Below are 57,671 nucleotides of genomic sequence, written 5' to 3'. Positions count from 1 at the left end.
GATTCCTACCGAGGTACTGATTTCCGATCGCAAGGAATTCGAACTGGCCGAAGAAGGCTTCATCGCCCTGACCCTGCGCAAGGACAGCGATAACGCGGCGTTCTTCTCAGCCAACTCGGTACAGAAACCCAGGACCTTCCCCAAAACCCCCGAAGGTTTGCAGGCACAGACCAACTACAAGCTTGGCACCCAGTTGCCCTACCTGTTCATCGTCAACCGACTGGCCCACTACATCAAGGTGCTACAGCGTGAGCAAATCGGCAGCTGGAAGGAGCGACGTGACCTTGAGTGCGAGCTCAACACCTGGATCAAGCAATACGTTGCCGACCAGGACAATCCGTCTGCCGACGTACGCAGCCGTCGTCCCTTGCGGGCGGCCAAGATAGAAGTTTCGGACGTTGCCGGCGATCCGGGCTGGTACCAGGTCTCGCTCGCCGTGCGCCCGCACTTCAAATACATGGGGGCGAACATCGAGATCTCTTTGGTCGGGCGGCTCGACACACAATGAGTGGGCTTTTCGAACGCTTGGTGGCGGACACGACCGTCAGCCAGAAGCCCTCTCGGCAAGAGCACGCATCGCACAAGTTCGCGGCCATCAAGCGCCACCTCGAAACGCTGCTCAATGCACGTAAAGGGTGCTCGCAAAGCAGCCCTGAACTGGGCCTGGCTGATTTCAACGGGCATGACGCAAGCAACGGCGACCTGCTCGAACAGGTGAGCATTGATATTCGCCGCACTCTCCAGCGCTTTGAACCCCGCATTCAGGTGCGTGCGCTGAAAGCGGTACCCGATTGCCACGCGCTGCACGAACTGCACTTCAGGCTGGACTGCCAGGTGCAGGTGAACCACCACGCGGAACAGCTGCAACTGGAACTGCTGGTGAACGGGCACAACCGCCATACCCGAGTGAGGTGATACATGTCTCTGAAGGACCGTTTCAGCGAAGAACTGCGTTACCTGCACGAGCTGGGTAACGACTTCGCCAAGGACAATCCGCGGCTTGCCCGCTTTCTTGGCGACCGTGCCAGCGACCCCGACGTCGAACGCCTGATAGAAGCCTTTGCGTTCCTGACGGCGAGGTTGCGGCTCAAGCTGGAAGACGACCTGCCAGAGCTGACCCACCCCATGCTGCAGTTGCTATGGCCCAACTACCTTCGACCGTTGCCCAGCATGACGATCATCCAGTTCGCGCCGCGCAAGCAATCACTCAGCCAGTCACAGCAGATCGCCAAGGGTTCAAGGCTGTTCTCAAAACCGGTGGATGGTGTCGCCTGCGAGTTTCGCACCTGCACGGCGGTAACCATTCACCCGTTCGAAATCGCAGCGGTTGGCGCCACCCAAACCCTCGACCGCTCAGTAGTTCGCATCGGCCTTCAAACCATGGTCGAACGACCGCTGAATGCCTTGGGCTGTTCCAGCCTCGACATTCACCTGAGTGGTGACCAGCGCAGCGCTCGGACGCTGTACCTGTGGCTCTCGCAATACCTCAAACATATCAGCGTAACCATCAATGGCGAGGTTCGCCGGCTGCCGGCCAGCAGCATTGCTTTCCCAGGGTTCAGCCCTGAGGAAGCCCTGTTGCCTTACCCGCAGAACGTCTTTGATGGCTACCGGATCCTGCAGGAATACTTCGTTTTCCCACAGCGGTTTCACTTCTTCACCCTCACGGGCCTGCACAAACTGTGGCCCGCAGCGCGAAGCCAGCAGGTGGGGATCGAGTTCCATTTCACCCGCCAGTTGCCGGACTCACTGCGTGTTGGCAAAGCAGATTTCAAGCTGTTCTGCACGCCGGCAATCAACCTGTTCAAACACAGCGCCGAGCCGATCGACCTTTCCTGTGAAGTTGCCCAGGTGGAGCTGAAGCCTAAAGGTGCAGAACGGTACGCTTATGAAATATTCAGTGTCGATGAGGTCATCAGCAGCCGCACCACGCCAGACGGCAGCACCGGTGAGCAGCTGAGAACCTTCCGTCCCTTCGAATCGTTCGCCCACGAAATTGAACACCTGCAAGGCCGGACGGCGTTGTATTACCGCTACACGCTCCAAGCGTCGTTGTGCGGTGATGGCGTCACACCCCGCATTGCCTTCGTGCGCGCCGATGCCAACGCCTATATCGGAGAACTGGAAACCGCCTCCATCGACCTCACCTGCAGCAACCGCGACCTGCCGCTGGCGTTGAGCATCGATGACATCAATGTGCTCACCGAAGCCACACCTCCCCTGGCGACCTACACCAACATCTGCGCCCCAACTCGCCCGTGCCGCCCGGTACTGGATGGCCAGTTGCAGTGGGCGCTGATTTCCAACATGTCGCTCAACTACTTGTCGCTGCTGTCGGTCGACGCCCTGAAAGCGGTCATTCGTGCCTATGACTTCGTCGCCTTGCACGACATTCAGCAAGCACGCACCACAGCCAAGCAGCTTGATGGCATTCGCGAAATCCACACAGCCCCCTTGGACTGGCTGATCAAGGGGCAGCCCGTTCGCGGGCTGCACACCCAACTGAAGCTGGACCAGTCGGCGTTCCTCTGTGAAGGCGACCTGTACCTGTTCAGCTGCGTCCTCGCTCACTTCTTTGCCTTGTACGCCAGCATCAACTCCTTCCACCAGCTGGAAGTGATCAACACCACCAACAACGAGCACTACACATGGCCAATACAAACCGGCAAACAACCGCTGATCTAGCCGACACGTTGCTCGCCGGAGCCCACCAGTACAACTTCTTTCAGTTGCTGGAACGTTTACATGGGCTGCACGGTGATGACCTTGAACCACGCTGGCCAAGCGAAGCAGCCCGGTTGCGCGTGCGCCTTGCCAGCGACCCACGGCTGACCTTTCCTGTTTCGGACGTGTACAAGGCCGAACGCATGGGTGGTGAAGAAGGCCGCTATCGCGTATGCACCACGTTCATGGGGTTACATGGCACTGACTCGCCCTTGCCCACTTACTATCTTGAACAAGCAGCCTACGAACATGCTCAGGGCATCGGTGTACGTCCGGCTTTCTTCGACTTCTTCAACCACTACCTGCTCAGTTTGTTGCACCGCATATGGCGCAAATACCGCTACTACATCCGCTTCCAGCCGGGAGCCAGCGATGGCTTCTCACAGTACATCTTTGCCCTGCTCGGCCTGAACGACAAACAACTGCGAGGGGACACGGCACTGCCTTGGAGCCGACTGCTCAGCTTCGCCGGTGTCATTGCCAGCCGCAGCCGCGCACCGGGTACCGTCGCCGGCATCATAGCCCACTGCTTCGACCTTGGGCGGGTCCAGATCCGTGAGTTTGAAACGCGTACCGTCCCCACTGCTGAAAAGCAGCTCGTAAGCCTTGGCCATTGCAACGGCGAACTGGGCAGCACGTTCATGCTCGGCAGCCGCACACGTACCCGCAGCAGCAAGTTCACCCTCGTCATCAGCGAACTGGACCAAGCGCAATTGCGCGACTTGCTCCCCAGTGGCATCAACTTTGGTCGCTTGCGCGCGCTGATCGACTTTCTCCTACGCGACGGCCTGGCCTACGACCTGGAACTGCGCCTCAAGCAAGACGAGCTCTCGCCTTTCTGCCTGCACCGGAGCCAAGGCGCCTACCTGGGCTGGACCAGCTTCATGGGCGACCGTGACGGCCAGATAACCCCAGTGGCAAGTTTTCGGGGGCGCTCATGAGTACGTTGACCTTGAATATCAGCAACCTCGACTGCTTGGAGCCCGACGTCGTTGCCCGGCACCAGTTCGATAGCGCGGGCGGCACCATTGGCAGCGCGGCGGTCACCTGGCAGATCAATGACCGTGAGCGGACCATTGCCCCGATCCACTGCGAAATTCGGTGGATAGAGGGCGGCTTCTGCGTGATCGATCACTGCAACCGCACCTATCTCAACAGCAGCATCCTCAGCCTGGGATTCCGGTCGGCAAGGCGGCTTGTCGAGGGTGACCAGCTACACGTCGGTGCCTGTCGGTTACAGGTGCGGCTAGCACGAGCCGATACACGTTCATTGCCCGACCTGTTCGCCCCCGGGCCAAGGCTGATCGACCAGTTGATAGCCGATGTCGCGGCCGAGACTTGCCCGGCCAAACCGCCGGCCACGAAGTTCGCCGTAGATATCTGCTCGATCTTCGGGACGCCCACGGACAAAGACCCGCTGGTGGCACTGGATGCGAAATCGGCTGCTGTATGGACACCAGAGAACTCGCTGCCAGGCCTGATTCCAGGAGATCGCTCATGACGCGGCTACGCGCCACAGTCGCACTTCTGGTCCTGGTGATCGGCCTTTCGGGTTGCACATCCCTGAGCAGAATGAGCCAAGTGGTGATGGATCATTCAGTACCCATCGGCCCACCGGAGGACCACCCGACCGAGGTGGCCTTCAGCATCAATGCCAGCCCTACGCTCAACGTCAACCCGAACAGCCTGAACGTTGCGCCCGAGCATGAAGCTGCCCTGGAACCCAGCCCTTACGCTGTCAGCTTGAGCGCAACCGACCCCGTTGCACTGACCGAAAAGGTCGGGACGTTATTCGAGTACCTTCAACAGCAGTTTCCTGCCCTTTCGCCTGTTGTCATGGACCTGGACGAAGGCAGCGATCCACCTCGTTCGCCCTTGGAAGAAAGCACGCCTGGCAGTTACGACGATCCAATGGTGATGCTGACATTGCCGCACACGACGACCGTGGCCACACCGTCACTGGCTACGCCGATGGCCATCAAGATCCTGCAATTGCGCGACGACTCGCTGCTACGTAACAGCGTGTACCAGTTGCTGGACCAAGACCCCGCCAAAGCCCTGCGCAGCACCTACGTTCGCGATGATGATTACCTGTTGCGCCCAGGCCAGTTCAAGTTCATCCCCTTTGCACCCATTGAGCCAGAGACGCGCTTCATCGCGGTGATCGGCGATTACCGAAGCCACGAAAACGCGACCTGGCGACAAGTGCTGCGCGTTCCATCACGCGGTCGGAAAGTCGTTCTTTCGGTGCTGCTCAACGACGCCCAGTTGTTGCTCAAGGAGGAAGGCTGATGCCTTTCCAATCCTGCGCCTTTCCCTGCTCACGCTGACACGGAGTGCTCATGAGTACGCGTAACCCTGTGCTATGGCCTGAAGGCCTGTACGTAAAACCGCAGCATTTCCAGCATTCGATTCGGGCCAGTGAAGCGGCCCTGCATCAGCGCCTGGCAAGCCTCAATAATGCCTTTTACGGTTTCAGCGAACTCCAGTTGAATGAGGAGTACCTGAGCCTGGGCAAAATCGCCATCACGCGGGCACGGGGTGTCATGCCCGACGGCACCCCGTTCGATATCCCCGCAGACCTCACGCCACCGCCACCGCTGGAAATCGACGATGACGGTTCAAATAACAGTGAGGTCTATCTCTGCCTGCCCTTGCGTACCGACGGCGGCCGAGAGGTCAGCTGGCCTGAGGATGCCGCCAATTTCCGCTACCTTGCCCGAGCGCAGGAAATCAAGGATACCCACAGCGCAGACGGCGACCTGGTAACAATCGACCTGGCTGCCCCCAACCTGCAACTCAAACGCCAAGCAGACGATAGCAGTGCCTATACCCGCCTGGCCCTGACGCGCATTCTGGCACGTCGCCCGGATGGCAGCCTGCAACTGGATGAAGCGTTCTATCCCACCTGCGTGTCGGTGCGAGCCGTGCCGGCACTGCAGCGCTTTCTCGATGAAATCACCCATACCCTGCGGGAACGGGCGCGCAACCTCGCTGCCCGCATTGGCGGTGCCGGCCAGTCCGGCATCGCCGACATTCGCGATTTCAACCTGCTACAAGCCATGAACCGCTGGTGGCCCTGTTTCCAGCACCTGGCCAGACAACCCCAGACACACCCCGAACAGCTCTACCTGTGCATGAGCCAGGCTTGCGGCGAGTTCGTGACGTTCACTGACGAGGGCCGTCTGCCGCACGAGTACCCGGCATATCACCACACGGCGCTGCGCACTTCGTTCAAGCCCCTGGAGGATACATTGCGCCGGGCACTCAGCACGGTGCTGCAACCCCGCGCCGTGTCGTTGCCATTGATAACACGCGACTACGGCGTGATGACGACCGCGCTAGAGGACCGCCGACTGATCGAGGTCGCTGACTTCATCGTCGCCGTCCGTGCCAACCTGCCCCCTCAAGTGCTGCGCCAGATGTTCGTGCAGAAAGTCAAAATCACTTCCCTCGAATCGCTGGAAGAACTGGTGCCGCTGCAACTCCCAGGCATCCCGTTGAACCCACTACCGGTGGCACCACGCGAACTGCCCTTCCATGCAGGCTTCAGCTACTTCGAGCTGGATCGACGCGATCCGGCATGGGCATGCATGAGTACGGCGAACGGCTTCGGTATCCACATCGCAGGGGACTTCCCGAATCTTGAGCTGCAATTCTGGGCAATCAGGAGTGAATGAGATGAACAGCGTAGTCCTTGATGCCGTGAAGGGTGAAGGTGCTCGGCTTCATTCGGAGCTCAAGACACCCTTGCCCAGTTCCCCTTCCGCTTCTACAGCATCTGAAGCTTCCAATCACAAGCCCCAGCCCGGGCCAGTTGATCAAGGCTACCCGGCTGATCCGGACTTCAGGCTACGGGGCGGCTACGACAATTTGATGCTGGATGCAGCTGCCCCGCTGTTCGGGCTGGTCATGCGTTTGCGCACGCTGGATGCATTGCCAAACATCAAAGAGGTGCACCGGAAAGTACGCAACCAGATTGAGAACATTCAGGAAGAAATGCGCCAACATGGCTACGACTCCGCCCATGCGATGGCGTACTCATATGCCCTGTGCCTGTACATCGATGAAGCGGTGATGGACAGGCCTTGGGGCAAGAACAGTTGCTGGAGCCAGGAGCCGCTGCTGAGTATCTTCCACGACGAAACCTGGGGCGGGGAAAAGCTCTTCACGGTGTTGTCCCGCCTGACACAGGAGCCTGCACGCTACCAGGACGTACTGGAATTCATGTACTTCGCGCTGTGCCTGGGCCTGAAGGGTAAATACGCCATTGCGCCGAAAGGCGAAGAAACACTGAAAGCACTTACCCACCAACTTCACGGGATCATCCGGGAACTGCGCGGGCCTGCCCCGGAGTACGTCTGCGACCCCTACGCCAACGTCGCCCCGCGAAACTTCCGGATGACCCGGATATGGCCATGGTGGAGCCCGTTAGTGATATCTGGCGTGGCCATGGCCATGGCTTACGGTCTCTACAGCTATCGCCTGCACCTGATCACCACCCAGGTCCTGGGGTCGCTGAGCAGCATGTTGCAGCCGTAAGAAAATAGCACACCGAGTAGTCACGAATTAGCGAGGTGTTCATCTCGCTACAAGCCCATCGTACCCGATGGCCATGCCTCGATAAAAAGGCATGCACAACCACTGAAACCAGGAGCTTATCATGGCGTCGCCCGCTTATTTGAAAATCACAGGAACAGCAGGAGGCAACATCAGCGAGGGAGCAAGCACGGTGGAATCGATAGGCAATATTTACCAATCCGATTTCGAAAATGAAATCATGCTGCAAAAGATTGAGCACGAAATCAATACGCCTATCGACCCTCAAAATGGCCAACCTTCGGGAAAACGTGTGCACGGGCCATACAAAGTCACGTTCACCACCAACAAGTCCAAACCCATCCTGCTGGAATCCATCTGCAAGGCAGAGCTTTTACCGGAAGTTACAATCAAACAGTTCCGCGCCACCAATGAAAACCCTAACCAACACTATTACACCACGACACTGACCGATGCGACCATTATCAAACTGAGGACCCATCAACCCCACGCACAAGAAGACACGCTAACCCCCCGACACCAGGAGGTGGAGCTCTGGTTCTCCTACCGAAAGATCACTGAAACCCATGTAAAGAGCAGTACGGAAGGGTCCGACGACTGGCAGAAGGCTTGAAACGCCAATTCCCCAAGGCATCGCGTGTTCCGGGCAGCTTGCTGTCCGGGCACTTGAAGAACCTCAGACGGCGGACAAGGAATTATCATGCCTAGCCAATCCGGTCTGTACTACAGCTTTCGACCGCTCGTTACCCCATTGGAATTTGAGGTGGCCTCGTTCCAATTGAAAGAGGGCATCAGCAGCAACTTTCAACTGGAACTCGAGCTGGTCAGCCACGAATACGATGTGGACTTCGGGGCACTACTCGACCAGCCTGCGTTATTTACCATCTCCCGTGGGCAGCAGGCGCTGCGTCATGTTCACGGCTTGATCAGCACCTTCAGGCAAGGCGACAGCGGCCCTCATCGCACACGCTACAGCGCCGTCATCGAGCCACGACTGGCACGGGCCAACCTGCGTTCGAACTGGCGTATCTTCCAGCACAAGACCGTCCCGGAGATTGTCGAGTTGTTATTGGTGCGTCAGGGCATCAGCCAATACCAGATTGGCAAAGGGCTCGACCATCACGTGCGTGAGTTCTGCGTCCAGGCGGGAGAAACCGATTTTGATTTCTTTGCCCGGCTGCTGGCAGAAGAAGGTTTTGTCTACCGCTTTGAACACTCAGAGAAGCAACACACCCTCATCATTAGCGACCGGTTACTGACATTCGGAAACATCCCGCCTCAGCCATCGTTCGCCCACTACACGGATGAGGACCCTGCCAGGGCCTGCAGCGTGTTATATCGGGCCTGTAGCAGTGGCGACCAGGCAACCCCTTGCTTGCGACGCCTTCACTACAGCGAAAAGGTGCGTACTGCATGCCAGGTGCAACGCGACTACACCTTCATCAACCCGGCGTACCGCCAGGAACACAGGGCAACAGGTCATTACCTGGAACATCAGGCTGGCGACTACGAACGCTTCGATTACCCCGGCCGCTACAAGCGCGATGCCGTCGGCAAGGCGTTCACCGAAAACCGCATCACAGCCCTGCGCCACGATGTCCGCGTTGCCCAAGTAGAAGGGGACGATGTACGCCTGCAGCCCGGCCTCGGTTTTACCCTTACAGGCCACCCGCGCGCAGCTTTCAACGTACATTGGCGCGTCACTGCAGTCACCCATGAAGGCAGCCAGCACACCTGCCTGCAAGAAGATGCGGCCGGCGTCGAGCAAGGCACCCGCTACGGCCAAGTCGCAGAGCTTGTTCCCGGTAGAACGGAATGGCGCCCTGCACCGCTGGGTAGACCTCGCGTCGACGGGCCCCACATGGCAACAGTCGTCGGCCCGCGGGGTGAAGAGATCTATTGCGATGAATGGGGCCGGGTCAAGGTCAGCTTCCCTTGGGATCGCGAAAGCCAGGGCAACGAATTCAGCTCCTGCTGGGTGCGAGTATCGCAAGGCTGGGCCGGCGGCAGTTGGGGTGCGATGGCCATTCCCCGTATCGGCCAGGACGTGATCATCCACTACGTCAACGGCGACCCTGATCAGCCGATGATCACCGGGCGCACCTACTGCGGGGACCAGCTACCGCCTTACGACCTGCCGCAGCACAAGACGCGCATGACGATCAAAAGCCAGACCCACAAAGGTGATGGCTTCAATGAGCTGCGTTTTGAAGATGAACTGGGTCAGGAAGAGGTCTTCATCCACGCGCAGAAAGACCAGAACATCGTGGTCAGGCACGATGAGACTACCCAGATCGGCAATGACCGCAAGGAACAGGTCAACAACGACGTGTCGACTCTGATTGGCCATGACCGTACCGAGACGGTGGCCAATGATGAGCGTGTCAGCATAGGGCATGACGCTGCCCTGGAGATTGGTCGAAACCAGTCGATCAAGATCGCCAAGGACCGTATTGAAACCATCGGCAATCACCGCCACGACCAGATCACAGCCAACCACCACACCTCTATTGGCGGCAACCTCGAGCAGCAGGTCGAAGGCGACGCAGAACTCGAGGCCCGCGGCGCGATCCGCAGGCGTTCACGCCGCTACGCGTTGCGCACAGCAGAGGCGGTAATCATCCAGGGCCCTGGCGGTTCTATCCAGATCGATGAGACAGGCATCACCCTCGATGGCCCGACAATCCGCATCAACGGCCAGTTGCTCCAAACGCCTGCCGGGGCAAGCAGCCTCTTTTCCCTCAGTGGCGCGCCGGTCAATGGCAGGCCCCTGGATCGTCAGTGCGGGCGCCGCGCGGATGGGTCCTGCCCCCTGCCCGACTGCCGCTGCTTCAGAGGGGCAAGTCTATGACAATAGTCCCCTCGCACACCTTGCCTGGCCCGGATTTCGGCCAAAACGCGCGCTTTCTGCTGCTGCTGACCCGCACACTCGAGTACTGGGCCTATAGGCCAGTATCGCAAATACTCGAAAAGGGCGAACTGGTCCCGGCCTATGCCCCTTCGGTGGTTGAACTTATCCATGCAGTCAGCCGTAACACCCCGCATGCGTGGCTGTGGCGGCGCAGTGCCCTGGACGAACGACACGACTTCGGGCCGTTGTTGGTAGACGTGTCAGGCGCCCCCGAACTGCTTGCCCATGCAATCTCTACCTGGATACCCGTTGGCGCGGCCATCGCGCTGGATGCCGATATCGGCCTTGCCAGGTTGGCAGACCATTTCACCAGCCTTGTACAGGTCGCGCTTCCAGGTCAGGGGCTGGCCACGTTTCAGTTCCAACCGGACCACCTTTCAGCGTGGCTGGATGCGCTGGATGAAGACCATCGCGCTTCCTGGCTCGGGCCCGTGACTTCGCTCGCCTGGCGAGTCAACTGGGGGCCGGTCTGCGAGTGGAAGACGCTTGAGCGCAGCCCGGCCCCTGCCCGGCCCTTCTCGCACGCCCCGTTGTGCCTGAGCACGCGTGAACTTGAGCGCCTGCAAGCAGGCATGCACGAACATTTCGTGCGCACGCTGGCCCACGAGGTATCGGCCCTGCCACAGCACCACAGCCAGCCATTGGCCGATATCAGACACTGGATTGAAACCCTGCTGCCGCAACTGAAAGCCCTGAATTTTCGCGACGAGGAAGTGGCCGGCCAGTTCATCAGGCTGATTGCCAGGCACATGTGGCTAATGCGCAACGATGAGGCGGGGGAAATCTACGCCAACCTTGAAGCGTCACCTCAAGATCGCCTTCGCGAACTGCACGCGTTGATCGAAAGGCAGGAGCCCGCCCATGAATGACAACTCCGTCAGCAGCGCCACCTCCGGCCCAGCCTGCAGCGCACGCATCCCTATACTGCCGGTGCGCTACGCCATCGTACCGCGCAGTGGCGACATGCCCGCCTTCCGCTATGCCGATGCCGGTTTCAACCTGGAACAAGGCTTCGGCCCGCTGCAACACTCCGCCTACACCTTGCGCGCGCTACGCCCAGGCTATGTCTACGTGTTCATGAGAGGCGCCTTGGGCGAAAGGCTGGTCATTCACGAGTACGCGGGCGCGGGCCTTTACAAGGAACTGCTTTACAGCGGGCTGGAAGACTACCACCTGCGTGAGCGCTACCTGACCAGCCGCTCCATGGGCTGGGTGTGGGCCGATACCTGCCCCGATACAGCCAGGGAAGTGTGGGTCGGCTACAGCCCGCACCTGTGGACCAACGCCATGACCGCCCGTATCACCGGCTCGCCAACCCTGCGCAAACGGCACATGCGCCAGCTGGACATGGCCGAGCTGATCGCCGGCAACCAGGCCCCGTCAACCCAGCCCCATGTGTTGCCGGTCAGTGCCCTGCAAAGCTGGGTCGAAGACTACAAGCCCAGCGGGCAACGCATGCCCCTGACCTGGAGCAGTGACCCGATCAGCGAAACCTTGCCCATCGGCAACCTCGTCGCTATCGGCCGGCACTACCCCTACCCTCAGCCGAAGGTACCGGTAGTGGTGGCGCTCGCTGATGCCGAAGGCATGGCCTTGGACCTGAGCCTGACGGTATCTGCCTACCAGCATCAACTGCGCGACCTGATGCCCGCCGAGCCGCTGGAGCACATGGCACCTGCTCAAGCGCCAGAACACGAAGGGGTGCCGGCCTGCTACAAGCTGGATGTCGAGCAACTGAGCAGGCAAAGCCGCGATTTCCACCACCGCAACCTGGTGGCCACGCTGCTGAACAAGACCCTGGAAAGCCTGTACCCCGCCGATGCGCCCTCTGCGGACCTGGCCGAGTTCCGGCTTGGCACGCAACGCCGGGGCCCTGCCCTGTCGCCCTCCGAGTCACGGTTTCAGGCCCTCACCCACGAAGACTACTCCCCCAACGGCGCGCGCCTGGCGCAGCGCCTCGACCTCGCCAAGTACCGGCACTTTCTCAGCGAACGCGATGAACTGGAGCGCCGCCTCGGCGCCCTGCGCAACCAGGCCTTGCAGGCCAGCAACGACCATGACGCCTGGCTCGGGACGGCTGAACCCCAGCATGTCGATAACCCCTACAGCCTGGCCGCTGCGTTGGCCTGTTACGACCGCGACGAAATGGCTTCCGCCCGTGGGCTGGAGATTTCATTGGCGCTGCTGATTCAGCCAATGGGCCAGCCTGCGCCCGGTACCGAAGCACAGGATCGGCGACTCGAACGCCTGGAGCGGTGGCTGGATCAGCACGACAGCCCGCTGTACACCGCCCTGGCACCCTTCAACCCGTTCAAGGACAAGGCGGATGCGATCGGCAGCCTGTTCGGTGCCAGCGACAACGTGATCGAAGGGCTGGCCGGCCGTTTCCCGGCCATGGCCGGCATTACCGACCTCACCGCCCAGTCGGTCAATACCGTGGTGCTCAAACGCCTGCGTGGGCAAACCCGCTGGGATGCCAGCCGCGGCCTGCGGCAGCAGGTGCTGCTGGCGGCGCGTGAGGCCAATGCCGAGAAAGCGCTGGGGCTGCTGGCGGCGCGCTACCGCATCACCGGGCAGGCGATCGCGGAAAACCCGTTCAGCCAGGAGGTGGAAAAGTACCTGAAAAGCGGCATGGCGCAGGTTGAAGAAATGAAAGCGCTGCGTATCTCGGGTAGCCGGAAGGTGTCGATCGAACTGACCACCACCGTGCGCGTGAAACCCAACTTCCTTGGGTTGCTGACCTCCGGCGTTGGCGGTGGTTTGAACGCGGGAATGCTGTGGTTCAACGTGATCTCGCTCAGGACAGCGTACAACAGCCTGCAGCAGAGCGATGCACCGGAATACACCATGGGGTTTGCTTCCTCGATTTTTGGGGTGATCGGTGCGGCATCGGCGACGCTGGTCAGCGCACGCGCAACGCAGAAGGCCGTGATGTTGAGGTTGAGTTCCACAGCGCCAGGCATGGCTTTTGGCAACGGGGTTATCAGGTTTTTGAGCAGTCATCTTTATGCGCGGTTAGCAGGATATCCGGCAATAGCGTTCAGCTTGCTCGCTGATATTTTCAAGGCGAGGAGACAGAGAGCGAACGGCAATTTAGCGAGTGCCGCATACACAGTAACGGGCGGCTTAACCATGGCTGTTGGTTCTGCGGTCGTTCTTGAAGCTGGACTTGCGGTTGCGGGCGCAACGACTGTAGTGCCTTTCGCCGGATGGGCCGCAGCAGCGCTTGTACTCGCAGGGGTCGCAATCATTGCAGGTGGGCTCTACCTCCACACCAAGGCTCATGAACACGTCCACAGCCCTATTGAGCTTTGGGTGGCACGCAGTATCTTCGGCAACCGCCTTAACGATGGCGAGGATCACCCAAATATCACTTTAGATCACGAAAAAAAGCTGCCTAGATTCTCTTCACTGCACGAGGAAGTCAGAGTTTGGCACAACGAGCACTATGGGCCGAAACTACTTTCAGCTGAACAGGCCATATCACTCGGTGTAAGTAAAGTCGACACCCGATGGCACGATAATGATCACTGGGCACTGCCGAACTGGACAGCTATTACACATCATGAAGTATCCACACCTCAACCAACCGTTGAATTCGCGGTACTCCTGCCAGGATTCGTGATTGGGACAAGTCAGTGGTCAGCGAGTTTGAGCACTGTCCATAAGGGTATGGTATTGGACGTGTTTCCAGTCAGTCCAACAGGTCAAATCGTGGACGCGGGGTTGATCCTACATTTCGAGAACACACTGACCATACAGAATCATGTCTCATTACACCTAGCCTACAGTACCAATCAAGGGCTAGAGGAGCACAATGAGATTCACTCTATCTTCCGTCTTGAGCGCTGACCATGGCAACTATTTGGCTATTCACAACCTCATCAAGCTCAGAGCACAAACCTGCTATAAACGGACAATTATTGAGCTTGTCAGGGCATACTTTATGCCTACGAAACCCTTGGGTTACAGACTCAGTCTTCATGGGAAAGTTATACTGTGCAATGATCATCGCACTGATGATTGTCATCTACCCTGACTTGCTGTCCAGAGAGGCATGGGGCCCATACACTTTCAGCCCTATTTTGATCACTGGGACAGCGCTTGGCCCCTTCGTTTTTGCTCCATTTCTTATTTATCGAATTTACTTCATAAAAAGATTATCCTGCTTCTGCCTAAACCGCACATCAAAAAAAATCTACTACCAGAGATTGAGCAAGGTTTTGGTTTTCGATTGGAATAACACTTGCGGCGGCATTTTCAAACGCACAGAATCCGGCGGCTCATCATTCAGCACCAGCTACGCCCTCGCCTTCGCCCCTCGCCGGGCTGACGGGAGCCTCCACCAAAAAGATTGCCTTTGGGTAGACAGCAACGAACCCACCGAACCCGGCGTCAAGCACGTCGCCGAAGTCTGGGAATACCTGCGCCACTTCATGGACCATGGCCCGGACAAACTGCCACCGCCCGGCGAACCCAACTGGTGGCACCGGCCGCTTCACGCCATCTGCCTGACCCCGGCAGAAGCCTGGCGCCACTACGCCCCCTGGCGAACGGGCGAACCTGGGGAAATGCAGGGCAAGAAGAACTGGCAACTGCCGTTCTGGGCCGTGCTGTTCCCCTACAACCTTACGCTTGCCATTTGCTGGTACGGCGTCTGCCGGCTGTTCAACGTGCGTCCGGCTTCCCCGCCGCCTGAAGCCTTTGAAGTAGTACCTGAGCCAGCCCGCAGAAGAAAGCGCAAATGAACCAGTCGGGCTGGTGCGGGCAGCCGCATCAGTCGCGGCGCCGTGATCGAAAAAAGGGCTGGCAGCACCATCTTGATTCCCCTTGGAAACCTGATGTAATCAATAGTGTAGGCGTTTACTTACACCAACCGCTTAAAACCAAACACTCCCACCAGAGACCGATTCATCACGTTCAATCCAAAAAATCTCTCAAATTATTTCTCTACTTGCATTGCCGATCTGCGGGCGCTAACACTTATCCCGTCAAGGAATGGAGAAAAGCCCATGTCCCGCCTAGCCGAATTCCGTGCCCTCGAGTGGTTGCTTGCCACAAAAAAGTCCGAGCTCCAGTTCATAAAAGTCAACCCGCAGCTCATGCGCGAACTCGAATTCGAAAGCAAACTTAACGAGCTGCTTGCCGAATACAAGTTCAGCCTGTGGCATGTATTGAGCATTTTCGAACATGAAAACCAAAGCACGCTCAACGCTATCGATCAACAACCCCTACCTCTTCCTGCGCCACCACGCTATAGAACACGACAAAGCAAATATTATAAGAACCCGCACACTGGCGAAGTCGTAGCAGCCAAAAATACCCTGAACAACACCGTGCGTTCGTGGATTGAGCAATACGGCCGCAGCGAGGTCGAGAGTTGGGCAACCGCGTGGTCGGTTTGCGGGCATCAACCGGACCTGTAGCGCTGCCATGCTCCTGCGGGGACAACGACAGGCGGAGGGGTCAGATGCCGTCTACGCTTGATCAACATCAACGTGGATACCTGCCGCGCCCACTGACAAACGCAACCGTTCGATAACCGAACAGTAGCCCGTCTCTTGAATTGACGCTGCCGCCTTCACTGCGCACCATGCACCGGCCTTGCGTGCCCCCCTGCCTGGGAACCGGTCACGTACTCGTAGCACCGCAGCTGAATACAATTTCAAGAAACGAGCAGTTTATGAACAACTCCAAGATCACCCCCGCCGCTACCCGGATGCCTCAGGGTTCGATCGGCGACAAGCTCCGCGGCGCCTTCGGCGTCGGCAAGACCCGTTGGGGCATGCTGGCCCTGGTGTTCTTCGCCACTACCCTGAACTACATCGACCGCGCCGCCCTTGGCATCATGCAACCTGTGCTGGCCAAGGAAATGAGCTGGACGGCGATGGACTACGCCAACATCAACTTCTGGTTCCAGGTCGGTTACGCCATCGGCTTTCTGCTGCAGGGCCGCCTGATCGACAAGGTGGGAGTAAAACGCGCCTTCTTCTTTGCCGTGCTGCTATGGAGCCTGGCCACTGGGGCCCATGGCCTGGCCACCTCGGCGGCAGGCTTCATGGTCTGCCGCTTCATCCTAGGCCTGACCGAGGCCGCCAACTACCCGGCTTGCGTGAAGACTGTGCGCCTGTGGTTCCCGGCCGGTGAGCGGGCAATTGCCACCGGGCTGTTCAATGCCGGCACCAACGTCGGCGCCATGGTTACCCCGGCGCTGTTGCCGTTGATTCTGGCGGTGTGGGGTTGGCAAGCCGCGTTCATCGCCATGGGCAGCCTGGGCCTGGTGTGGGTGGTGATGTGGCTGTTGAAGTACTACAACCCTGAGGACCACCCCAGCGTGCGCCAGAGCGAGGTGCAGTACATTCAGCAGGATGACGAGCCCGAGCCGACCCGCGTACCGTTCAGCCGGATCCTGCGGCTGCGCGGCACCTGGGCGTTTGCGCTGGCCTATGCGATCACCGCGCCGGTGTTCTGGTTCTACCTGTACTGGCTGCCGCCGTTCCTCAACCAGCAATACAGCCTGGGCATCAACGTGACCCAGATGGGTATCCCACTGATCATCATCTGGCTGACGGCGGACTTTGGCAGCATCGGTGGCGGCATCCTGTCGTCGTGGCTGATCGGCCGTGGCGTGCGCGCCACGACAGCGCGGCTGGTGTCGATGCTGATCTTCGCCTGCACCATGGTCAGCGTGGTCTTTGCTGCCAACGCCAGCGGGCTGTGGGTCGCGGTCGCGGCCATCTCGCTGGCGGTGGGCGCGCACCAGGCATGGACGGCAAACATCTGGAGCCTGGTGATGGACTACACGCCCAAGCACCTGGTAAGCACGGTGTTCGGCTTCGGCAGCATGTGCGCAGCAATCGGCGGGATGTTCATGACGCAGATCGTCGGCAGTGTGCTGACCGCGACCAACAACAACTATGCCGTGTTGTTCACCATGATTCCCGCCATGTACTTCCTGGCGCTTGTGTGGATGTACTTCATGGCGCCGCGCAAGGTCGAGAGCGCCTGAGGGCGCTGACCCGTTACCTCTACGGGGCCCTTGCGGGCCCTTTTTTTTCGGCTGAAGGTTATCAATGTGCGGGTAACGTGAGGCATGGCACGGGCCATGCGCCACGCTCTTGGAGTCAGACTGCGGCCAGTACTGCCTTGGCCCTTTCCAGCGCCATGCGCGCGCGCTGTTCGCCACTGATCCCTTGCTCCAGCAATTGCCGCGTCGGGATTTCCAGGCTTAGCGGAACGGTTGCCGGCAACGCGCGCAGCAGGCCGACCAGATCGGCGTCGCCTTCACCGGGGAACCGTCGTTCGTTGCGCGCCTGGCGCAGGATTTCGTCCATCTCGGCCGGCACCGGGCCGGCAACGTCACACAGCTGGGCATAGCGCATGCGCTGCGGTGCCAACTGCGCCAGGTCGCTCAGCGATGAGCGCGAGCGGTTGAAGTGGAATGCATCGACCAGCACGCAGCCATTGGCGTGATCGGCGTTGGCCACCACGCGCATGGCCTGGCGCAGATCGCGCACGTCGGTCCACGGCATGAACTCCAGGTGTGGGTAGATGCCATGCAGCGCCGCCAGCTCGCACAGGGCAGCAAAGCGATCGGTCAGGCGAGCTTCATCCGGGTCGTTGCCAGCCACCAGCAACTCTGTCCCACCCAGTTCGGCGCCCACCGCCAGGATCGGCTCGAAATCCGCAACACAGGTTTCCGGCTTGAGGCGCAGGATCTCCAGGTCAAGCACCTTGATACCGGTATCGCGCAAGCGCGCCTGGGTCTGTCGGCGCAGGTCGGCATCGGCCACCAGCGGGAAGTGCTGCTCCTGCTCGGTGGCCGGCACCAGGCGCAGACCAACATGGCTATAGCCGGCGCGGGCTGCTGCCTCGACCATGTCCGGTGGGGACAGTTCGAGCACCGTCAGGGCGGCAAGAGAGAAAATACGGTCAGTCATTTATCGTCACCAAAAATTGAGGGCGTACTAGGCAATGTGCTCCGGCGCACAGGCACGGCCGCTTTCGGCGGCTTGGCGAATAGCGTCGATCAGCGCCAGGGTGCGACCACCGTCGGCGGCATCAATCAGCGGCGCCTGTTCACCCCGGGCAACCCGCACGAAGTGCTGCAACTGCAAAGTCAGTGCATCGCCAGCGGGGATGGCTTCCTGGTTCTGCAGCAACGGCGTATGCCAGCCCGAACCAGCGTCGGCGTAGTGCCAGCGCTTGAGCTGGGGAATGCTCAGCGCGCCCTGGGTGCCCGCCAGCAGGTAGCACGGCTGGTCGGCCTGGCGTGGGTAGACCGGGCTTTCGCCAGAGTCCAGCTCCCAGCTCCACGGTGCCGCCACGGCGTCGGAGCCGGTCAGGCTGCCCAAGGCCCCATTGGCGAACTGCAACAGCACTGCAGCGCTGTCTTCGTTGGCGAAACCGCGCACGTCGTTGCGGGTGAACGCCTGCACCTGCACCACTTCGCCACACAGGTGCCGCAGCAGGTCGAGGTCGTGGATCAGGTTGGTCAGCAAGAAGCCGGCGCCCGGCTCGCGACGCCATGGCGTTTCAAAGTAGCTGTCGGGCTTTTGCAACTGCCACAGTGCAGTGACGTTGATCAGCCGGCCCAGCTTGCCTGCACTGATTACCTGATGCGCTTTGGCGATCAGGGGGTTGTGCCGGCGATGATGACCAACCAGTACAGGCACATTGCGCTTGCGCGAAGCCTCTACCAGGGCCCGAACTTCATCCAGATGCACGCCCACCGGCTTTTCTACCAGTACCGGCACACCGGCTTCGACGCAATCCAGCGCTGTGGCCACATGCTGGTTGTTCGGATTGGCGATGATCGCCGCTTCTGGGCGCACGCGTTCCAGCATCTGCCGGTGGTCAGCAAAATACGGCACGCCGCATTCGGCTGCGAATGCCTCGGCCTGTGGGCCAGGGTCGGCCATCGCGCACAGCTGAGCCTGAGGCACATTGCCCATGTGCTGGTAGTGCTGGCGACCCATGATGCCGGCGCCGATCAAGGCAATACGAAGGGGTGCGTTCAACAGCCTGTCCTCTTGTCATTGTTGTGAAATGGATTCTGAAACCACGTTCCACAATCCACTCTCGACAATTTAGAACCAGGTTCAGCTTTTCAGAAGAAGCGGGACAAGAGACTGTGCGGTAATCGACCGGAATATCCGCTCATGCGAATAGCTCGCTGGCCGGGCTGGCGGCCGATAACTCCTCTGCAGCTGCGAGCAACAGCGGCGCCAGCTCTGCAAGGCGGCTTTGCGCCATGCGGGCGCTTGGCCCGGCGATGCTCAGTACACCAATGACCTCGGCGCTTTGCGGGCGCCGTACCACCGCAGCCAGGGCCGAGGTACCGACCGCCGACGTTTCTTCCACCCAGGCATAACCACGTTCTCGGGCTCGGTGCAGGTAGGCGATCAGCTCATCGGTGGAACGTGGCGCGTTCGGGCCGAACCGGGTGGGGTCGGCAATGCCTTGGCGCAACACCATCTGCAGCGCCTGTTCATCGTCCAGGCTGGCCAGCCAGGCATGCCCCGACGCGGTGTAGAACAGCGGGGCATCGCGGCCCATGTCCGGGTCATAGCGCAGCCCGGAGCGGGCGCCCTGCGACTTGGCGATCCAGATTTGCCGGGCGCCATCGATCACGCCAAGGCGCACCAGCTCGCCGCTGTCCTGGGCCAGGCGGTCGAGAATCGGCTGAATGATATCGGCGCCGCTGCTGGCCAGGTAACGAAACCCCAGCGCTACCAGCTTGGCCGACAACTGGTAGCGGCTGGTGTCGCGGTTTTGCCGCACATAACCCAGCCGCACCAGCTCGGCGAGCATGCGGTGTGCCGCACTTTTAGGAATGTCCAGGCGCTCGGCCAGGGTTTGCAGCGGCAGCCCCTGAGGCTCACCGGTAAGGGTTTCAACAAGACTGAAGGCGCGTTCGATCTGACTACCAGCCATGACACAGGTCCCTGCTATTTTTTGCGGATTCTAGAAGATGATTCCACATTGCCGATAGCCGCCGCATTCAGCAGACATTCCAAATGGCCGATTATCGCCCAATTCTTGACCGGCTCGCCGTCCTCACCCTTGCAGATCGCGGGAGCGGCGATGAGAATGTGGAACACCGTTCTAATAAACAACAGGATTGCGCAATGCCTTCTGCTCCCTTCGAAACCGAGTGCGACGTACTGGTCATAGGTTCTGGTGCTGCCGGGCTGGCTGCCGCGGTAACGGCTGCCTGGCATGGGCAGAAGGTCATCGTGGTGGAGAAGGAGCCGGTATTCGGCGGCGCCACGGCCTGGTCCGGTGGCTGGGCCTGGGTGCCGCGCAACCCGCTGGCTCGTCGGGCCGGCATCGAGGAGGACATCGAGCAGCCGCGTACCTATCTGCGCAATGAATTGGGGGCCAATTATGACGCTGAGCGCGTCGATGCCTTTCTTGAGGCCTGCCCGCACATGGTGGCGTTTTTCGAGCAGCACACGGCGCTGCAGTTCGCCGACGGCAATGGCATCCCGGACATGCACGGCGACACCCCGGGCGCGGCCCAGGGCGGGCATCAGGTGATTGCAGCCCCGTATGATGCCCGCGAGGTGGGTGCGCTGCTGCCGCGCCTGCGCAAGACCCTGCGCGAAACCTCGTTCATGGGTATGCCAATCATGGCCGGCACCGACCTTGCCGCGTTCCTCAATATGACCCGCTCACCCAAAGCCTTGCTGCACGTATGCAAACGTTTTGGCCGCCACCTGTATCACCTGGCCCGCCATGGCCGGGCAATGCACCTGGTGAACGGCGTGGCACTGGTGGCGCGGCTGGCCAAGTCGGCACAGGATCTGGGCGTACACCTGCAAGAGTCGGCGCCGGCCAAGCGCTTGCTGGTCGAGGATGGCCGGGTGCGTGGCGCGTTGGTGGCGACCCCACAGGGCGAGCAACGAATCCGGGCCAAGGCTGTGGTGCTGGCGGCGGGAGGCTTCCCCAACGACACTGCGCGGCGTCGGCAGTTATTCCCGCGTGACGCCACCGGCCACGACAACCTGGCCCTGCCGCCCACGGGCTGTTCAGGGGATGGCCTGCGCCTGGGCGAGTCGGCCGGTGGCGTTGTCGCTACCGACCTGCAGTCGCCTGTGGCCTGGGCACCGGTTTCGCAAGTGCCGCACCGCGATGGCAGTGTCGGCCACTTCCCGCACATCATCGAGCGTGGCAAGCCGGGCATTATCGGCGTGCTGGCCAACGGCAAGCGCTTCGTCAATGAAGCCCATGGCTACTACGACTATGTATCGGCCATGGTCGCGGCAGTGCCGCAGGATGAGGAAGTGTGTTCGTGGTTGGTGTGTGACCATCGCTTCCTGCGCCGCTATGGCCTGGGCCATGCCCGCCCTGCCCCGCTGCCGGTGTGGCCACATGTGCGCAGCGGCTACCTGAAACGCGGCGCCACGCTCGATGAATTGGCCACTGCTTGCGGCATCGACCCGGCCGGGTTGCGCGCCACCGTCAGCGATTTCAACAGCCATGCGCGTAATGGCCAGGACCCAGCGTTTGGCCGTGGTTCCACACCGTTCAACCGTAAGCAAGGCGATCCGCAGCACAAAGGGCCAAACCCCTGCGTGGCGCCAATCGAGCATGGGCCGTTCTATGCGGTGAAGGTCAAGCCGGGTTGCTTTGGGACCTTCGCCGGATTGCGCACCGACGCCAGCGCCAGGGTGCTGGATGAGTCCGGGCGGCCGATAGGCGGGCTGTATGCGGCAGGTACCGACATGGCCAGTGTGTTTGGTGGTTGGTATCCGTCTGGCGGTATCAACTTGGGGCCGGCATTGACCTTTGGCTATGTGGCCGGTCGGCATATTGCCGGGGTGCGGGAGTATGAGTGAGGCGGGCCCTTGCTCACAGTTGCTGCTCTGATCGCCCTGGAAAGACGAGTCATGTGGGGCCTCGCGCCGCGATAGGGTGCGAAGCGCCCCCGGGATCTGAGCTTCACCCTCTACAAGCGCGTGGGCAAAGGGCCATGCTCAGGCCGGGCAGCGCATCTGCTCAAGCCAGTAGGCCACATCCACCTCATCGATCTGCTCGGCGCGCAGGAAGCGCTCAGCATACTGGCGGTAGACACCGCTGTTGAGGAACAACTGCAGCAGTTGCCCGTCGAGGTGCCCGTCACGGGCCATGAACACCAGGATCTTCACTGACTCGGACAAGGTCTTCGCGGGCTTGTAAGGCCGATCAGCGGCCGTTAGCGCCTCGAATACATCGGCAATCGCCATCACCCGCTCAGCGACACCCAGGTCGCGCTCGCCGAGCCGGCGCGGGTAGCCGCTGCCATCCATTTTTTCGTGGTGGTTGCCGGCGATATCCGGTACCCGCTTGAGCTGGCGCGGGAATGGCAGCGAACTGAGCATGATGATGGTCTGCACAATGTGTTCGTTGATCTTGAAGCGCTCCTCGTCATTCAACGTGCCACGGCGGATCGCCAGGTTGTACAACTCGCCATGGTTGCTGGCATTGGCCGGCAAGCGCATGTCGAAGCCCCAGGTATTACGCGGGTCGTCCTTGGCCACGGGCGGCTTGCGCGCGCCCCAGGGCACCCGATGTTCCGGCCGGTCGGCCAGCAGCGGCTCGTCCACGGGTAGCGTGGCTGGCGGCACCCCGGCAAAGCGTTCGGCTTCATCGCGGGAAATGCCCAGACGGTTATCGAAGTGGCGTTGCCAACGGCGCTGGCCGATCAGCTGCAGGCGCTCGATATCCGCGTCCTGCATGAACTCACCGCCAATGTTGGCTTGGGCGACAAAGGCAAAATCGTCCTGCAGCCGGGCCTGGCTGCGCGCGCGTGCGGCTTGCAGTGCCTGCGGCTCGGCGCCGCTTGCAAGGCCCTGCCAGTAGGCCAGTTCGGCATCACGCCACAGCACTTCGAAGCGCATGCGCACTTCGTGAATGCGGTTGTACAGGGTTTCCAGCTTGGTCGCCTTGTCGACCACGTACTCGGGGCTGGTGACCTTGCCACAATCGTGCAGCCAGGCCGCCACGCGGAATTCGTAGCGCTCGGCTTCGCTCATGCTGAAGCTGGCAAAGGGACCTCTGTCGGCGGCCACCGCCTGGTCCAGCAGCATTTGCGCCAGCTGTGGCACCCGCTCGCAGTGGCCACCGGTATAGGGGCTCTTGGCGTCAATGGCGTCGGCCAGCAGCTTGATCATGGCATCCAGCAGGTTCTGCTGGGCTTCGGCCAGTTGCCGCGTTTCGATGGCCACTGCTGCCACCCCGGACAACTCTTCGACAAACCGGCGGAACGGCAACCCCACCTGCTCGCACGCCTGTTCATCGTTCAGTTGCAACACCAGAATGCCCAGCAATGCCTGGCCACGGTCGTTGAGCACCAGGGCCAGGCTGCGCTCATGCAAGCCGAGGGCATCAGCCACCCTGACGGCCAACTGCTGGTCGCCATCGTCCACGGCCAGTTCGTCGGGGTACTGCTCTCCCCGGCAAGAGGCGGCCAGGCGCAATACGGTGTGGTCGTCATCATAAAGGTACACCGCCCCGCCGCTACCCCCGGCCGCTTCCACCAAGTGGGTCAGTACGCCGTCGAGCATGTGCTCCAGGTTGCGCTCGCGGCTGAGCGTGAGGGTAATCGCCTGGAAGCTGACAATGGTGCCTGACATCTGGCTGAGTACCCGGCTCAACTCACGCACCTCGGTCACTCGCGAACGCACCCCCACCTCACGGCTGAAATCGAAGCTGGCAAGGCCTTGCACCTGCGCGGCCAGCAAACGCAACGGACGGCCGATGCGCCGCCCGAGCACGCCGCCGAGTACCAGCAGCACGGCCATCAGCGCGGCGGTCCAGAGCAGTTGTTCGAACAGCACCTTGCGTGCACCCGCCAGCAGCTCATGGGCCGGTATTGCAATCAGCAGCTGCAAGTCCTGCCCGGCCAGGGTTGTCAGCGGTACCCGTATGCCAAACCAAGTCTCGCCGTGCACCTGATAAGGCTGCGGCCGGGTGCCTTGCGGCAGGTCCGCAAACAGCTGCTGCAGGCTGGCGATGCCCAGCTCGCCAACCCGCGACAGCCGCACCGCCGGCCCTTCATGCACGATCACCCGTTGCAGGTTGGGGTAGGCCACCACATTGCCCCGGTCGTCGATCACGACAATCTCGGTGCCGGGGGTCATGCGCAGGTCCTGGGCCTCATTGGCCAGGTCGTTGACCGAAACATCCATGCCAATCACCGCCCCGCTGTCGACACTGCGCTGGGCCATGGTCATGCCGATTTCACCGGTGGTGAAAAACACGTACGGGCGGGTCAGTACCGTGTCGGGTTGTGCCGTGGCCTCGGTAAACCAGGGGCGCATGCGCGGATCGTAGCGGTAGTCTGGCCTGGCCTGGGTTTGCAGCAGGTTCAGTGCCCGGTCGTAGAACCGCCATTCCCCCTGCACTGCCCCGCCTTCACGGCTGACGGTCTGCACCAGGAACGCCGTGCCCGGTGGTGCAGCGAAACGCTGCAGCAGCTGCGGGTCGCGCACGTGACGCACCAGCATGAACTCGCCATTGGGGTACCCCATGTAGGCGGCGCTGAGCATGCGATTGGCGTCGAGCGCCGCGACCAGTTGCGGCAGCTGTTGCAGGCGCTGTGCAAGGGTGCGGGCGGATGGGTTGTAGGCCAACAGGCGGATGCTGCTTTGCACCGGCTCGATCAGGCGACGGGCGCGTTCGTCAATGGTCTTGCCGACTTGCTGGGCAGCATCGCCCGCGGCGGCCACGAGGGTCTGGCGAAGGCCGCTATAGCCTTGCCAGGCCAGGGCGGCGCCCAGTAACAGCATGCCCAGCATGATGGCCAGGGCCACCAGCCATTGCAGCGAAACGCCCCGTGCGGCGCTGCCAGAGGCACGACCATTCGACACGTAGCCCATCCCAGGTACTCCATGTGCGGCACATTGCCTTGGCTGATATCCGCAGCAGTGTAGAGGGCGCGTGGGCTTTTTGCCGGGGTGGACGGCTAAATTAGTGCAGGTGGGCGTCAGGTACGTGCCGACCGGTTTGCCCGGCGGTTAGCTGCGCAACTGATACCAGGTGGTCTTGAGCTGCGAGTACTTGTCGAACGAATGCAGCGAAAGGTCGCGGCCAAACCCCGACTGCTTGCCACCACCGAACGGCACCGTCACATCCAGCGCATCGACCGTGTTCACCGACACGGTGCCGGCCTTCAGTGCCCGCGCCACACGGTGCACCTGGTTGAAATCATCGCTCCACAGCGAGGCTGCCAGGCCATAAATGCTGTCATTGGCCAAGCGCACCGCCTGCTCTTCACTGTCGAAAGCACTGACCGCCAGCACCGGCCCGAACACTTCCTCCTGCGCCAGGCTGAAGTGCTGTTCGACACCGGCAAAAATGGTCGGCTCGATGTAGTTGTCCGAACCGTCGATGGTCAGGCGTCGGCCGCCACACACCCGCTGCGCGCCTTGTTGCCCTGCACGGGCGATGGCGGCCTCGATGCGGCTGGTCTGCTGGGCATCGACAATCGCCCCGGCACGGCTTGCCGGGTCCAGCGGATTGCCGGGCAACCATTGGCGGGCCTTGGCCTGCAGGCGCTCGATGAACTCATCATGGATGGAGCGCTGCACGTACAGCCGCGAGTTGGCCGAACACACCTCGCCCTGGTTGAAGAAAATGCCGAAGGCGGCCTTTTCCGCTGCCAGGTCCAGGTCCTGGCAGTTTTCGAACACCAGGTTGGGGCTCTTGCCTCCGCACTCCAGCCACACCTGCTTGAGGTTGGACTGCGCCGAATACTGCATGAAGTACTTACCCACCTGGGTGGAGCCGGTGAACACCAGGCAATCCACATCCGGGTGCAGGCCCAGGGCCTGCCCGGCCTGCTCGCCCAGGCCCGGCACCACGTTCAGCACACCTTCCGGCATGCCTGCTTCCAGCGCCAGGCGAGCCAGGCGCAGGGCCGAGAACGGTGATTGTTCCGCAGGCTTGAGCACCACGCTGTTACCGGCAGCCAGCGCGGGGGCCAGCTTCCAGGCGGCCATGTCGAGGGGGAAATTCCACGGCACCACGGCGGCCACAACGCCCAGCGCTTCGCGGGTAATGGTGGCCAACGCATTGGCTGCGGTGGGCGCGACCTGGTCGTAAAGCTTGTCCAGCGCCTCGCCGTACCAGGTGAAAACATGCGCCGAGCCCGGTACATCGATGTTGTAGGCGTCCATGACCGGCTTGCCCATGTTCAGCGAGTCGAGCAAGGCCAGCTCTTCGCGATGGGCCATGATCAGTTCGGCCAGGCGCAGCAGCACCTTCTTGCGCTCGCCCGGGGCCATGCGCGGCCACGGGCCTTGCTCGAAGGCTCGACGGGCGCTGGTGACGGCCAGGTCGACTTCGGCATGGCCGCAGGCGGCAACCTGTGCCATTACCTTGCTGGTGGCGGGGTTGATGGCTGCGAAGGTAGCACCATCCTGTGCGTTGACGGGCTTGCCGTCGATCAGTGCATTGGCCGGGAGGTAGAGGTCCGAGGCGCGTTGCTGCCAGCATTCGAGGGTGTACATGTGTACTCCAGACGACCGTCGTGGCGGTCCTTCTTGCGCAAGTAACAGGTACCGCACCGTCCGCAGGCACGCCGCACTCGCTCCGTGGGAGCGGGCATGCCCGCGAATCAGGCGATACAGTGGATGGCACCGGCTTCGCCGGTGTTCGCGGGCGTGCACGCTCCCACAGGGAAGTGCGTTGCCCGGGTCAGCGGTTCAGAGCTTGCCGACCAGGCGCGCCGTGCGGTCGACGGCAATGCGGGTCTTCTCCACCAGCTCATCCAGCTCACTGTGGTTGGCGATCAACGCCGGGGCCATGATCATCCGCCCCAGGGTCGAGCGGATGATCACCCCTTCCTCGAAACCGAAGGTGCGGCACTGCCAGGCCAGGTCGTTCTCATTGGCAAAGCGCTTGCGCGTCGGCTTGTGCTCGGCGAACTGCAATGCCGCCACCAGCCCGGCGCCCTGCACCTGGCCGATCAACGGGTGGTCGGCAAACACCTCGCGCAGGATGCGCTGCAGGTAAGGCCCAGTGTCGTCCTTCACCTGGCGAACGATGCCTTCATCCCGCAGCGCCTTCAGGTTGGCAATGGCCACCGCCGCGGCCACCGGGTGGCCGGAATAGGTCAGGCCGTGGGCGAACACCCCACCACGCTCCACCAGCGCCTCGGCAATGCGCTTGCTCAGCACCAGGCCGCCCATGGGCACATAGCCGCTGGTCAGGCCCTTGGCAATCGACAGGGTGTCGGGCTCGAAACCGAAGTATTCATGGGCAAACCACTCGCCAGTGCGGCCAAAACCACCAATCACCTCATCGGCGCACAGCAGCACGTCGTATTGGCGGCAGATGCGCTGGATTTCCGGCCAGTAGCTTTCCGGCGGGAAAATCATCCCCCCTGCCCCCTGGAACGGTTCGGCGATGAAGCCGGCCACGTTCTCGGCACCCAGTTCAAGGATCTTTTCCTCCAGCTGCAAGGCGCAGCGGCGGCCAAACTCGGCCGGGCTCAACTCGCCCCCTTCGGCATACCAGTACGGCTCGTCGATGTGTGCCACATCCGGGATCAACCCGCCCATCTCGTGCATGAATTTCATGCCGCCCAGCGCCGTGGCCGCCAGGGTCGAGCCGTGGTAGCCGTTCCAGCGGCCGATCATGATCTTCTTGCTCGGCTGGCCGGCCACCTGCCAGTAGCGGCGCACGGTGCGGATCAACACCTCGTTGGCCTCGGAGCCGGAGTTGGTATAGATCGCGTGGCTGTAGTGCCCGGGCAGCAGGCTGAACAGCAGCTCGGACAGCTCGATCACCGCCGGGTGGGTGGTGTGGAAGAACATGTTGTAGTAGGCCAGCTGGTCCATCTGCGTGGCAGCAGCGGCAGTCAGGTCGCGGCGGCCGTAACCGAGCTGGGTGCACCACAGGCCAGACATGCCGTCCAGGTAGCGCTTGCCCTCGCTGTCCCACAGGTGCAGGCGTTCACCACCGACGATCACCCGCGGCCCTTCGGCGTTCAGCGCCTTCTGGTCAAGAAAGGCATGGATATGGTGCGCGGCATCGGCTGCCTGGTAGTCACGGGTCTGGCGTTGCGGGGCGAAAGGCGCGTTCATTGTTGGTTTTCCTTTGCGGTGGGGGTGCAGGGCAGGCGCTCAGCGCAACTTGCCCATGTAGCTTTCCAGTGGGTCCTTGCCCAGCACGCCCTGGGCATTGGCCAGCGCGTCGATGAACAGGGAAAACAGCTCGGACTGGGTGCCGATGTCGAGCTTGGCGTAGACGTTCTTGCGGTGCGACTTGATGGTGTCTTCCGACACGCCCAGGCGCTCGGCCAGCGACTTGGTCGAGTGGCCACGCAAGATCAACTGGGCGATGCGGCATTCACGCTCGGTCAGCAGCGAACTGCCGAAATTGTTGAGCGCGGCGTGGATACGTTGCTCCAGGATGTTCTCGAAGCGCCCGGCGCGGCTGTCCAGCCCGGCAAAATGCTTGCTCAGAACCGCAAGCACCCAGGGCGTGATGCACCCGAACAACGCGCGGCTGTGCGGGTCGAGTTTGTCGGTGAAGGCCAGCGATACCGCTAGGCTCTGGCCGGGCGCCAGTTGCAGGATGTAGTTGAGCTCGTCCTCCAGGTGCGAGTGGCGATAGAACGATTGGTAGTACTCGCTGACCTCGAAATGGTCGGGCGCCACGTCGAACAGGCCGTAGCTACCGGACTCGACCTGCTCCACGCAGGCACCGTAAAAGGGGTCGAGCAGGTAAAAGCCCGACAGGTAGCGGCTGACATTGCCCTCGGGCTGCCAGGGCGCCTTGTCGTCCTGTTCGAACAGTGCGCAGGGCATGCCGTCGTGCGGGTACAGGTACACCGTGGTGGCCTGGATCGGCCGGATCACGCCCAGCGCCGCAAACAGGTTGGCGGCAAAGCCCGGCCGGCCGATCGCCTCGGTGACCTTGGCCAGGTGCTCGAACCACTGTTCTGAAAGCAATTGATTAGTCACTGTAGGCCTGCCGTATGAGGTAAGGCACCGCCGCCAGTGCGGTGCGTTGTTGAGCAGATACTCCCATGGCATTGCCGGCACCGAAATCACCCTTTGGGGTGAGCCGCCACGTCGCTGCTTCAGCTCACCCCAAAGGGTGATTCCGGGTGCCGCCGGGGTGTGGGAGCATCAACCTGCCCCAGCGCTGCGAGCCTTCCGCTCGACCTCCTTGCATGACGCCCCCGGTAGCGAGCCCTGCTCGCCTGCCGCGGTGCCCTGCATCCCTTTTCAGGAGTTAGCAATGCATACAACAACAAGTACAGCTCATCCCGCCGCCCCGCATGCACCCTCGCAACCCGCCGCCAGCGGCGGGCGCTTTCGCAAGTCCATGGGGATGACCGCTCTGGTGCTGTTCGGCCTGGCCTACATGGTGCCCCTGGCCGTCTTCACCACCTATGGGCTGGTCACCCAGATGACCAAGGGGCACCTGCCCACCGCCTACCTGCTGACCCTTGCCGCCATGTTGCTCACCGCCTACAGCTACGGCCGCATGGTCCAGGCCCACCCCTACTCCGGTTCGGTCTACACCTACACGCGCAAGGCCTTTGGCAGCCACATCGGCTTCATCACAGGCTGGACCCTGCTGCTCGATTACATTTTCCTGCCATTGCTCAGCTACCTCCTGATCGGCATCTACATGTCGGAGTACTTCCCGACCATTCATGCGTGGGTGTGGGTGGCAGGTTCCATAGCCTTGGTTACCTTCCTCAACCTGATCGGCATTGAATCGATCACCCGGGTCAACTGGGTCCTGGTGGTGGCGCAGCTGGTGTTCATTGTCGTGTTCGTCAGCTTGTCCGTGCTCAAGCTCAACGGCCAGGCGCAACCGGTATCGCTGCTGGCGCCGTTCCACCACGAAGGCTTCAGCGTGCCGCTGATCATGACGGGCGCGGCCGTGTTGTGCCTGTCGTTCCTGGGCTTTGATGCGGTATCGACCATGGCCGAGGAAACCAGCAACCCGACCTATCGCATTCCGGTTGCGATCCTTGCCGTATCACTGATCGGCGGCTTGCTGTTCCTGGTGGTGTCGTACTGCGCGCAGATGGTGTTCCCCGACTGGGGCAGCTTCGCCAACCCGGACTCGGCCTCGGTAGACGTGATGCGCTGGGTGGGCGGCGAGCTGCTGGTCACGGCTTTTACCGCTACCTACGTGGCCGGCTGCTTTGCCTCGGCCATGGTGTCGCAGGCCAGTGTGTCGAGGGTGCTGTTCGCCATGGGCCGTGACGGTGCGTTGCCGCGTGCATTCGGCCAGCTGGTGACGAAGAAACGCGTGCCGGCCACGGCCATCCTGGTGGTGAGCCTGCTGTCGTTGATCGCCCTGGTTATCACCCTCGACACGGTGGCCAACATGATCAGCTTCGGCGCGCTGTTCGCGTTTTCGGCGGTGAACCTGGCGGTGGTCAAGCACTACCTGGTAGACCAGCGACTGCGTGGTGGCCGTAATGTCCTGCTCTATGGCGCCATTCCCGGGTTGGGCTTCTTAAGCACGCTGTGGCTGTGGAGCAGCCTGACCAGCCTGTCGTTCACCATCGGCCTGTGCTGGATGGGCCTGGGCCTGCTGGTGCTGCTGGGGCTGACCCGGGCGTTCCGGGTCAAGCTGCCGGCGTTGCAGATGGCCGACTGAGCACGGTCTTTGCAGAAGGGGCCTTGTGTTGCGCAAGCCCCCCTCTGCGATGGCAGATCACTGTCAACCGCCTGGACCTGCCTGTTCACGGAGTGTCACTGGCGCATTGCAAGATGTATACAACTTCAAGGTTTCCTGATTACATTAGCGCTCGCCTACGACGTCGGTAACCGCCGATGCGTATTGCGACGGGCTTAAGCCATGTCATTTGCTACTACCAAGAAAACCCTCCTCGTCAAAAACGCCGAACTTCTGGTCACCATGGACGGCGAGCGCCGTGAGATCAAGAACGGTGGCCTGTACATCGAAGACAACCTGATCAAGCAGGTCGGCCCTAGCGATACCCTGCCGCAGCACGCCGACGTGGTGCTGGACATGGCCGGCAAGGTGGTCATCCCCGGCCTGGTCAACACCCACCACCACATGTACCAGAGCCTGACCCGCGTGGTGCCGGCAGCCCAGGATGGCGAGCTGTTCAACTGGCTGACCAACCTGTACCCGATCTGGGCACGCCTGACCCCGGAAATGATCGCGGTGTCGACGCAGACCGCCATGGCCGAGCTGATCTTGTCCGGCTGCACCACCTCCAGCGACCACCTGTACATCTACCCCAACGGCTGCAAGCTCGACGACAGCATCCATGCTGCCGCCGAAATCGGCATGCGCTTCCACGCCGCGCGCGGCAGCATGAGCGTGGGCCAGAGCCAGGGTGGCCTGCCGCCTGATTCGGTGGTGGAAAAGGAAGCCGACATCCTCAAGGAATCCCAGCGCCTGATCGAGGACTACCACGACGCCAGCCACGGATCGATGCGGCGCATCGTGGTGGCACCTTGCTCGCCGTTCTCTGTCAGCCGCGACCTGATGCGCGAAGCCGCCGTGCTGGCACGCCAGTACGGCGTGTCGCTGCACACCCACCTGGCCGAAAACGTCAACGACATCGCCTACAGCCGCGAGAAATTCGGCATGACCCCTGCTGAGTACGCCGAAGACCTCGGCTGGGTCGGCCACGATGTCTGGCATGCCCACTGCGTGCAACTCGACCAGCACGGCATCGAGCTGTTCGCCCGCACCGGTACCGGTGTCGCCCACTGCCCGTGTTCGAACATGCGCCTGGCCTCCGGCATCGCCCCGGTGCGCAAGATGCGCGACCACGGCGTACCGGTTGGCCTGGGGGTCGACGGTTCGGCGTCCAACGACGGCGCCAGCATGATCGGCGAAGTGCGCCAGGCCCTGCTGCTGCAACGCGTGGGTTTCGGCCCCGACGCCATGACCGCCCGCGAAGCGCTGGAAATTGCCACCCTGGGGGGCGCCAAGGTGCTCAACCGCAATGACATCGGTGCCCTGGCCCCAGGCATGGTCGCCGACTTCGTCGCCTTCGACCTGGGCCACGTGGCCTATGCCGGCGGCCTTCACGACCCGTTGGCGGCCCTGGTGTTCTGCACCCCGACCCAGGTGCACACCAGCGTGATCAATGGCCGCGTGGTGGTCAAGGACGGGCAGTTGGCAACCGTCGATCTGCCACGGGTGCTGGAACGCCACAACCAACTGGCCCACCAACTGGTCAGCGGCGCCTGATTCAGGCGGGCCGCTTGGCGGCCCGCATCCTCCTTTTTGTTGCAGGATTGACTGCCAACGCCCTCATGGGCGGCTTCAACGGTGTTCGGCCCTGAGCGCCCCATGGTCGACATGCGTGGTGCTTGCTGCTTGCCAGGGATGGCAAGCATGATGAGCACATTGCCCTTATGCCACGGATATGCCAATGACCGCTGCACCCTCACTTATTGCGGACTCAGGCCGCTGCAAACGCTTGAAAGCGGCCAGCAGCCGGGACCATGACAGCGTCGATCAACTGGTGATGGCCGCCCGGCCCTTCGAGAGCCGCGAACGCTATGGCCGCTTCCTGCAGGTGCAGCACCGGTTTCATGGCAGCCTGTTGGCGCTGTACCAGGATGAACGCCTCAACCTGCAACTGCCGGGCTTGCTGGCACTGTCGCGCTTTGCGGCGGTCGAGGCCGATTTGCGCGACCTGGGCCTGCCGCTGCCGTCGCCTGTGCAACCGGTTTGCGCCAGCCCGGCCCAGGCCCTGGGCTGGCTGTACTGCAGTGAAGGTTCGAACCTGGGCGCGGCGTTTCTGTTCAAGCACACCCAACGCCTGGGGCTGGATGGCGACCTAGGCGCGCGTCACCTGGCGCCGCACCCGGATGGCCGAGCGCTGCACTGGCGCGAGTTCGTTGCCAGGCTGGATGGCTTGCTGCTGGATGAACGGGAAGAAGCCCAAGTGGTGGCAGGGGCAATTGCTGCGTTCGACAGTTATCGGGGGCACTTGCGCGAGGTGTTCACGGACGGTTGACTGGGCGCATGGCACCTGCAGCCTCGGTGTTAGCAACCGCAGCCAGTCCACAGAAATCGTCAGCCCGAAACCTGCGCAGCATGTGTATGTGCAAGCACGCAAGTTCTACAAGTTGTTGCTGCAGCGAACTTTTTCTCGATTGCAGGTCTATGAGTGAGGCGCAGATAGGCGGCGGCAGGCGAGAAAAGCTCCGCCCCGTCCCTGCTGGCCAGATAGCTCAATTGTGATCAGAGGTTGGCTTCGCTCATGAAAAAACATGTCGCTAGGTTGATGCTGCTCGGCCTGTTCTCGTTCGCGGCTGTGGGCACGGCATCGGCAACACAAATGAAAGCACCAGACGCCGTTGCACCGGCCGTTCAGTCACCGCTGCAGCCGGCCAGCAACCCCTTGGTCGAGGGTGGCCAGTGTGGCCGACACACAGCCGGCCACGCTGCTGGCGCACGATGACGATCGCTGGCACGACCACAGGAGCGACTGGCGCCGCGAGCAATGGCGGCGTGAGCAGGCCCGTCGAGATTGGGAGCGGCGCCGCGACTGGGAACGCCGCCGGGATTGGGAGCGCCGCCACGAGCGGGCAATGCACCAGCGTCACTACGACGAGCACCGTCACTACCGCCGCTGAAGCTGACCCGCCCCTGCTGAAGCGGCCTTGCGTTGCAATCGCGACACAAGGCCGCTTCAGGGTTTGCCTCAGTCGGCCCGTTGGCTGGTGTCCCCTGCCGCCTCGGCCTCCATCTTCAAACGCTCAGCCTTGCATATATATTTCGGCTTGCGCGGCGCCAACTTGGCGCTGGCCTTCTTCTGGTGCGCCTGCAACAGCTGCTTGATTTTCTTACGACGGTTCATGGTCCACGGGCCTTTCAGTACGGTTCGCTACCGCCATCATACCCGTGCGCCTTGCGCATTGCGCAGCCGTTGCGCCAGACGCCCTTTCGGCCTCGAGGCCCCGGCACAACCAGCAGATCAGCGGTGATGGCTATCTGGCGCGTGGTCTTGACGTTATTTTCACAGCCCGCAGATTAGCGTCACGCCCCTATCGGCCGCAGGCATATCCGCAGGCCGCCAAGGTACGACGAGGCATACGTGTCACACACTCTATCCCCCACAGCGCACAAGCGCGTGGACTGGGCCGGCCTGGGCTGGCTGTTGCTGTTCTTCTGGTACTTCTCCGGGGTTACCCAGGCATTGCTGTTGTTCAGCGGTACCACCGGCTTTTCCGGCTTCCGTAACGCACTCTTCCTCAGCAGCCTGTGGCTTGCCCCCGTCTTGCTGCTGCCGCGCTTCACCCGCGTCACTGCGGCTATCCTGGGCGTGGTGCTGTGGGCTGCATCGCTGGTAGGCCTGAGCTACTTCGGCATCTATCGCCAAGAGTTCTCGCAAAGCGTCATTTTCGTGATGTTCGAGTCCAATACCGCCGAGGCCGGTGAGTACTTCAGCCAGTATTTCAGTGTCTGGCTGGGCCTGGCGCTGCTGCTGTACACGCTGCTGGCGGTGGTGCTGTGGCGGCGCGTACGCCCGGTCTACCTGCCGCTGCGCAGCCGCCTGCCAGTGGTGGTGCTGTTGCTGGCAGCCAACCTGGTGCTGCCGTTCTACAAACAGATGGTCACCCAGGACCGCAATTTCGCCGATGCCCTGGAAAAAGTGCAGCAGCGCCTGGAACCGGCCGTGCCCTGGCAATTGCTGGTCGGCTACCGGCAGTACCGCCAGCAACTGGATAACATGCAGGAGTTGCTGGCCCAGAACGCCGCGCTGCCGCCCTTGCAAAACCTGCGTGACAGCAGCGGCACGGCCCCTCGCACCCTGGTACTGGTGCTGGGTGAATCCACCACCCGCGAGCACATGCACCTGTACGGCTACAACCGCGACACCACGCCCAACCTGGACGCGCTGGCCGCCCACGACAAGGGCCTGACCGTGTTCCGCGACGTGGTATCGCCACGGCCGTACACCATCGAAGTGATGCAGCAGATTCTCACCTTCGGCGACGAGCAGAACCCCGACCGCTTCCTCACCGCCCCGTCGCTGATCAACCTGATGAAACAGGCAGGTTACAAGACTTTCTGGATCACCAACCAGCAGACGATGACCAAGCGCAACACCATGCTGACCACCTTCTCACAGCAGACGGACGCGCCGGTCTACCTGAACAACCAGCGCAACCAGAATGCCAGCCAGTATGACGACGTGGTGCTGGCACCGTTCGAAAAGGCCTTGCAAGACCCTGCGCCGAACAAGTTCATCATCGTGCACCTGCTGGGCACACACATGGACTATCGCTTCCGCTACCCGGACAACTACACCCATTTCAAGGACAGACAGGGCGTGCCAGGCGCACTGACAGATGACCAGGCAAAAACCTACAACTTCTACGACAACGCGGTACGTTACAACGACTATGTGGTTTCGAGCCTGATCAAGCGTTACTCGGCCGGCACCCCCAATGGCTTCCTGATGTACCTGTCCGACCATGGTGAAGACGTGTACACCTCTGGCAACCACGACCGCCTGGGACGCAATGAAGGGGCGCCGACCCGGCCGATGTACACCATCCCGTTCCTGCTGTGGACCTCACCAAGCTGGCAGGCCGCGCACCCGCGGGACTTGCAGGCAATGGCCAGCCGCCCGTACAGCAGCTCGCACCTGATCCACACGCTGTCCGACCTGGCTGGGTTGACCTATGACCGGTTCGAGCCAGCCAAGAGCCTGGTGAGCCCGCAGTTCGTGGTGGCACCGCGCTGGATTGGTGACCCGTATCGCAAGGATGGCTTGCGTGAATTCGATCATCTGCCGATGGACAAGGCTGAACGCGTTCAGCAGACGGCCAGCAGTGCCGAGTAAAACGGCAAGCGCCTGAACTGACTGCTCCAGGCTTGAGGTGACTGGGGGGCGCGTTGCGCCTCCATGGGGGCAGCCTTCCACCCCATAAATTAAATTTAAATTGATTTTAAACTAAACCTGCGCCACGCTCTGCCCATCCTCCTCGCCTGCAGAGCACCCCGCCATGTCCACAGCCCCCCGCGAACCGCGCAAGGACGGCGCCGTCACCCGCACACGCATCCTCGAAGCCGCCGGCGAACTGTTTGCCGCGCTCGGCTACGCCGAAACCAGCAACAAGGCAGTCGCTGCCAAAGCCGAGGTCGACTTGGCCTCGATCAACTACCACTTCGGTAGCCGCAACGGCCTGTACCTGGCCGTGCTCGACGAAGCCCGCCAACGGTTCCTGGACCTCAGCGACCTGCAACGCATCACCCAAGGCCCACAAGCGGCCGAGGACAAACTGCGGGTATTGGTGGAACTGGTGGTGCACAAAGCCACTTCGGCCCGGGACAACTGGCACCTGCGGGTGCTGGCCGCGGAAATCCTCGCCCCCAGCCCCCATGGGCAGGCGCATTTGCAGGCTGCCACACCGCTGCGCTTGTCGCTGCTCAAAGCGTTGTTCAGCGAGGTAAGCCACATTCCCGCAGACGACCCTGCCCTGACCCGCTGCATTCTGTGCGTCACCGCGCCCTGGGCCATGTTGCTGATCGGCCCCCGCGGTGGCTCTGGGGCGCTGAACGAGATTCTGCAAATGCCGGTCGAGGCAGTTGCCGCCCAGTTGTACCGCTTTGCCCTGGCAGGCTTGCAGGACGCCGGCCAACAGCATGCCCAGGCCCACGCCACAGCCCGTTGAGGTCCGCCCAATGCAACCGACTTCCACAGTGACTTCTCCGGCCGCCACAGACGCGCAAACGTCCATCCCGCTGCTGCTGGCAGCGCTGATGCTGGTGATGTTCCTGGCCGCCCTCGACCAGACCATCGTCTCGACCGCGCTGCCGACCATCGTCAGCGACCTGGGCGGCTTGCGCTGGCTGTCGTGGGTGGTTACCGCTTACCTGCTGGCCTCGACGGTGGTGGTGCCGCTGTATGGCAAATTCGGCGACCAGTTCGGCCGCAAGCGCGTGCTGCAGGTCGCCGTCGTGCTGTTTCTGCTGGGCTCGGCGCTGTGTGGCGCGGCGCAGACCATGGGTGAGCTGATCGCCTTTCGGATCCTGCAAGGCCTGGGGGGTGGCGGCCTGATGGTGGTGGCGATGGCCGCTATCGGTGATGTCATCCCGCCCGCCGAACGCGGCCGCTACCAAGGCCTGTTCGGCGGCGTGTTCGGCCTGGCCACGGTGGTTGGGCCATTGATCGGCGGCTTCCTCGTCGAGCACCTGTCCTGGCACTGGATTTTTTACATCAACCTGCCGCTGGGCTTGCTGGCGCTGCTGGTGATCGGCAGCGTGTTCCGCCCGCATGTGGCACTGGTGCAGCACAAGGTGGACTACATCGGCGCGTTCTTCCTTACCGTGGCACTGGGCGCGGTGGTGCTCATCACCAGCCTGGGCGGTAGCCTGCTGGCGTGGCAATCGTTGGACATGCTGTGCCTGTCGCTGTTCGCCCTGATCGGCCTGGTCGGTTTCGTTCTCGAGCAACGCCGCGCCGCCGAGCCGATCATGCCGCTGCACCTGTTCCGCCACCGCACCTTCGTGCTTGCCGGCCTGATTGGCTTTATCGTCGGGGTGTCGTTGTTCGGTGCAGTCACCTTCCTGCCGCTGTACATGCAGGTGGTGAAGAATGCCACCCCGACCAGTGCCGGGTTGCAGATGCTGCCGCTGATGGTCGGCTTGCTGGTGGTGTCGGCGATCACCGGGCGACTGATCAGCCGCTGGGGCCGCTACCGGATTTTCCCGATCCTCGGCACGCTGCTGCAGGTGGTTGCCCTGGGCCTGCTCAGCCGGCTTGACCTGGACACCCCCATGGCGCTGATGAACCTGTACATGGGCCTGCTGGGGGCCGGCCTGGGCATGGTCATGCAGGTGCTGATTCTGGCGGTGCAGAACAGCGTCGAACCGCGGCACATGGGCGTGGCCACCTCCGGGGCAACCTTGTTCCGCTCGATTGGCGGCGCCATCGGTGTGTCGCTGTTCGGCGCGCTGTTCTCCCATGCCCTGCTGGGCGGCCTGGCAAGTGATTTCGCCGCGGGTGCCGGTGGCCCGGCGAGCCTGTCGCCTCCCGCCGTGCACGCCCTGCCTGCGGCCCTGCAGCACAGTTACCTGCAGGCGTTTTCCCGCGCCATGCATGAGGTGTTCCTGCTGGCCGGCGGCATTACCAGCGTCGCGTTCGCGCTCTCCTGGCTGCTGCGCGAAGTGCCGCTACGCCAGGCCGCACAGCGGTGATCGAGGGCCAACGCGGCGGCAGCAAGAACGAAAACGCTTTACATCCATTTCGCAAGATTGCAACCGCATGATCATGCTCATTGGATGTAAAGCGTCTGGGTCGCAGGAAAGCGATGTGTCTTGCGGTGGTCCGTTCCTACTTGCCCCGTGCCTTGTTATAGATGGTCTTGGCCCGATCGGCCGAAGCCTGGCATTTGCTCATGTCCCCTGAGGCCTGAGCTTCTTTGGCCTGCATTAACAGCTCATGGTAATCGTGCGCCATGCCGCCGTGCAGTGCCTGGCCATCGGTTTTCTTGATGTCCTCAAGCTCCTTGATCTTGGCCGCACAGTTGCCCGCAGGGTCGGCATGTGCGGCAAGACTGAGGACGGAAGCGATTACCAGCAAAGGGATGCATTTCGTGGATTTCATGAAGCGTTCTCCTGAAAAACCCTAAGGTTCGTCGAGGTACATGGGCTCGACGAAAAACAGCATAGTTGCCCGGTGCCAGCCCCGCAGCGCTTCAGCCCGGCGGTAGCCCGGCCTTGTCGAACAGTCATTCAATACCCGCCACTCTCACTGGCGCAGCCGCTCCAATGCCTGCAACACATGCGCCGTCGCCCGCTCCACCTGCCCCTCCCGGCAAGCAATGCCCAACTGCCGCCACAGGCCCGGCCGCAAGGGCCGGCGGGCCACACGGCGATCCAGTTCCGCGGCCTCTCCTTCCTGCGGCAACAGCGTCGCCCCATACCCGGCACCCACCAGGCTCTTGATCGCATCGTTGTAGTTCAGCTCGATACGCGCCTCTGGGTATAGCCCCGCGGCCGCAAACCACTCGCTCGTTACCCTCGACAGCTGGGTGCTGCTGTCATTGAGAATCAACGCCCGCTGCGCCAGCCAGCCCGGAGTGACCCTGGCCGGTGGCTGCCAGTCAGCCGGTACGTAGGCCAGGATCGGATCGCGCCGCCAGGGGGTGACCACCACTCCCTTACCGGCCACTTGCGGCAAGGCTACCAGGCCAACATCCAGCGTGCCCTCGCGCAAGCCCGCCAGTGATGCCTGGGAGGTCAGCACCTGCACCTGCACATCGATCCGCGGGTGCTCGACCCGCAAACCCGCCAATGCCTGGGGCAGCAAATGGGCGATGGCACCGGTAGACGCGCCCAGGCGTACCCGCCCGGTCAGGCCCTCGACCTGGCGGCGTACTTCGTCCAGCGCCAAGTCGGCGTCGGCCAGCAGGCGGCGGGCACGCGTCAGCAGCGTTTCACCGATGGCCGTGGGCCGTACCTGGCCACGGGTGCGGGTGAGCAACGGGGCGCCAATGCGCGCTTCCAGCTCGGCTACGTGCAAGCTGATGGTGGGTGGCGCGAGGTTGAGCTGGCGGGCGGCCTCGGCAAACGAGCCGAGGTCGCTGATGACCACCAACGTGCGGAGGCGGTCGAGGCTGATTTCGCGCATGGCATCAAGTTTTCCTGGCAGTGGCACTTTTGCAGAAAAGCGCCTTAGCCCGCGGCCGCAGCCTTGGGCTGCGCGGAGGTCACGGAAGCTCTATCGTTCATTAAAGATGAACATCAGCCTCATGATATTCAAATTTCCTTTATGAAAGCCACCAGCGAGCATAGGTCATCCCCTCTGACCGGACCGCGACCATGCACACCCCTGTTGTCTTCATCGATGGTGACCAAGGCACCACCGGCCTGCAGATTCACGCCCGCCTGCAAGGCCGCAACGATTTGCGCCTGCTGACCCTGCCCGAGGCCGAACGCAAGGACCCACAGCGCCGTCGCGAAGCGATCAACAGCGCCGACATTGCGCTGCTGTGCCTACCCGACGCCGCCGCCCGCGAGGCGGTGGCGGCCATCCTCAACCCACAGGTAAGGGTGATCGACGCCAGCTCCGCGCACCGCACTGCGCCAGGCTGGGTCTATGGCCTGCCTGAGCTGGATGACCAACAGGCCGAGCGTATTGCCCATAGCAAACGCGTAAGCAACCCGGGCTGCTACCCCACCGGCGCCATCGCCCTCTTGCGTCCGCTGGTCAAGGCAGGCCTGCTGCCGGCCGACTACCCGCTGAATATCCACGCCATTTCCGGCTATTCCGGCGGCGGCCGCGCAGCCGTCGAGCGGCATGAGCAACCCGGCGCCGACCCAGCCCCGACCCTGCAGCTGTACGGGCTGGACCTGGCGCACAAGCACGTGCCGGAGATCCAGCTGCACGCTGGGCTGTCGGCGCGGCCGATGTTCATGCCGGGTTATGGCGCCTACCGCCAAGGGATCGTACTGAGCATCCCGCTGCAGTTGCGCCTGCTGCCCGGGCAGGTCAGTGCCGAACAGCTGCAAGGCTGCCTGGAGCAGCACTACCAAGGCGCCCGTCACGTCCGGGTGATGCCGCTGCACCAGCACGGGGCCGCGGCAAACCTGGACCCCGAGGCGCTGAATGACAGCAACGACCTGCGCCTGGCCCTGTACGCCAACCCAGAACATGGCCAGGTATTGCTCACCGCCGTGTTCGACAATCTGGGCAAGGGCGCCTCTGGCGCGGCGGTGCAAAACCTCGACCTGATGCTGGGCGCGCTACAGGCACAAGGCTGATTGGGCAAAACCGGTTAGACTGTACCCCCGCGTCGACACGGCGCGGGCTGTATTCCCACCCGCCGGAGCCTGCCCCCGATGTTCATCCTGAGCCGCCTCGACAGCGTGCCGCCCGAGTCTTTTCAAAACCAGATCCGCGAGCTGGTGATCCACAATGTCGGCGAACTGAGCAGTGTCGCCATCACCGTCGACAACCCGCTGTACCCGCTGTACCAGTACGGCGTGGGCATGGAGGTGCACCAGTACCTGCAAGCGCTGGACGGCACCCGCGGCCTGGCCGTTGCGCTGACCCTGGCGCTGGACGCCGAAGCGCCAGACCAGTTGCTGGGCTTTGCGCTGTCGCTGCCGGCCGAGGACGACGAGCAGGCCTGTGCCCTGGCATTTCTCGCTGTGCGCCCCAGCCATCGGCGCCAAGGCATTGCCCGTGCCCTGCTGGGCGACCTGCAGGCGCGACATACCTGTGTCGAGCTGAACGCCTTTGCCAGCCAGGTGCCGTGGTTCGAGGCCATGGGCATGCAGGTGGTGGCCGCCAGTGGCCCGCAGGTGCTGATGAGCAGCACCGGGCAGCCCAGCGGTGCACTGATCGGTCGGCTGGACATAGCACCGATCTACCAGACGGCGGAAGTGCTGCAGATTCATACCTACCTGCTGAATCAGCAGGGTGAGGATGCGATGCTCGAAGCAGAGCAGATGCGAGATGAGCGGCTGGATGAGCTGACCGCCCAAGCGCTGGAGTGTGTACGCCAGCGCAAGACCGTGCATTGACCCAAGGGGCTGTTGGCGACTAACCCCACTCACAGGTACAACGCAGGCCTTGAGCACTGTGCCGTACCCTGTGGGAGCAACTGTCTTGCTCAATTTCCAAAAGCTGGCGCGAGCCCTGTGGGAGTGGGCTTGTCCCGCGAACACGGGCGAAGCCCGTGCCATGCACTGTGTTGGATGCTTCGCGGGGCAAGCCCGCTCCCACAGGCCCCCCCGCTGGCTTGAGGCTGATGCAGTACTTGGGGAAACAGCGGGCTTGCTGAATTTCTAGAATCTAGCGCGAGCCCTGTGGGAGTGGGCTTGTCCCGCGAACACCGGCAGAGCCGGTGCCATATACCGTGTTGGATGCTTCGCGGGGCAAGCCCGCTCCCACAGGCACCCCCGCAGGCTTGAGGCTGATGCAGTATCTGGGGAAACAACTGGCTTGCTCAATTTCCAGAATCTAGCGCGATCCCTGTGGGAGCGGGCTTGTCCCGCGAACACGGGCGCAGCCCGTGCCATGCACCGTGTTTGGCCGGGCAATCGCCGAGGCATGTTCTGCTGGCGCTGCGCATGCGCCAGGCCTGCCAGTTGCTGCAGGCCGGGCACACCGTGGAGCACGTGGGCGCGCAGGTGGGGTATCCGTCGGTGGCGGCCTTTACCCGGGCGTTCGCCAAGGTGGTGGGGGTGCAGCCTGGGGCCTATCGGCGGCAGCATGAAGGGCGCTGACCGGCGTACGTCCCCACCCGCGCAAAGGCCAGTACGGGCAACCCCTTCACACCTGCTCTAGCGGAATATCCCCAGCCCCCTTGGCCTCCCGCCGCTCCCCCATCCAGGCATCGACCTGCTGGCCGAATTCAGCCGGGGCCTTGCGCCCGAAACGCATGGCCAGGTCCAGCACAGTCTGCTGTGCCAATGACTCTTCCATGCGCTTCTGCGCCCCCAACATCACTGCGTGGATCGCACAGGTACCCTCCGTCGCCCAACTCGGCGGCGAGCCGTCGAACAACGTGCAACGCTCGCGCACCTCGCGGCAATCGAAGATCTTCTTCGGTCCATCAATGGCATTGACGATATCGAGCACGCTGATCTGCGCCGCCGGCCGCGCCAGGCGAAAACCGCCGCGCACGCCTTCAGTGGCCGCCACCAGCCCGGCACGGGCCAGCTTGGTGAAGACCTTGGCCAGGTATTCCTGCGGCACGCCTTGCAACTCTGCCAGGTCGCGCACGCTGGAATCACGGGTTTCACCGCGCTCGTCGACTAAAAACAACAGGCAATGGATGCCGTATTCCACGCCAGCACTGTAAAGCGACATTCAAATCTCCGACCGATTTTGTCGCATATGTTACGCCGATGCCCCGGCACTGACAAAACAAGCGTCGAAAGGTAGCGCCACTGCAAAGGGAAAGCCCTTGCCGAAGATAACTCCGATCGATATAGTCGTAGTTAATCGAAGGCCATACAGCTGGCCCTCGAGGCCCTCTTCGAACCTTGCGGAGCACCTTCATGAAATCCAACATCCTGATCATCGGTGCCGGCTTTGCCGGTGTCTGGAGCGCCCTGAGCGCTGCACGCCTACTCGACCAGGCGCAACGTGGCGACCTCAGCATCAGCGTGCTGGCGCCTCAGCCAGAACTGCGTATTCGTCCGCGTTTTTACGAGGCCGACGTGCATGGCATGAAGGCGCCGCTGGGTGATCTGTTCGCGGCCGTGGGCGTTCACTTCATCCCGGGCAACGCCGACAGCATCGACACCGAAGGTCGCAGCGTCAGCTATATCGATTCCCACGGACAGCCGCAGCGTATCGACTACGACCGCCTGATCCTGGCCGCAGGCAGCCAGGTTGCCCGCCCGGCAGTACCAGGCCTGGCTGAGCATGCGTTCGATGTCGACCAGATGGAATCGGCCATGCGCCTGGAGCAGCACCTGGTCGATCTGGCCGCCCTGCCGGCTTCGCCAGCTCGCAATACCGTGGTGGTATGCGGCGGCGGCTTCACCGGCATCGAAACCGCAACCGAAATGCCTGCTCGCCTGCGCTCGATCCTCGGGGCCAAGGCGGCATTGCGGGTAGTGGTGGTCGACCGTGGTGCGCAAGTGGGCGCGGCATTGGGTGCAGGGATCACACCGTCGATTGTTGCCGCGTGTGAACAGGCCGGTGTCGAATGGCTGGCCGGCGCTTCGGTGGTGGCTGTCGATGCGGCGGGAGTCACCCTGGACAACGGCGAGCACATCGCCAGCAACACGGTAATCTGGACCGTTGGCGTCAAGGCCAGCCCGTTGACGGCGCAAGTTGCCGGGGAGCGCGATCACTTCGGCCGGCTGAAAGTGGATGGTCATTTGAAGGTGCTGGGCCAGGACCACGTTTATGCCACCGGCGACACCGCCTGGGCTGCGGTAGATGACTTGGGCAACCATGCCCTGATGACGTGTCAGCACGCCATCCCCATGGGCCGCCACGCCGGCAACAACGCCGCTGCCGACCTGCTCGGCCTGCATCCGGTGGTGTATCGCCAGCCCAAGTACGTCACCTGCCTTGACCTGGGCGACTGGGGCGCCGCCTTCAGCGAAGGCTGGGAGCGTGAACTGAAGCTGCACGGCCAGGCAGGCAAAGACCTCAAACGCCAGATCAACTCAGTGTGGATTTACCCGCCAGCGGCTGACCGCACCGTGGCGCTGGCTGCGGCGGACCCAATGATCGCCATCGTTTAACGGCATTTTCCTGACAAAACCGTCAACAATTGGCGGTTTTGCCAGTTCTGGCCGTTACGTTGAATGGCTGTTCAATAATGATGGCCATATGGCATCATTCAAACAAAAAAGTCACGAGGGTGAGACACACAACCCACTTCGCAGCGCATCAAGAGCCTGGCGCCATACCGGTGACCCGGCCATCCGCCCAAGCTCCTGAGGCCTGCACGCCACCGTCAAGGAGCATTCCATGCAGTTACGGAATTTGAAGATCGGCATTCGCGCTGCAAGCGTGTTCGCCCTGTTGGGCATCCTGGTCCTGTTCATGGGCTTGATCGCACTTTATGAAACCCGGCAGATGGACAACGCCACGGATGAAATCCGGGTGACCTGGATGCCGGCCGTAATAGCCCTCGGTGACATCAGCACCAACCTCGGGCGCGCCCGCGCCGTCACCTTGCGTGCCGCCCTGGACGACAACCCCAGTGACCGCGTGCGCAACCTGCAGATGCTCGACGGTATAAATACCGAGCTGAATAATGCTCTGAAGAATTATGCCGACACGATCATCGCCGCCGATGACCGCGCCCTGTTCAATGCCTTCAGCGCTGCTCATCAGCACTACTTCGAATTACAGACCCGCGTGCTGCAAGACATCCAAGCCGGGCGTATGGACGACGCCAAGCAGCAGATCAGTGGCGCGCTGACTCAGCGCGCCGACAGCATGATGCAGGCCATGGCAGCGTTGATCGCCTATAACGGCACAGGCGCCGAACAAGCCTCGCAGCGCAGCAGCGACGTCGCTGACGAAGCGTTCACCGCGCTAGTGGCCGCACTGGTGGTAATCATGCTGGCCCTTGCCGCCATCGCCACCGTACTCACCCGCAGTATCGTTGTGCCGCTGGCCGATGCGCTGGCTGTGGCCGAGCGCGTGGCGACCGGCGACCTGACCCGGGAAATACGGGTAACCGGTCGCGATGAGCCGGCCATGGTATTGCGCGCCCTGAGCCGGATGCAGGGCAGCCTGCGCGATACCATTCGCCAGATCGCCGCGTCTTCCGACCAACTGGCCTCGGCCTCCGAAGAACTGCACACCGTCACTGAAGACACCAGCCGCGGCCTGCATCAGCAGAGTGCAGAAATCGACCAGGCCGCCACGGCGGTGAACCAGATGACTGCGGCAGTCGAGGAAGTGGCGAACAACGCGGTCAGCACTGCTGATGCTTCCAAAGGCGCTGACCAGACCACCCGAGATGGCCGCGACCAGGTCAACCAGGCGCTGGCATCCATTCAGCATCTGGTAGCGGATGTGACCGGCACATCGGCCGAGATCGAACAACTGGCCAGCAACGCCAACGAGATCAGCCGGGTGCTGGACGTGATTGGTGCGATTGCCGGGCAGACCAACCTGTTGGCACTGAACGCCGCCATCGAGGCGGCAAGGGCCGGTGAGGCAGGACGTGGGTTTGCCGTGGTGGCTGACGAGGTACGTGCCCTCGCCCACCGTACTCAGCAATCGACGGCAGAGATCGAGCAGATGATTGCCGGTATCCAGAACGGCACCGAGCGGGCGGTGACGGCAATGCACAGCAGCCAGGGTCGCGCCACGGGTACGCTGGCAGTGGCGCAAAGCGCAGGGGAGGCGTTGGAGGTGATTGCCGAGGCCATTGCTTCGATCAACCAGCGCAACCTGGTGATCGCCAGTGCCTCGGAGGAGCAGGCGCAAGTCGCACGCGAGGTAGACCGGAACCTGGTGAATATTCGTGACTTGGCGATGCAAACGTCGGCGGGCGCGAACCAGACCAGTGCGGCGGCGCAGGATCTGTCGCGGTTGGCGGTGGACCTGAACGGGATGGTCGCGCAGTTCAAGGTTTGATCCAAAACAGCCGGGGCCGCATTGCGGCCCCGGTTACAGCAACAGCGGTCTATCAATCGTTGACGCTTACCACCCGCCCCGCCTTCTCGACAGCCTTGCCGCGGGTCGCCAGGCAGTAGTACAGCGGCACGGTCACCAGCAAGCCGAACAGCCATGACAGGTCGGCCCCTTCGACAATGTTCGAGTACGGCCCCACATACAGGGAAGTATTGGCAAACGGCAGCTGCACCAGGATGCCGCAGGCATAGGCAATGATCGCGTGGTGGTTGAAGCGGCCATAGATACCGCCGTCGGCACTGAAGATCGACGCAATGTCGTACTGGCCCTTCTTGATCAGGTAGAAGTCGATCAGGTTGATCGAAGCCCACGGTACCAGCACCAGCAGCAGCGCCAGGATCAGGCCGATGAAGTGGCCGATGAAGTCTGCCGAGGCGTTCAGTGCCACCATCCCGCAGCCCAGCAGAATCACTGACGCCAGGATCACCCGCACCTTGATGCTCGGCGTCCACTCGGCCATGAAGGTCTGGATCGCGGTCACGATCGACAGCACGGCGCCGTAAAGGTTGAGGGCGTTGTGGCTGATGATGTTGAGCAGGAACAGCACCATCAGGATCGGGCCCAGCCAGCCGGTGGCCTGCTTCACCGCATCCATTGCGTCGGTGCCTTCCGGTACGCACAGCACCGCCACCGTACCAAAGCTGAAGCACAGGATGGTGCCCAGGGTGGCGCCGAAGTAAGTGGCCCAGAACGGCTTGGCAATGCCCACTTCACGGGGCAGGTAGCGCGAGTAGTCAGAGGTGTACGGCGAGAAGCTGATCTGCCAGATCACACCCAGCGACACGGTGGCAATGAAGCCCGACAGGTTGAACGCGCCACGGCTGAAGAAGTCAGCCGGCAGATCCTGGACGAACATCATGATGAAACCGGCAAGCAACGCCGAGCCCATCACCCAGGTACCGATGCGGTTGAGGATATGGATGAAGCGATAGCCGATCACGCCAATGGCAGTCGCACTCAGGGCACCGATCACGATCGCGCCGGGCATCGGCACGCTTGGCGCGATGCCGTGAATGGTCTTGCCCGCCAGGACGATATTGGAAATGAAGAAGCCGACATAGATCAGCGCGGTGAAGAACACGATCAGCAAGGCACCGTAGCGGCCAAACTGGCCACGGCTCTGCACCATTTGCGGAATGCCCAGCTGCGGCCCCTGTGCAGAGGCCAGGGCGATGACCACGCCCCCGACCAGATGGCCCAGTACGATGGCGATCAGGCCCCACAACAGGTTCAGGTGGAACACCTGGACCACCATGGCACCGGTCACGATAGGCAGTGGCGCGATGTTGGTACTGAACCAGAGGGTGAACAGGTCGCGCGCCTTCCCATGGCGCTCGGCAGGTGGAACGTAATCGACCGTGTGATTCTCGACAAACTGGTGTTGCGACGACGGTTGGGACATGGTTTTCAGCTCGAAAGGTCGTTTTTATCTTTGTAAGGAAACCGCATCAAGGCGGCCTCTCAGCTGCGGACCATATTATGGTATTCCAAGCTTTTGACAACACTGATCCGCATGAAAAAACGGCCACTGATCCGCTTGCGAAACCCCTGCGACAAACCGCCTCACCGCTCAAGGCCACGATTTACGTGGCCTTGGGCCGTTCATCGCGAAAAATCAGGGTTAAAAATTCTGCTTGCAAAATAGGTATTACGGTATACCATCAGACACATCAACGATAAAAACCGCGGACCACCGCAGCCCTTTAGAGGTACACGAGATGATCGACGCAACCGTCTACAAGAACGTCCTGGGCTCCTTCCCGTCCGGCGTTACCGTCATCACCACCCTGGACGACGACGGCTCGGTCGTCGGCCTTACTGCCAGCGCTTTCTCCTCCTTGTCGATGGACCCGCCGCTGGTGCTGTTCTGCCCCAACTACACCTCCGACTCCTACCCGGTACTGATCAAGCAGAAGCGCTTCGCCATTCACCTGCTGTCCGGTGAACAGCAGGCCGAAGCCTACGCGTTCGCCAAAAAGGGCAAGGACAAGGCCAGCGGCATCGAGTGGACCCTGAGCGAACTGGGCAACCCGATCCTGGCCGGTGCCACCGCCGTCATCGAATGCGAACTGTGGCGTGAATATGAAGGTGGCGACCACGCCATCATGGTCGGCAAGGTACACAACCTGATCGTCCCTGCCGAAGCGCCACGGCCGATGGTGTACTGCCGCGGCAAGATGGCCAGCCTGCCGGCCTTTGCCTGAAGCCTGCACTAGGACGCAGCCCGCCCCCACACTGAAGCCCGCTTGACTGACGGGCAACAACAAGCGTTGAGGAAAAACCCATGAAATTTTCGTTGTTCGTGCACATGGAACGTTGGGATGAACAGGTCAGCCACCGCCAGCTGTTCGAAGACCTGACCGAACTGACCCTGATGGCCGAAGACGGCGGTTTCAGCACCGTATGGATCGGCGAACACCACGCCATGGAATACACCATTTCGCCAAGCCCGATGCCGCTACTGGCCTACCTGGCCGCACGCACCGAGAAGATCCGCCTGGGCGCCGGCACCATCATCGCGCCGTTCTGGAACCCGATCCGCGTCGCTGGCGAATGCGCCCTGCTCGATGTGATCAGCAACGGCCGCATGGAAGTGGGCCTGGCCCGCGGCGCCTACCAGTTCGAATTCGACCGCATGGCAGGTGGCATGCCGGCCACCGACGGCGGCAAGGCGCTGCGCGAGATGGTGCCGGTGGTGCGCAAGCTGTGGGAGGGCGACTACGCCCACGACGGCGAAGTCTACAAGTTCCCGACCTCCACCAGCGTACCGAAACCGTTCAACGCCACGCCGCCTATGTGGATCGCCGCCCGTGATCCGGACTCGCACAACTTTGCCGTTGCCAATGGCTGCAATGTCATGGTCACCCCGCTGATGAAGGGTGACGAAGAAGTGCTGGACCTCAAGAACAAGTTCCAGGCCGCCCTGGACAACAACCCGGACGTGCCGCGCCCGCAATTGATGGTGCTGCGCCACACCCATGTGCACAGCCCGGCCGAACCGGAAGGCTGGAAGGTTGGCGCCCAGGCGATCTCGCGCTTCTACCGCACCTTCGATGCGTGGTTCGGCAACAAGACCACCCCGGTGAATGGCTTCCTGGAGCCGAGCCCGGAGTCCAAGTTCGCCGAAGTGCCGGCGTTCCAGCTGGAGAACATCCGCAAGAACACCATGATCGGCACGCCGGAAGAGATCATTGCGCGCATCAAGTACTACCAGGAGCTTGGCGTCGACGAGTTCAGCTTCTGGTGCGACAACAGCCTGCCCCACGCCGAGAAGAAGAAGTCGCTCGAGCTGTTCATCAAGGAAGTGGTGCCGGCGTTCGCCTGAATTCCCATTGCCTGAATCATTGCGGGACGCAGCCCGCTCCCGTGGGCCCTTGTGGCTCGCGTGAGCGGGCTTTTTTTGAGGGGTACGCCTTTCGTCCCCCCGCAAGAGAAATTTCCAGCCACCTCTTGCACAACAAATATTATGGTATACCATCAGACAACAAGAGCTGATAACCCTCACCAGGAGCCATCCATGAGTTTCGAAATCCGCAAGATCGTCACCTACTCCGAAGAGACCCGCATCGAAGGCGGCAAGGCCACCGACAAGCCGGTGACCATGGTCGGCCTGGCCGTCGTGATCAAGAACCCATGGGCCGGTCGCGGTTTCGTTGAAGATCTAAAGCCGGAAATCCGCGCCAACTGCTCGGAGCTGGGTGCACTGATGGTCGAGCGCCTGACTGCCGCCATTGGCGGTGCCGACAAGATCGAAGCCTACGGCAAGGCCGCGGTGGTCGGCGCCGACGGCGAAATCGAGCACGCCTCTGCGGTGATCCACACCCTGCGCTTCGGCAACCACTACCGTGAAGCGGTACAGGCCAAGAGCTACCTGAGCTTCACCAACAAGCGCGGCGGCCCAGGCACCTCGATCCAGATTCCGATGATGCAGAAGGACGACGAAGGCCTGCGTTCGCACTACATCACCCTGGAAATGCAGATCGAAGACGCTCCGCGCGCCGATGAAATCGTCGTGGTCCTGGGTGCTGCCGACGGTGGCCGTCTGCACCCGCGTATCGGCAACCGCTACATCGACCTGGAAGAACTGGCTGCCGAAAAAGCCAACGCTCAATAACAACAACCAAGACGGGCCGGGGCGTGGCGTGCTTACCCGCCGCGCCCGACCTTCAAGGAGCGCCCTCCATGATTCAGCCTGTCGCTGAACGCACACCTGCCGGCACCAGCTACCTGTCCGTCGGCCAGGGCCAACCCGTGGTATTGATCCACGGCGTGGGCCTGAACAAGGAAATGTGGGGCGGTCAGTTCGTTGGCCTGGCCAACGACTACCGCGTCATTGCCTACGATATGCTCGGCCACGGCCAAAGCCGTGTACCCGCCGCAGACACGCCGCTGGAGGGCTACGCCGACCAGCTCGCCGAACTGCTCGACCACCTGCAAATTGCCCAAGCCACCGTGATCGGTTTTTCCATGGGCGGCCTGGTCGCCCGCGCCTTTGCGCTCAACTACCCACAGCGCCTGGCCGCCTTGGTCGTGCTCAACAGCGTGTTCAACCGCAGCCCCGAGCAGAGTGCCGGCGTCATCGCCCGCGCCGCCCAGGCTGCAGAGCTAGGCCCTGACGCCAACGTCGATGCGGCGCTCGACCGCTGGTTCAGCCGTGAATACAAGGCTGCCAACCCGGCGCAGGTCGCTGCCATCCGCCAGGTGCTGGCGAGCAACGACCCGCAGGGCTACCACACCACTTATTCGCTGTTCGCCACTCAGGACATGTACCGCGCAGGCGACCTGGGCAGTATCCAGGTGCCGACGCTGATCGCCACCGGCGAACTCGACTCGGGCTCCACCCCGGCCATGACCCGCCAGCTCGCCGCCAGCATTCCTGGCGCACACAGTGTGGTCCTCGCCGAGCAACGGCATATGATGCCGGTGGAAGCACCGCGTGAAGTCAACAAGATGCTGCTGGACTTCCTCACCCAAGCCCGCACCCTCACCGAATCCGCCAAGGGGATTGTTGCATGACCCTCGTTCGTTTCCAGATGTGCATCGACGGCCAATGGCGCGATGCCCAGAGCGGCAAGACCTTCGACAGCCTCAACCCGGCCACTGCCCAGGCCTGGGCGCAACTGCCCGATGCCGACGAAGCCGATGTCGAGCTGGCCGTACAGGCCGCCCAGCGTGCCTTCGACAGCAAGGAATGGCGCAGCATCACTGCCACTGCACGCGGCAAGTTGCTGCGTCGCCTGGGTGACCTGATTGCCGAGAACAAGGAACACCTGGCCCAGCTGGAAAGCCGTGACAACGGCAAGCTGATCCGCGAAACCCGCGGCCAGGTCGGCTACCTGCCCGAGTTCTTCCACTACACCGCAGGCTTGGCCGACAAGCTCGAAGGCGGCACCCTGCCGCTGGACAAGCCCGACCTGTTCGCCTACACCGTGCACGAGCCGATCGGCGTGGTCGCCGGCATCATCCCGTGGAACAGCCCGCTGTACCTCACGGCGATCAAACTGGCCCCGGCCCTGGCAGCCGGCAACACCATCGTACTGAAACCGTCCGAGCACGCCTCGGCGACCATCCTCGAACTGGCCCGGCTGGCCCTCGAAGCCGGTTTCCCGGCTGGCGTGGTCAACGTGGTCACCGGTTACGGCCCAAGCACCGGCGCGGCGCTGACTCGCCACCCGCTGGTGCGCAAGATCGCCTTCACCGGCGGCGCGGCCACCGCCCGCCACGTGGTGCGCAGCAGTGCCGAAAACTTCGCCAAGCTGTCGCTGGAGCTGGGCGGCAAGTCGCCGAACATCATCTTTGCCGACGCCGATCTGGACAGCGCCATCAACGGCGCCGTGGCCGGCATCTATGCCGCCTCCGGGCAAAGCTGCGTGGCTGGTTCGCGCCTGCTGGTGCAGGACGAGATTTTCGACCAGTTCGTCGAGCGCCTGATCGCCCGCGCCAAGCGCATCCGCATCGGCAACCCGCAGGACGACGCCAGCGAAATGGGCCCGATGGCCACGGCACAACAACTGGCCGTGGTCGAAGGCCTGGTCGCTGCGGCCAAGGCCGAGGGCGCGAAGCTGCACATGGGTGGCAAGCGTGCCGAGGTCGAAGGCGATGGCTGGTTCTACGAGCCGACCCTGTTCGAATGCGACAGCAATTCGATGACCATCATGCAGGAAGAAGTGTTCGGCCCGGTCGCTGCGGTCATCCGTTTCAAGACCGAGGAAGAAGCCCTGGAAATTGCCAACGACTCGCAGTTCGGCCTGGCTGCCGGCATCTGGACCCGCGACCTGGGCCGCGCCCACCGCCTGGCCCGTGACGTGCGTTCGGGGATCATCTGGGTCAACACCTACCGCGCCGTGTCGGCCATGGCACCGATCGGTGGCTTCAAGAACAGCGGCTACGGCCGTGAGAGCGGCATCGATTCGGTGCTGGCCTATACCGAGCTGAAGACCGTGTGGATCAACTTGTCCACCGCGCCGATGCCCGACCCGTTTGTGATGCGTTGAGAGGTAGCACGAGATGATCGAACCCGGCATCTACAAAGACGTGATGGGCTCCTTCCCGTCCGGCGTCACGGTTGTCACCACCCTGGACGCCGACGGCGGCATCGTCGGCATCACCGCCAGCGCGTTCAGCGCGCTGTCGATCGATCCGGCACTGGTGCTGTTCTGTCCCAACTACGCCTCGGACACCTACCCGATCCTGCGCGACAGCAAGCAGTTTGCGATCCACCTGCTGTCTGCCGACCAGACCGCCGAGGCCTATGCCTTCGCCGGCAAGGGCAAGGACAAGGCCAAGGGTGTCGAGTGGCAGCTGAGCGAACTGGGCAACCCGCTGCTGACCAAGGCCACCGCGATCATCGAGTGCGAACTGTGGCGCGAGTACGACGGCGGTGACCACGCGATCATCGTTGGCGCGGTGAAGAACCTGGTGCTGCCGGCGGAGCCGGTGACCCCGATGGTCTACCACAAAGGCAAGCTGGGCGCCTTGCCGCCCCTCGGCTGATATAGCTTGAAGTCGGTGTTGGCCTCTTCGCGGGCTTGCCCGCTCCCACAGGTATCGCACAGATCCTGTAGGAGCGGGCAAGCCCGCGAAGAAGCCAGCACCGATGACCCTGTTTTCAGGGGTCGCGCTAATCGTCTCACCCTCGGTTGCGGCCCCTGTTTTATTCCGGAGTACTGCGCATGAGCAATGAAAAGTACGAGAAAGGCCTGCAGATCCGTACCCAGGTGCTGGGCGAGGACTACGTCAACCGCTCGATCCAGAACGCCGACGCGTTCACCCAGCCGCTGCAAGAGCTGGTCACCGAATACTGCTGGGGCCATGTCTGGGGCCGCGAAGGCCTCTCGCTGAAGGAGCGCAGCATGATAAACTTGGCCATGATTTCCGCGCTCAACCGGCCCCACGAGCTCAAACTGCACATTCGCGGCGCATTGCGCAATGGCCTGAGCCGTGAACAGATTCGCGAGATCCTGCTCCAGGTCGGCATTTATTGCGGCGTGCCCGCGGCGGTGGACAGTTTCCGCCTGGCCCGCGAAGCGTTCGCTGAAGCCGATGCGGAGTCAACCCGTTAACACCGGGCTGTTCGAACCCACGCAAGGAGCACCCAAGGTTCGTGGTGCTGTTGCGGTTGCGGCCGGGCAGCCTCTTTAAGAGCGCACTTGATGAAACGCCAGCCACTCGACGACAGTTTCAAGGTCAACCGCAACCCCGTTACCCTGCGCGAAATCGTGCTCGACAAGCTGCGCACCGCGATCATGAACTTCCATTTGCTGCCCGGCGACCGCCTGGTCGAGCGCGACCTTTGCGACCGCCTCGGCGTCAGCCGCACCTCGGTGCGTGAGGCCCTGCGCCACCTGGAGTCCGAAGGCCTGGTGGAATTCGCCGACGCCAAGGGGCCGCGGGTGGCCATCATCACCCTGGAAGACGCCCGCGACATCTACGAGCTGCGCTGCGTGCTCGAAGGCCTGATCGTGCAGCTGTTCACCCTCAACGCCAAGGCCAAGGACATCCGTGCCCTTGAGCGCGCGCTGGAGGTGAACCGCGAGGCCCTGGAAGAGGGCGAGCTGCAACAGGTGCTGGATTCGGTGCAAGGCTTCTACGATGTGCTGCTGGAAGGTTCAGGCAACCAGGTGGCAGCGCAACAGTTGCGCCAGTTGCAGGCACGCATCAGTTACTTGCGGGCCACTTCGGTGTCACAAGAAAACCGCCGCGGCGCCAGCAACCGCGAAATGGAAAAAATCGTCGAAGCTATCAAGGGTGGCGACCCGCTGGTCGCGCACCAGGCTTCGGTCGATCATGTCCGCGCTGCCGCCAAGGTGGCCCTGGACTACCTGCGCCAGAAGCAGGATGACAACGCCAAGGTGCGCGACATCGTCGAGCCCCTGGCCCTGAAGGAACCCCGTATAGGCCGCTGACCATGCCCAACGCCCCGCGCTACTGCCCGCACTGCACCACGGAACTGGCCCGGGGCGTTCCCACAGGCGATACCCACGAACGCCTGCACTGCACCGGCTGCGGTTACATCCACTACATCAACCCGAAGATCATCGCGGGCTGCATCATTGAGCGCGAGGGCAAGTACTTGCTGTGCCAGCGTGCCATCCCGCCGCGCCCCGGCACCTGGACATTGCCGGCCGGCTTCATGGAGGCCGGCGAAACCACCGAGCAGGCAGCGCTGCGCGAGGTCTGGGAAGAAAGCGGCGTGCGCGCCGACATCGTTTCGCCCTACTCGATCTTCAGCGTGCCGAAAATCAGCGAGGTGTACATCATCTTCCGCGCCATCGCCACTGAAGAGACCGGCCAGTATGGCCCGGAAACCCTGGCGTACAAGTTCTTCGAACCGGATGAAATTCCTTGGGACGAGATCTATTATCCGGCGATCCGGCAGATTCTCGAGCGTTACATCCTGGAACGGCAGGCCGGGGTTTACGGCATTTACATGGGTAATGACGATACCGGCAAAGTGCACTTCATGCGCTAGCCTGCGCCGGCCGTGAAGGCGCGGCTTGCGCCGCGCAAGGGCCGGTACCGGCAACACGAAAACACTCGCCAAGCGGCTATTCTCGGTGCACCCTAATGGCCTTGAGCAAACGGACCGGCAGCGTATATGGCGAAATGGCTAGACGGCGGCGGCTTGATGGCAGAGCGCATCCGCCATCACGACTGGACAAACACTTCCCTGGGGCCCCTCCCCACCTGGCCCGACGCCCTGAAAACTACCCTGGCCCTGTGCCTGGCCTCGCGCTTTCCGCAGGCAGTGCTCTGGGGCCCGGAACTGCTTACCCTGCACAATGACGCCTTCTCCCAGATCCTCGGGCAGAAGCCACTGGCGCTTGGCAAGCCTTTCAGCGAAGTGTGGCAGGAAGCCTGGGCCGACATCAGCAGCATGGCCCGACGGGCTCTGGCTGGCGAAGCGGTTTATATCGAGGACTATTTGCTCACCATCGACCGCAATGGCGGGCCCGAACGCGCCTACTTCACCTTCTGCTACAGCCCTATCCGTGGCCACGACGGCCAGGTACTGGGCATGCTCGATACCGTCACCGAAACCACCGCCAACGTGCTGGCCAACCAGCGCCTGAAGTTCCTCGACGACCTTGGCCGCAGCATTGCCGATGCCACCGAACCGGACCAGGTGCTCGCCATCGCCACCCACCGGCTCCTCGAGCACCTGCAGTTGTCGAGTTGCGCCTACGCAGTCATGGATCCCGACGAGGACGGCTTCACCATTTGTGGCGACGCGGTAGCACCCGGCTCGCCGCACCTTGTCGGGCAATATCAGCTGCGCGACTTCGGCCACCTGGCAGTCAGCCGCCTGCGCAGCGGCCAGGCCCTGGTGATCAACGACAATCTACGCGAGCTGGCCCCTGAGGAAGCGGCCACCTTCCAGGCAATCGGCATCACCGCGACCATTTGCATGCCCCTGATCAAGGGCGGCCGGCTGACCGCGCTAATGGCCATTCACGATAAAGCACCACGGGCATGGACCCACTATGAGCAAGCGCTGATCAGCGAAGTCACCGAGCGCTGCTGGGCGCATATCCAGCGCGTACAGGCCAACGCCGAGGTTCGCGAAGCCATGGCGGCGCTGGAAGCGCTCAATGCCACCCTGGAGCACCGCGTGGAGGAGCGCACCACCCAGTTGCTGCACACCGAAGCCGTATTGCGCCAGGCTCATAAGCTGGAGGCGATCGGCCAGCTGACCGGCGGCGTGGCCCATGACTTCAACAACCTGCTGACCATCATTCGCTCGTCACTGCACTTTCTGCAACGCCCCAGCCTGGACGAAAAACGCCGCGAGCGCTATCTCAAGACCATGTCCGACACCGTTGACCGTGGCGCCAAGCTGACCGGCCAGCTGCTTGCATTTGCCCGCCGCCAGGCGTTGAGCCCGGAGGTGTTCGAGGCCGGGGCACGGCTGGAGGCCATGGCCGATATGCTCGACACCGCCACCGGTGCGCGCATCCAGATCGATTTGCAGCTGCCGCAGGCGCCCTGCCATATCCGCGCCGACCTCAGCCAGCTGGAAACCGCTGTGATCAACCTGATGCTCAATGGCCGCGATGCCATGGCCGGCGAAGGCACCCTGCAACTGCGCTTGCAAGCTGACCAGCCGCTACCCGGCCTGCGCGGCCATGCGCCGCAGCCAGGCCCGTTCGCGGCGATATCAGTGCGCGACAGCGGCGTCGGCATCGCCAACGAATTGCTGGAGCGTATTTTCGACCCGTTCTTCACCACCAAGGCGCCGGGCGAAGGCACCGGTCTTGGCTTGTCACAGGTGTTCGGCTTTGCCAAGCAGTCAGGGGGCGATGTGCAGGTTCACAGCATCCCCGGCCAGGGCACCACCTTCACCCTGTACCTGCCGCAGCAGGCGCCACCGGCAGACCACGCCGAAGACGCCACGGCGACCCGCCAGCAGCAGGCAGAGGGCGGCCGGCGACGGATACTGGTGGTAGAAGACAACCCGGACCTGGGCAACTTCACTGCGCAGATCCTGGAAGACCAGGGCTACCGGATCAGCTATGCGCGTTCGGCGGAAGAAGCGCTGGCACAGCTTACCGGCCCGGCGGGTGATTTTGATGCGGTGTTTTCCGATGTGATCATGCCCGGCATGGGCGGCCTGGCGCTGGCCCGTGAACTACGCCGTCAGCGTCCACAGTTGCCGATAATCCTGACCTCAGGGTACAGCGAGGCGGTTGCCGAAGGCGGGCATCAAGGGTTCGCCTTTCTGGCCAAGCCCTACTCGGCGGAACAATTGTGCCAGGTACTCGGCCAGGTGCTGGGCAGTTAAGCGTGGGGCGCGCTGCGTCCCTGTCAGACCGGCAACCACCTCCGAAGCCACTCATGACCGGTGAAATCAGTTGATCTGCCCGGCTATCAGCCCCAGGGCCA

The 57,671-nt window shown here is 62.4% G+C and carries 49 protein-coding genes and 2 pseudogenes (2 of these 51 only partly in view); 38 read left to right on the top strand and 13 right to left on the bottom strand.

Annotated elements, in window-relative coordinates; translation table 11 throughout:
- The 15 genes from tssC to E8E68_RS19455 all read left to right on the top strand — a co-directional run.
- Positions 1-508: the end of a type VI secretion system contractile sheath large subunit gene (gene tssC, locus E8E68_RS19525; protein WP_280343929.1), read on the top strand. It extends 983 nt beyond the left edge of the window; only the last 508 of its 1,491 coding nucleotides appear in the window; its start codon lies off the left edge, out of view; the stop codon is at positions 506-508.
- Positions 505-915, top strand: a complete 411-nt coding sequence (gene tssE, locus E8E68_RS19520) for a type VI secretion system baseplate subunit TssE (protein ID WP_280343926.1) — start codon at positions 505-507, stop codon at positions 913-915. The genes tssC and tssE overlap by 4 nt, the downstream gene beginning before the upstream one ends.
- A gap of 3 nt (positions 916-918) precedes the next feature.
- Positions 919-2,685 (top strand): type VI secretion system baseplate subunit TssF, encoded by a 1,767-nt coding sequence (gene tssF / locus E8E68_RS19515; protein WP_266031948.1) that lies wholly within the window; start codon positions 919-921, stop codon positions 2,683-2,685.
- A complete protein-coding gene (tssG, locus tag E8E68_RS19510; protein WP_266031947.1) occupies positions 2,649-3,665 on the top strand; it encodes a type VI secretion system baseplate subunit TssG in 1,017 nt (338 codons plus the stop codon). The genes tssF and tssG overlap by 37 nt, the downstream gene beginning before the upstream one ends.
- Positions 3,662-4,225, top strand: a complete 564-nt coding sequence (locus tag E8E68_RS19505) for an FHA domain-containing protein (protein ID WP_280343923.1) — start codon at positions 3,662-3,664, stop codon at positions 4,223-4,225. The genes tssG and E8E68_RS19505 overlap by 4 nt, the downstream gene beginning before the upstream one ends.
- Positions 4,222-5,016 (top strand): type VI secretion system lipoprotein TssJ, encoded by a 795-nt coding sequence (tssJ, locus tag E8E68_RS19500; RefSeq protein WP_266031945.1) that lies wholly within the window; start codon positions 4,222-4,224, stop codon positions 5,014-5,016. Before E8E68_RS19505 ends, tssJ begins: the two co-directional genes overlap by 4 nt.
- A 50-nt stretch (positions 5,017-5,066) precedes the next feature.
- On the top strand, positions 5,067-6,404 hold the full coding sequence (tssK, locus tag E8E68_RS19495) for a type VI secretion system baseplate subunit TssK (RefSeq protein WP_266031944.1): 1,338 nt from the start codon (positions 5,067-5,069) through the stop codon (positions 6,402-6,404).
- Between the two features lies 1 nt (position 6,405).
- On the top strand, positions 6,406-7,266 hold the full coding sequence (icmH, locus tag E8E68_RS19490; RefSeq protein ID WP_280343918.1) for a type IVB secretion system protein IcmH/DotU: 861 nt from the start codon (positions 6,406-6,408) through the stop codon (positions 7,264-7,266).
- Positions 7,267-7,387: 121 nt separating this feature from the next.
- On the top strand, positions 7,388-7,897 hold the full coding sequence (gene tssD / locus E8E68_RS19485; RefSeq protein WP_266031942.1) for a type VI secretion system tube protein TssD: 510 nt from the start codon (positions 7,388-7,390) through the stop codon (positions 7,895-7,897).
- An 87-nt stretch (positions 7,898-7,984) separates the two neighbouring features.
- Entirely contained in the window at positions 7,985-10,135 is a 2,151-nt protein-coding gene (tssI, locus tag E8E68_RS19480; protein WP_280343914.1) for a type VI secretion system tip protein TssI/VgrG, read from the top strand.
- Complete coding sequence (locus tag E8E68_RS19475; protein ID WP_280343912.1) at positions 10,132-11,064, top strand: DUF4123 domain-containing protein; 933 nt, start codon at positions 10,132-10,134, stop codon at positions 11,062-11,064. Before tssI ends, E8E68_RS19475 begins: the two co-directional genes overlap by 4 nt.
- Complete coding sequence (locus E8E68_RS19470) at positions 11,057-14,047, top strand: T6SS effector BTH_I2691 family protein (RefSeq protein WP_280343910.1); 2,991 nt, start codon at positions 11,057-11,059, stop codon at positions 14,045-14,047. Before E8E68_RS19475 ends, E8E68_RS19470 begins: the two co-directional genes overlap by 8 nt.
- A gap of 2 nt (positions 14,048-14,049) precedes the next feature.
- A complete protein-coding gene (locus E8E68_RS19465) occupies positions 14,050-14,943 on the top strand; it encodes a hypothetical protein (protein WP_280343885.1) in 894 nt (297 codons plus the stop codon).
- Positions 14,944-15,207: 264 nt separating this feature from the next.
- A complete protein-coding gene (locus E8E68_RS19460; RefSeq protein WP_280343882.1) occupies positions 15,208-15,621 on the top strand; it encodes a histone-like nucleoid-structuring protein, MvaT/MvaU family in 414 nt (137 codons plus the stop codon).
- Positions 15,622-15,878: 257 nt separating this feature from the next.
- Positions 15,879-17,204, top strand: a complete 1,326-nt coding sequence (locus E8E68_RS19455) for an MFS transporter (protein WP_280343879.1) — start codon at positions 15,879-15,881, stop codon at positions 17,202-17,204.
- 115 nt (positions 17,205-17,319) lie between these two features.
- On the opposite strand, the gene E8E68_RS19450 is transcribed toward E8E68_RS19455, so the two are convergent.
- From E8E68_RS19450 to E8E68_RS19440, 3 genes are all read right to left on the bottom strand, one after another.
- Positions 17,320-18,135: a sugar phosphate isomerase/epimerase gene (locus E8E68_RS19450; RefSeq protein ID WP_266031935.1), complete on the bottom strand. Its 816-nt coding sequence runs from the start codon at positions 18,133-18,135 to the stop codon at positions 17,320-17,322.
- 27 nt (positions 18,136-18,162) lie between these two features.
- Complete coding sequence (locus tag E8E68_RS19445) at positions 18,163-19,215, bottom strand: Gfo/Idh/MocA family oxidoreductase (protein ID WP_280343876.1); 1,053 nt, start codon at positions 19,213-19,215, stop codon at positions 18,163-18,165.
- 139 nt (positions 19,216-19,354) lie between these two features.
- Positions 19,355-20,131, bottom strand: a complete 777-nt coding sequence (locus E8E68_RS19440; protein WP_280343873.1) for an IclR family transcriptional regulator — start codon at positions 20,129-20,131, stop codon at positions 19,355-19,357.
- A 194-nt stretch (positions 20,132-20,325) separates the two neighbouring features.
- Here E8E68_RS19440 and E8E68_RS19435 point away from each other — a divergent pair, with 194 nt between their 5' ends.
- The gene (locus E8E68_RS19435; protein ID WP_280343871.1) at positions 20,326-22,038 is read left to right on the top strand and encodes an FAD-dependent oxidoreductase; all 1,713 of its coding nucleotides are present in this window, start codon (positions 20,326-20,328) and stop codon (positions 22,036-22,038) included.
- A gap of 138 nt (positions 22,039-22,176) precedes the next feature.
- On the opposite strand, the gene E8E68_RS19430 is transcribed toward E8E68_RS19435, so the two are convergent.
- The 4 genes from E8E68_RS19430 to E8E68_RS19415 form a co-directional block, all read right to left on the bottom strand.
- Entirely contained in the window at positions 22,177-25,059 is a 2,883-nt protein-coding gene (locus tag E8E68_RS19430) for an HD domain-containing phosphohydrolase (protein ID WP_280343868.1), read from the bottom strand.
- Between the two features lie 138 nt (positions 25,060-25,197).
- Complete coding sequence (locus E8E68_RS19425) at positions 25,198-26,691, bottom strand: aldehyde dehydrogenase (RefSeq protein ID WP_280343865.1); 1,494 nt, start codon at positions 26,689-26,691, stop codon at positions 25,198-25,200.
- Between the two features lie 195 nt (positions 26,692-26,886).
- Positions 26,887-28,269: an aspartate aminotransferase family protein gene (locus E8E68_RS19420; protein WP_110743135.1), complete on the bottom strand. Its 1,383-nt coding sequence runs from the start codon at positions 28,267-28,269 to the stop codon at positions 26,887-26,889.
- A gap of 39 nt (positions 28,270-28,308) precedes the next feature.
- Positions 28,309-29,151: a helix-turn-helix transcriptional regulator gene (locus E8E68_RS19415; protein ID WP_266031929.1), complete on the bottom strand. Its 843-nt coding sequence runs from the start codon at positions 29,149-29,151 to the stop codon at positions 28,309-28,311.
- Between the two features lie 280 nt (positions 29,152-29,431).
- Here E8E68_RS19415 and E8E68_RS19410 point away from each other — a divergent pair, with 280 nt between their 5' ends.
- The 4 genes and pseudogenes from E8E68_RS19410 to E8E68_RS19395 all read left to right on the top strand — a co-directional run bounded on the left by E8E68_RS19410 (position 29,432) and on the right by E8E68_RS19395 (position 33,786).
- A complete protein-coding gene (locus tag E8E68_RS19410; RefSeq protein WP_266031928.1) occupies positions 29,432-30,814 on the top strand; it encodes an APC family permease in 1,383 nt (460 codons plus the stop codon).
- Positions 30,815-31,015: 201 nt separating this feature from the next.
- Positions 31,016-32,389, top strand: a complete 1,374-nt coding sequence (locus E8E68_RS19405) for an 8-oxoguanine deaminase (RefSeq protein ID WP_266031927.1) — start codon at positions 31,016-31,018, stop codon at positions 32,387-32,389.
- 184 nt (positions 32,390-32,573) lie between these two features.
- The gene (locus E8E68_RS19400) at positions 32,574-33,164 is read left to right on the top strand and encodes a biliverdin-producing heme oxygenase (RefSeq protein ID WP_266031926.1); all 591 of its coding nucleotides are present in this window, start codon (positions 32,574-32,576) and stop codon (positions 33,162-33,164) included.
- A 270-nt stretch (positions 33,165-33,434) separates the two neighbouring features.
- Positions 33,435-33,786 (top strand): annotated as a pseudogene (locus E8E68_RS19395) (hypothetical protein).
- A gap of 68 nt (positions 33,787-33,854) precedes the next feature.
- Here E8E68_RS19395 and E8E68_RS19390 read toward each other — a convergent pair.
- Complete coding sequence (locus tag E8E68_RS19390) at positions 33,855-34,010, bottom strand: DUF2986 domain-containing protein (RefSeq protein WP_266031925.1); 156 nt, start codon at positions 34,008-34,010, stop codon at positions 33,855-33,857.
- 237 nt (positions 34,011-34,247) lie between these two features.
- On the opposite strand from E8E68_RS19390, the gene E8E68_RS19385 reads away from it, so the two are divergent.
- From E8E68_RS19385 to E8E68_RS19375, 3 genes are all read left to right on the top strand, one after another.
- A complete protein-coding gene (locus E8E68_RS19385; protein WP_266031924.1) occupies positions 34,248-36,002 on the top strand; it encodes a phosphoethanolamine transferase CptA in 1,755 nt (584 codons plus the stop codon).
- 163 nt (positions 36,003-36,165) lie between these two features.
- Complete coding sequence (locus E8E68_RS19380) at positions 36,166-36,834, top strand: TetR/AcrR family transcriptional regulator (RefSeq protein ID WP_280343856.1); 669 nt, start codon at positions 36,166-36,168, stop codon at positions 36,832-36,834.
- Between the two features lie 10 nt (positions 36,835-36,844).
- Positions 36,845-38,359 (top strand): MDR family MFS transporter, encoded by a 1,515-nt coding sequence (locus tag E8E68_RS19375; protein ID WP_280343853.1) that lies wholly within the window; start codon positions 36,845-36,847, stop codon positions 38,357-38,359.
- A gap of 136 nt (positions 38,360-38,495) precedes the next feature.
- On the opposite strand, the gene E8E68_RS19370 is transcribed toward E8E68_RS19375, so the two are convergent.
- Positions 38,496-38,768: a hypothetical protein gene (locus tag E8E68_RS19370; RefSeq protein ID WP_110743145.1), complete on the bottom strand. Its 273-nt coding sequence runs from the start codon at positions 38,766-38,768 to the stop codon at positions 38,496-38,498.
- 144 nt (positions 38,769-38,912) lie between these two features.
- Positions 38,913-39,794: a LysR family transcriptional regulator gene (locus E8E68_RS19365; protein ID WP_266031921.1), complete on the bottom strand. Its 882-nt coding sequence runs from the start codon at positions 39,792-39,794 to the stop codon at positions 38,913-38,915.
- A gap of 191 nt (positions 39,795-39,985) precedes the next feature.
- On the opposite strand from E8E68_RS19365, the gene argC reads away from it, so the two are divergent.
- From argC to E8E68_RS19350, 3 genes and pseudogenes are all read left to right on the top strand, one after another.
- On the top strand, positions 39,986-40,927 hold the full coding sequence (argC, locus tag E8E68_RS19360) for an N-acetyl-gamma-glutamyl-phosphate reductase (protein WP_266031920.1): 942 nt from the start codon (positions 39,986-39,988) through the stop codon (positions 40,925-40,927).
- Positions 40,928-41,005: 78 nt separating this feature from the next.
- Positions 41,006-41,692 (top strand): GNAT family N-acetyltransferase, encoded by a 687-nt coding sequence (locus E8E68_RS19355; RefSeq protein WP_266031919.1) that lies wholly within the window; start codon positions 41,006-41,008, stop codon positions 41,690-41,692.
- A 507-nt stretch (positions 41,693-42,199) separates the two neighbouring features.
- Positions 42,200-42,397, top strand: a pseudogene (locus E8E68_RS19350) (helix-turn-helix domain-containing protein); the annotation flags it as partial.
- Between the two features lie 46 nt (positions 42,398-42,443).
- Here the strand turns inward: E8E68_RS19350 and E8E68_RS19345 are convergent.
- Positions 42,444-42,983 (bottom strand): Rrf2 family transcriptional regulator, encoded by a 540-nt coding sequence (locus tag E8E68_RS19345; RefSeq protein WP_266031918.1) that lies wholly within the window; start codon positions 42,981-42,983, stop codon positions 42,444-42,446.
- 191 nt (positions 42,984-43,174) lie between these two features.
- Here E8E68_RS19345 and E8E68_RS19340 point away from each other — a divergent pair, with 191 nt between their 5' ends.
- On the top strand, positions 43,175-44,377 hold the full coding sequence (locus tag E8E68_RS19340; protein ID WP_280343848.1) for an NAD(P)/FAD-dependent oxidoreductase: 1,203 nt from the start codon (positions 43,175-43,177) through the stop codon (positions 44,375-44,377).
- Between the two features lie 229 nt (positions 44,378-44,606).
- Positions 44,607-46,232: a methyl-accepting chemotaxis protein gene (locus E8E68_RS19335; RefSeq protein ID WP_280343845.1), complete on the top strand. Its 1,626-nt coding sequence runs from the start codon at positions 44,607-44,609 to the stop codon at positions 46,230-46,232.
- 52 nt (positions 46,233-46,284) lie between these two features.
- On the opposite strand, the gene E8E68_RS19330 is transcribed toward E8E68_RS19335, so the two are convergent.
- Positions 46,285-47,691: a cytosine permease gene (locus E8E68_RS19330; RefSeq protein ID WP_266031916.1), complete on the bottom strand. Its 1,407-nt coding sequence runs from the start codon at positions 47,689-47,691 to the stop codon at positions 46,285-46,287.
- A gap of 316 nt (positions 47,692-48,007) precedes the next feature.
- Between E8E68_RS19330 and E8E68_RS19325 the strand changes: the two genes are divergently transcribed.
- The 10 genes from E8E68_RS19325 to E8E68_RS19280 all read left to right on the top strand — a co-directional run bounded on the left by E8E68_RS19325 (position 48,008) and on the right by E8E68_RS19280 (position 57,570).
- On the top strand, positions 48,008-48,493 hold the full coding sequence (locus E8E68_RS19325; protein WP_110743159.1) for a flavin reductase family protein: 486 nt from the start codon (positions 48,008-48,010) through the stop codon (positions 48,491-48,493).
- Between the two features lie 80 nt (positions 48,494-48,573).
- The gene (locus E8E68_RS19320; RefSeq protein WP_110743160.1) at positions 48,574-49,614 is read left to right on the top strand and encodes an LLM class flavin-dependent oxidoreductase; all 1,041 of its coding nucleotides are present in this window, start codon (positions 48,574-48,576) and stop codon (positions 49,612-49,614) included.
- Positions 49,615-49,806: 192 nt separating this feature from the next.
- Positions 49,807-50,403 carry an amino acid synthesis family protein gene (locus E8E68_RS19315; protein WP_003256068.1) on the top strand — a complete coding sequence of 199 codons (597 nt, stop codon included), beginning with the start codon at positions 49,807-49,809 and terminating at the stop codon, positions 50,401-50,403.
- A gap of 68 nt (positions 50,404-50,471) precedes the next feature.
- Positions 50,472-51,305 carry an alpha/beta fold hydrolase gene (locus tag E8E68_RS19310; RefSeq protein WP_110743161.1) on the top strand — a complete coding sequence of 278 codons (834 nt, stop codon included), beginning with the start codon at positions 50,472-50,474 and terminating at the stop codon, positions 51,303-51,305.
- Positions 51,302-52,783, top strand: a complete 1,482-nt coding sequence (locus E8E68_RS19305; RefSeq protein ID WP_110743162.1) for an aldehyde dehydrogenase — start codon at positions 51,302-51,304, stop codon at positions 52,781-52,783. The genes E8E68_RS19310 and E8E68_RS19305 overlap by 4 nt, the downstream gene beginning before the upstream one ends.
- A gap of 13 nt (positions 52,784-52,796) precedes the next feature.
- The gene (locus tag E8E68_RS19300) at positions 52,797-53,282 is read left to right on the top strand and encodes a flavin reductase family protein (protein WP_110743163.1); all 486 of its coding nucleotides are present in this window, start codon (positions 52,797-52,799) and stop codon (positions 53,280-53,282) included.
- A gap of 179 nt (positions 53,283-53,461) precedes the next feature.
- The gene (locus E8E68_RS19295) at positions 53,462-53,851 is read left to right on the top strand and encodes a carboxymuconolactone decarboxylase family protein (protein ID WP_023535056.1); all 390 of its coding nucleotides are present in this window, start codon (positions 53,462-53,464) and stop codon (positions 53,849-53,851) included.
- 90 nt (positions 53,852-53,941) lie between these two features.
- On the top strand, positions 53,942-54,694 hold the full coding sequence (locus tag E8E68_RS19290) for a GntR family transcriptional regulator (RefSeq protein WP_010954490.1): 753 nt from the start codon (positions 53,942-53,944) through the stop codon (positions 54,692-54,694).
- Between the two features lie 2 nt (positions 54,695-54,696).
- Positions 54,697-55,260, top strand: a complete 564-nt coding sequence (locus E8E68_RS19285) for an NUDIX hydrolase (RefSeq protein ID WP_266031915.1) — start codon at positions 54,697-54,699, stop codon at positions 55,258-55,260.
- Between the two features lie 126 nt (positions 55,261-55,386).
- Entirely contained in the window at positions 55,387-57,570 is a 2,184-nt protein-coding gene (locus E8E68_RS19280) for an ATP-binding protein (protein WP_280343827.1), read from the top strand.
- A gap of 66 nt (positions 57,571-57,636) precedes the next feature.
- Here the strand turns inward: E8E68_RS19280 and E8E68_RS19275 are convergent, their stop codons facing one another.
- Positions 57,637-57,671, bottom strand: the 3' portion of a protein-coding gene (locus E8E68_RS19275) for a LysE family translocator (protein WP_280343824.1). Its footprint extends 580 nt past the window's final position; 35 of the gene's 615 nt are visible here — the last part of the coding sequence; its start codon lies off the right edge, out of view — the gene reads right to left on this strand; it ends in the stop codon at positions 57,637-57,639.

Source organism: Pseudomonas sp. BN607, from assembly GCF_029871175.1.
Taxonomy (GTDB): Bacteria; Pseudomonadota; Gammaproteobacteria; order Pseudomonadales; family Pseudomonadaceae; genus Aquipseudomonas.
Note: the sequence above shows the minus strand (reverse complement) of the source record. Positions and strands in the feature narration are given on the sequence as shown.

Excerpts from the sequence above, each read along its gene's own strand:
- tssE (WP_280343926.1), top strand. The coding sequence starts at position 505 with ATGAGTGGGCTTTTCGAACGCTTGGTGGCGGACACGACCGTCAGCCAG.
- tssF (WP_266031948.1), top strand. The coding sequence starts at position 919 with ATGTCTCTGAAGGACCGTTTCAGCGAAGAACTGCGTTACCTGCACGAG.
- tssG (WP_266031947.1), top strand. The coding sequence starts at position 2,649 with ATGGCCAATACAAACCGGCAAACAACCGCTGATCTAGCCGACACGTTG.
- E8E68_RS19505 (WP_280343923.1), top strand. The coding sequence starts at position 3,662 with ATGAGTACGTTGACCTTGAATATCAGCAACCTCGACTGCTTGGAGCCC.
- tssJ (WP_266031945.1), top strand. The coding sequence starts at position 4,222 with ATGACGCGGCTACGCGCCACAGTCGCACTTCTGGTCCTGGTGATCGGC.
- tssK (WP_266031944.1), top strand. The coding sequence starts at position 5,067 with ATGAGTACGCGTAACCCTGTGCTATGGCCTGAAGGCCTGTACGTAAAA.
- icmH (WP_280343918.1), top strand. The coding sequence starts at position 6,406 with ATGAACAGCGTAGTCCTTGATGCCGTGAAGGGTGAAGGTGCTCGGCTT.
- tssD (WP_266031942.1), top strand. The coding sequence starts at position 7,388 with ATGGCGTCGCCCGCTTATTTGAAAATCACAGGAACAGCAGGAGGCAAC.
- tssI (WP_280343914.1), top strand. The coding sequence starts at position 7,985 with ATGCCTAGCCAATCCGGTCTGTACTACAGCTTTCGACCGCTCGTTACC.
- E8E68_RS19475 (WP_280343912.1), top strand. The coding sequence starts at position 10,132 with ATGACAATAGTCCCCTCGCACACCTTGCCTGGCCCGGATTTCGGCCAA.
- E8E68_RS19470 (WP_280343910.1), top strand. The coding sequence starts at position 11,057 with ATGAATGACAACTCCGTCAGCAGCGCCACCTCCGGCCCAGCCTGCAGC.
- E8E68_RS19465 (WP_280343885.1), top strand. The coding sequence starts at position 14,050 with ATGGCAACTATTTGGCTATTCACAACCTCATCAAGCTCAGAGCACAAA.
- E8E68_RS19460 (WP_280343882.1), top strand. The coding sequence starts at position 15,208 with ATGTCCCGCCTAGCCGAATTCCGTGCCCTCGAGTGGTTGCTTGCCACA.
- E8E68_RS19455 (WP_280343879.1), top strand. The coding sequence starts at position 15,879 with ATGAACAACTCCAAGATCACCCCCGCCGCTACCCGGATGCCTCAGGGT.
- E8E68_RS19450 (WP_266031935.1), bottom strand. The coding sequence starts at position 18,135 with ATGACTGACCGTATTTTCTCTCTTGCCGCCCTGACGGTGCTCGAACTG.
- E8E68_RS19440 (WP_280343873.1), bottom strand. The coding sequence starts at position 20,131 with ATGGCTGGTAGTCAGATCGAACGCGCCTTCAGTCTTGTTGAAACCCTT.
- E8E68_RS19435 (WP_280343871.1), top strand. The coding sequence starts at position 20,326 with ATGCCTTCTGCTCCCTTCGAAACCGAGTGCGACGTACTGGTCATAGGT.
- E8E68_RS19430 (WP_280343868.1), bottom strand. The coding sequence starts at position 25,059 with ATGGGCTACGTGTCGAATGGTCGTGCCTCTGGCAGCGCCGCACGGGGC.
- E8E68_RS19425 (WP_280343865.1), bottom strand. The coding sequence starts at position 26,691 with ATGTACACCCTCGAATGCTGGCAGCAACGCGCCTCGGACCTCTACCTC.
- E8E68_RS19420 (WP_110743135.1), bottom strand. The coding sequence starts at position 28,269 with ATGAACGCGCCTTTCGCCCCGCAACGCCAGACCCGTGACTACCAGGCA.
- E8E68_RS19410 (WP_266031928.1), top strand. The coding sequence starts at position 29,432 with ATGCATACAACAACAAGTACAGCTCATCCCGCCGCCCCGCATGCACCC.
- E8E68_RS19405 (WP_266031927.1), top strand. The coding sequence starts at position 31,016 with ATGTCATTTGCTACTACCAAGAAAACCCTCCTCGTCAAAAACGCCGAA.
- E8E68_RS19400 (WP_266031926.1), top strand. The coding sequence starts at position 32,574 with ATGACCGCTGCACCCTCACTTATTGCGGACTCAGGCCGCTGCAAACGC.
- E8E68_RS19390 (WP_266031925.1), bottom strand. The coding sequence starts at position 34,010 with ATGAACCGTCGTAAGAAAATCAAGCAGCTGTTGCAGGCGCACCAGAAG.
- E8E68_RS19380 (WP_280343856.1), top strand. The coding sequence starts at position 36,166 with ATGTCCACAGCCCCCCGCGAACCGCGCAAGGACGGCGCCGTCACCCGC.
- E8E68_RS19375 (WP_280343853.1), top strand. The coding sequence starts at position 36,845 with ATGCAACCGACTTCCACAGTGACTTCTCCGGCCGCCACAGACGCGCAA.
- E8E68_RS19370 (WP_110743145.1), bottom strand. The coding sequence starts at position 38,768 with ATGAAATCCACGAAATGCATCCCTTTGCTGGTAATCGCTTCCGTCCTC.
- E8E68_RS19365 (WP_266031921.1), bottom strand. The coding sequence starts at position 39,794 with ATGCGCGAAATCAGCCTCGACCGCCTCCGCACGTTGGTGGTCATCAGC.
- argC (WP_266031920.1), top strand. The coding sequence starts at position 39,986 with ATGCACACCCCTGTTGTCTTCATCGATGGTGACCAAGGCACCACCGGC.
- E8E68_RS19355 (WP_266031919.1), top strand. The coding sequence starts at position 41,006 with ATGTTCATCCTGAGCCGCCTCGACAGCGTGCCGCCCGAGTCTTTTCAA.
- E8E68_RS19345 (WP_266031918.1), bottom strand. The coding sequence starts at position 42,983 with ATGTCGCTTTACAGTGCTGGCGTGGAATACGGCATCCATTGCCTGTTG.
- E8E68_RS19340 (WP_280343848.1), top strand. The coding sequence starts at position 43,175 with ATGAAATCCAACATCCTGATCATCGGTGCCGGCTTTGCCGGTGTCTGG.
- E8E68_RS19335 (WP_280343845.1), top strand. The coding sequence starts at position 44,607 with ATGCAGTTACGGAATTTGAAGATCGGCATTCGCGCTGCAAGCGTGTTC.
- E8E68_RS19330 (WP_266031916.1), bottom strand. The coding sequence starts at position 47,691 with ATGTCCCAACCGTCGTCGCAACACCAGTTTGTCGAGAATCACACGGTC.
- E8E68_RS19325 (WP_110743159.1), top strand. The coding sequence starts at position 48,008 with ATGATCGACGCAACCGTCTACAAGAACGTCCTGGGCTCCTTCCCGTCC.
- E8E68_RS19320 (WP_110743160.1), top strand. The coding sequence starts at position 48,574 with ATGAAATTTTCGTTGTTCGTGCACATGGAACGTTGGGATGAACAGGTC.
- E8E68_RS19315 (WP_003256068.1), top strand. The coding sequence starts at position 49,807 with ATGAGTTTCGAAATCCGCAAGATCGTCACCTACTCCGAAGAGACCCGC.
- E8E68_RS19310 (WP_110743161.1), top strand. The coding sequence starts at position 50,472 with ATGATTCAGCCTGTCGCTGAACGCACACCTGCCGGCACCAGCTACCTG.
- E8E68_RS19305 (WP_110743162.1), top strand. The coding sequence starts at position 51,302 with ATGACCCTCGTTCGTTTCCAGATGTGCATCGACGGCCAATGGCGCGAT.
- E8E68_RS19300 (WP_110743163.1), top strand. The coding sequence starts at position 52,797 with ATGATCGAACCCGGCATCTACAAAGACGTGATGGGCTCCTTCCCGTCC.
- E8E68_RS19295 (WP_023535056.1), top strand. The coding sequence starts at position 53,462 with ATGAGCAATGAAAAGTACGAGAAAGGCCTGCAGATCCGTACCCAGGTG.
- E8E68_RS19290 (WP_010954490.1), top strand. The coding sequence starts at position 53,942 with ATGAAACGCCAGCCACTCGACGACAGTTTCAAGGTCAACCGCAACCCC.
- E8E68_RS19285 (WP_266031915.1), top strand. The coding sequence starts at position 54,697 with ATGCCCAACGCCCCGCGCTACTGCCCGCACTGCACCACGGAACTGGCC.
- E8E68_RS19280 (WP_280343827.1), top strand. The coding sequence starts at position 55,387 with ATGGCGAAATGGCTAGACGGCGGCGGCTTGATGGCAGAGCGCATCCGC.